At 74.4% G+C, this 57,155-nt stretch carries 49 protein-coding genes (1 of these 49 running past the window's edge); 29 read left to right on the forward strand and 20 right to left on the reverse strand.

Going from position 1 to position 57,155, the window contains the following annotated elements:
- The coding region (locus IH44_RS0117295) for an IclR family transcriptional regulator (protein WP_030460480.1) at positions 1–670 on the reverse strand (670 nt) is incomplete at its 3' end.
- A gap of 336 nt (positions 671–1,006) precedes the next feature.
- Between IH44_RS0117295 and IH44_RS0117300 the strand changes: the two genes are divergently transcribed.
- The 6 genes from IH44_RS0117300 to IH44_RS0117325 are packed head-to-tail and all read left to right on the forward strand — an operon-like array spanning position 1,007 to position 6,673.
- On the forward strand, positions 1,007–2,017 hold the full coding sequence (locus IH44_RS0117300) for an ABC transporter substrate-binding protein (RefSeq protein WP_030460481.1): 1,011 nt from the start codon (positions 1,007–1,009) through the stop codon (positions 2,015–2,017).
- Positions 2,018–2,042: 25 nt separating this feature from the next.
- The gene (locus tag IH44_RS0117305) at positions 2,043–3,080 is read left to right on the forward strand and encodes an ABC transporter substrate-binding protein (protein WP_030460482.1); all 1,038 of its coding nucleotides are present in this window, start codon (positions 2,043–2,045) and stop codon (positions 3,078–3,080) included.
- Positions 3,077–3,925, forward strand: a complete 849-nt coding sequence (locus IH44_RS0117310; protein ID WP_030460483.1) for an ABC transporter permease — start codon at positions 3,077–3,079, stop codon at positions 3,923–3,925. Before IH44_RS0117305 ends, IH44_RS0117310 begins: the two co-directional genes overlap by 4 nt.
- A complete protein-coding gene (locus IH44_RS0117315) occupies positions 3,922–4,656 on the forward strand; it encodes an ABC transporter ATP-binding protein (RefSeq protein ID WP_030460484.1) in 735 nt (244 codons plus the stop codon). Before IH44_RS0117310 ends, IH44_RS0117315 begins: the two co-directional genes overlap by 4 nt.
- 26 nt (positions 4,657–4,682) lie before the next feature.
- Positions 4,683–5,597 carry an ABC transporter substrate-binding protein gene (locus IH44_RS0117320; RefSeq protein WP_035955447.1) on the forward strand — a complete coding sequence of 305 codons (915 nt, stop codon included), beginning with the start codon at positions 4,683–4,685 and terminating at the stop codon, positions 5,595–5,597.
- Positions 5,598–5,602: 5 nt separating this feature from the next.
- The gene (locus IH44_RS0117325; RefSeq protein WP_030460486.1) at positions 5,603–6,673 is read left to right on the forward strand and encodes an LLM class flavin-dependent oxidoreductase; all 1,071 of its coding nucleotides are present in this window, start codon (positions 5,603–5,605) and stop codon (positions 6,671–6,673) included.
- A gap of 56 nt (positions 6,674–6,729) precedes the next feature.
- Here IH44_RS0117325 and IH44_RS0117330 read toward each other — a convergent pair whose 3' ends face one another.
- A complete protein-coding gene (locus IH44_RS0117330) occupies positions 6,730–7,719 on the reverse strand; it encodes an aldo/keto reductase (RefSeq protein WP_030460487.1) in 990 nt (329 codons plus the stop codon).
- Positions 7,720–7,862: 143 nt separating this feature from the next.
- Between IH44_RS0117330 and IH44_RS0117335 the strand changes: the two genes are divergently transcribed.
- Positions 7,863–8,312 (forward strand): group III truncated hemoglobin, encoded by a 450-nt coding sequence (locus tag IH44_RS0117335; protein ID WP_030460488.1) that lies wholly within the window; start codon positions 7,863–7,865, stop codon positions 8,310–8,312.
- Positions 8,313–8,322: 10 nt separating this feature from the next.
- On the opposite strand, the gene IH44_RS41130 is transcribed toward IH44_RS0117335, so the two are convergent.
- From IH44_RS41130 to IH44_RS0117360, 4 genes are all read right to left on the reverse strand, one after another.
- On the reverse strand, positions 8,323–9,621 hold the full coding sequence (locus IH44_RS41130; protein ID WP_035955449.1) for an MFS transporter: 1,299 nt from the start codon (positions 9,619–9,621) through the stop codon (positions 8,323–8,325).
- A gap of 184 nt (positions 9,622–9,805) precedes the next feature.
- A complete protein-coding gene (locus IH44_RS47280) occupies positions 9,806–9,925 on the reverse strand; it encodes a class III lanthipeptide (RefSeq protein ID WP_198545003.1) in 120 nt (39 codons plus the stop codon).
- Between the two features lie 370 nt (positions 9,926–10,295).
- A complete protein-coding gene (gene lanKC / locus IH44_RS0117350) occupies positions 10,296–12,899 on the reverse strand; it encodes a class III lanthionine synthetase LanKC (RefSeq protein WP_157852354.1) in 2,604 nt (867 codons plus the stop codon).
- A gap of 281 nt (positions 12,900–13,180) precedes the next feature.
- Positions 13,181–13,387 carry a hypothetical protein gene (locus IH44_RS0117360; RefSeq protein ID WP_030460490.1) on the reverse strand — a complete coding sequence of 69 codons (207 nt, stop codon included), beginning with the start codon at positions 13,385–13,387 and terminating at the stop codon, positions 13,181–13,183.
- A 402-nt stretch (positions 13,388–13,789) separates the two neighbouring features.
- Here IH44_RS0117360 and IH44_RS0117365 point away from each other — a divergent pair, with 402 nt between their 5' ends.
- On the forward strand, positions 13,790–17,302 hold the full coding sequence (locus IH44_RS0117365; RefSeq protein WP_232794978.1) for a BTAD domain-containing putative transcriptional regulator: 3,513 nt from the start codon (positions 13,790–13,792) through the stop codon (positions 17,300–17,302).
- Positions 17,303–17,328: 26 nt separating this feature from the next.
- Here IH44_RS0117365 and IH44_RS0117370 read toward each other — a convergent pair whose 3' ends face one another.
- The gene (locus IH44_RS0117370) at positions 17,329–18,807 is read right to left on the reverse strand and encodes a tetracycline resistance MFS efflux pump (protein WP_030460492.1); all 1,479 of its coding nucleotides are present in this window, start codon (positions 18,805–18,807) and stop codon (positions 17,329–17,331) included.
- Positions 18,808–19,174: 367 nt separating this feature from the next.
- On the opposite strand from IH44_RS0117370, the gene IH44_RS0117375 reads away from it, so the two are divergent.
- The 6 genes from IH44_RS0117375 (at position 19,175) to IH44_RS0117400 (ending at position 27,896) form a co-directional block, all read left to right on the forward strand.
- Positions 19,175–21,331 (forward strand): MMPL family transporter, encoded by a 2,157-nt coding sequence (locus IH44_RS0117375; protein ID WP_051817008.1) that lies wholly within the window; start codon positions 19,175–19,177, stop codon positions 21,329–21,331.
- Between the two features lie 83 nt (positions 21,332–21,414).
- Positions 21,415–21,765: a DUF488 domain-containing protein gene (locus IH44_RS0117380; RefSeq protein ID WP_030460494.1), complete on the forward strand. Its 351-nt coding sequence runs from the start codon at positions 21,415–21,417 to the stop codon at positions 21,763–21,765.
- Between the two features lie 54 nt (positions 21,766–21,819).
- On the forward strand, positions 21,820–23,502 hold the full coding sequence (gene aspT, locus IH44_RS0117385; protein WP_030460495.1) for an aspartate-alanine antiporter: 1,683 nt from the start codon (positions 21,820–21,822) through the stop codon (positions 23,500–23,502).
- A 7-nt stretch (positions 23,503–23,509) separates the two neighbouring features.
- Positions 23,510–25,207: an aspartate-alanine antiporter gene (gene aspT, locus IH44_RS0117390; protein WP_030460496.1), complete on the forward strand. Its 1,698-nt coding sequence runs from the start codon at positions 23,510–23,512 to the stop codon at positions 25,205–25,207.
- Positions 25,208–25,231: 24 nt separating this feature from the next.
- The gene (locus tag IH44_RS0117395; RefSeq protein ID WP_030460497.1) at positions 25,232–26,884 is read left to right on the forward strand and encodes a bifunctional aspartate transaminase/aspartate 4-decarboxylase; all 1,653 of its coding nucleotides are present in this window, start codon (positions 25,232–25,234) and stop codon (positions 26,882–26,884) included.
- A gap of 148 nt (positions 26,885–27,032) precedes the next feature.
- Positions 27,033–27,896: a universal stress protein gene (locus tag IH44_RS0117400; RefSeq protein ID WP_030460498.1), complete on the forward strand. Its 864-nt coding sequence runs from the start codon at positions 27,033–27,035 to the stop codon at positions 27,894–27,896.
- Positions 27,897–27,931: 35 nt separating this feature from the next.
- On the opposite strand, the gene IH44_RS0117405 is transcribed toward IH44_RS0117400, so the two are convergent.
- A complete protein-coding gene (locus IH44_RS0117405) occupies positions 27,932–28,573 on the reverse strand; it encodes a TetR/AcrR family transcriptional regulator (protein WP_030460499.1) in 642 nt (213 codons plus the stop codon).
- 171 nt (positions 28,574–28,744) lie between these two features.
- Here IH44_RS0117405 and IH44_RS0117410 point away from each other — a divergent pair, with 171 nt between their 5' ends.
- Both IH44_RS0117410 and IH44_RS0117415 read left to right on the forward strand, forming a co-directional pair.
- Positions 28,745–29,509, forward strand: coding sequence for an SDR family NAD(P)-dependent oxidoreductase (locus tag IH44_RS0117410; protein WP_030460500.1), 765 nt, complete (start codon positions 28,745–28,747; stop codon positions 29,507–29,509).
- 179 nt (positions 29,510–29,688) lie between these two features.
- Entirely contained in the window at positions 29,689–30,870 is a 1,182-nt protein-coding gene (locus IH44_RS0117415) for an esterase family protein (protein ID WP_030460501.1), read from the forward strand.
- Positions 30,871–30,934: 64 nt separating this feature from the next.
- Here IH44_RS0117415 and IH44_RS0117420 read toward each other — a convergent pair whose 3' ends face one another.
- Complete coding sequence (locus IH44_RS0117420) at positions 30,935–31,261, reverse strand: MoaF N-terminal domain-containing protein (RefSeq protein ID WP_030460502.1); 327 nt, start codon at positions 31,259–31,261, stop codon at positions 30,935–30,937.
- Between the two features lie 91 nt (positions 31,262–31,352).
- Positions 31,353–31,748 (reverse strand): ribonuclease domain-containing protein, encoded by a 396-nt coding sequence (locus tag IH44_RS0117425; RefSeq protein WP_030460503.1) that lies wholly within the window; start codon positions 31,746–31,748, stop codon positions 31,353–31,355.
- Between the two features lie 645 nt (positions 31,749–32,393).
- Here IH44_RS0117425 and IH44_RS44285 point away from each other — a divergent pair.
- Positions 32,394–33,599, forward strand: a complete 1,206-nt coding sequence (locus IH44_RS44285) for a family 16 glycosylhydrolase (RefSeq protein WP_081966935.1) — start codon at positions 32,394–32,396, stop codon at positions 33,597–33,599.
- 7 nt (positions 33,600–33,606) lie between these two features.
- Here the strand turns inward: IH44_RS44285 and IH44_RS0117435 are convergent, their stop codons facing one another.
- Positions 33,607–34,056: a hypothetical protein gene (locus IH44_RS0117435; protein WP_030460505.1), complete on the reverse strand. Its 450-nt coding sequence runs from the start codon at positions 34,054–34,056 to the stop codon at positions 33,607–33,609.
- A gap of 100 nt (positions 34,057–34,156) precedes the next feature.
- Here IH44_RS0117435 and IH44_RS0117440 point away from each other — a divergent pair, with 100 nt between their 5' ends.
- Positions 34,157–35,431, forward strand: coding sequence for an SUKH-4 family immunity protein (locus tag IH44_RS0117440; RefSeq protein WP_081966936.1), 1,275 nt, complete (start codon positions 34,157–34,159; stop codon positions 35,429–35,431).
- Between the two features lie 25 nt (positions 35,432–35,456).
- On the opposite strand, the gene IH44_RS0117445 is transcribed toward IH44_RS0117440, so the two are convergent.
- Entirely contained in the window at positions 35,457–36,275 is an 819-nt protein-coding gene (locus IH44_RS0117445; RefSeq protein ID WP_051817009.1) for an IclR family transcriptional regulator, read from the reverse strand.
- A 79-nt stretch (positions 36,276–36,354) separates the two neighbouring features.
- On the opposite strand from IH44_RS0117445, the gene aceB reads away from it, so the two are divergent.
- From aceB to IH44_RS0117460, 3 genes are all read left to right on the forward strand, one after another.
- Positions 36,355–38,001: a malate synthase A gene (aceB, locus tag IH44_RS0117450; protein WP_030460508.1), complete on the forward strand. Its 1,647-nt coding sequence runs from the start codon at positions 36,355–36,357 to the stop codon at positions 37,999–38,001.
- An 83-nt stretch (positions 38,002–38,084) separates the two neighbouring features.
- Positions 38,085–38,471: a hypothetical protein gene (locus IH44_RS0117455; RefSeq protein ID WP_030460509.1), complete on the forward strand. Its 387-nt coding sequence runs from the start codon at positions 38,085–38,087 to the stop codon at positions 38,469–38,471.
- Positions 38,472–38,870: 399 nt separating this feature from the next.
- On the forward strand, positions 38,871–40,460 hold the full coding sequence (locus tag IH44_RS0117460; protein WP_030460510.1) for a TROVE domain-containing protein: 1,590 nt from the start codon (positions 38,871–38,873) through the stop codon (positions 40,458–40,460).
- 31 nt (positions 40,461–40,491) lie between these two features.
- Here the strand turns inward: IH44_RS0117460 and IH44_RS0117465 are convergent, their stop codons facing one another.
- Positions 40,492–41,493 carry a MarR family transcriptional regulator gene (locus IH44_RS0117465; RefSeq protein WP_030460511.1) on the reverse strand — a complete coding sequence of 334 codons (1,002 nt, stop codon included), beginning with the start codon at positions 41,491–41,493 and terminating at the stop codon, positions 40,492–40,494.
- A 56-nt stretch (positions 41,494–41,549) separates the two neighbouring features.
- Between IH44_RS0117465 and IH44_RS0117470 the strand changes: the two genes are divergently transcribed.
- On the forward strand, positions 41,550–42,785 hold the full coding sequence (locus IH44_RS0117470) for an MFS transporter (RefSeq protein WP_030460512.1): 1,236 nt from the start codon (positions 41,550–41,552) through the stop codon (positions 42,783–42,785).
- 105 nt (positions 42,786–42,890) lie between these two features.
- Here the strand turns inward: IH44_RS0117470 and IH44_RS0117475 are convergent, their stop codons facing one another.
- From IH44_RS0117475 to IH44_RS41135, 7 genes are all read right to left on the reverse strand, one after another.
- A complete protein-coding gene (locus tag IH44_RS0117475) occupies positions 42,891–44,273 on the reverse strand; it encodes an 8-oxoguanine deaminase (RefSeq protein WP_030460513.1) in 1,383 nt (460 codons plus the stop codon).
- Positions 44,234–45,640, reverse strand: coding sequence for a nucleobase:cation symporter-2 family protein (locus tag IH44_RS0117480; RefSeq protein WP_030460514.1), 1,407 nt, complete (start codon positions 45,638–45,640; stop codon positions 44,234–44,236). The genes IH44_RS0117475 and IH44_RS0117480 overlap by 40 nt, the downstream gene beginning before the upstream one ends.
- A 211-nt stretch (positions 45,641–45,851) precedes the next feature.
- A complete protein-coding gene (gene pucL, locus IH44_RS0117485; protein WP_030460515.1) occupies positions 45,852–46,772 on the reverse strand; it encodes a factor-independent urate hydroxylase in 921 nt (306 codons plus the stop codon).
- A gap of 31 nt (positions 46,773–46,803) precedes the next feature.
- Complete coding sequence (gene uraH, locus IH44_RS0117490) at positions 46,804–47,136, reverse strand: hydroxyisourate hydrolase (RefSeq protein ID WP_030460516.1); 333 nt, start codon at positions 47,134–47,136, stop codon at positions 46,804–46,806.
- A 46-nt stretch (positions 47,137–47,182) separates the two neighbouring features.
- The gene (gene uraD, locus IH44_RS0117495; RefSeq protein ID WP_157852356.1) at positions 47,183–47,689 is read right to left on the reverse strand and encodes a 2-oxo-4-hydroxy-4-carboxy-5-ureidoimidazoline decarboxylase; all 507 of its coding nucleotides are present in this window, start codon (positions 47,687–47,689) and stop codon (positions 47,183–47,185) included.
- Positions 47,690–47,841: 152 nt separating this feature from the next.
- Positions 47,842–48,213 (reverse strand): helix-turn-helix domain-containing protein, encoded by a 372-nt coding sequence (locus IH44_RS0117500; protein WP_030460518.1) that lies wholly within the window; start codon positions 48,211–48,213, stop codon positions 47,842–47,844.
- Complete coding sequence (locus IH44_RS41135) at positions 48,210–48,506, reverse strand: thiamine-binding protein (RefSeq protein WP_232794979.1); 297 nt, start codon at positions 48,504–48,506, stop codon at positions 48,210–48,212. Before IH44_RS41135 ends, IH44_RS0117500 begins: the two co-directional genes overlap by 4 nt.
- Positions 48,507–48,870: 364 nt before the next feature.
- Here IH44_RS41135 and IH44_RS0117510 point away from each other — a divergent pair, with 364 nt between their 5' ends.
- The 7 genes from IH44_RS0117510 to IH44_RS0117540 all read left to right on the forward strand — a co-directional run.
- Positions 48,871–49,716, forward strand: a complete 846-nt coding sequence (locus IH44_RS0117510) for a TIM barrel protein (RefSeq protein WP_030460520.1) — start codon at positions 48,871–48,873, stop codon at positions 49,714–49,716.
- 72 nt (positions 49,717–49,788) lie between these two features.
- The gene (locus IH44_RS0117515; protein WP_030460521.1) at positions 49,789–50,676 is read left to right on the forward strand and encodes a 2-hydroxy-3-oxopropionate reductase; all 888 of its coding nucleotides are present in this window, start codon (positions 49,789–49,791) and stop codon (positions 50,674–50,676) included.
- 425 nt (positions 50,677–51,101) lie between these two features.
- Positions 51,102–52,226, forward strand: a complete 1,125-nt coding sequence (locus tag IH44_RS0117520) for a glycerate kinase (RefSeq protein WP_030460522.1) — start codon at positions 51,102–51,104, stop codon at positions 52,224–52,226.
- A gap of 113 nt (positions 52,227–52,339) precedes the next feature.
- Entirely contained in the window at positions 52,340–53,695 is a 1,356-nt protein-coding gene (gene allB / locus IH44_RS0117525; protein ID WP_030460523.1) for an allantoinase AllB, read from the forward strand.
- A 29-nt stretch (positions 53,696–53,724) separates the two neighbouring features.
- A complete protein-coding gene (gene alc / locus IH44_RS0117530; protein ID WP_030460524.1) occupies positions 53,725–54,873 on the forward strand; it encodes an allantoicase in 1,149 nt (382 codons plus the stop codon).
- Positions 54,874–55,002: 129 nt separating this feature from the next.
- Positions 55,003–56,463 (forward strand): catalase, encoded by a 1,461-nt coding sequence (locus IH44_RS0117535; protein WP_030460525.1) that lies wholly within the window; start codon positions 55,003–55,005, stop codon positions 56,461–56,463.
- Positions 56,464–56,645: 182 nt separating this feature from the next.
- Positions 56,646–57,155 carry the 5' portion of an IclR family transcriptional regulator gene (locus tag IH44_RS0117540; RefSeq protein ID WP_081966937.1) on the forward strand. 279 nt of this gene lie beyond the right edge of the window, so the window shows 510 of its 789 coding nt (coding positions 1–510); it begins with the start codon at positions 56,646–56,648; its stop codon lies off the right edge, out of view.

The raw sequence follows: 57,155 nt of genomic DNA on the forward strand, positions 1-57,155 counted from the left end.
GGGTGGAGCGGACGGCGAGGGCGAAGCGGGCGGTGGGGGTGCGGTCGAGGACGGGGACGGCGAGGGTGCGGATGCCGGGGGCGGATTCGCCGTCGTTGAGGGCGTAGCCGCGGTCGCGGGTGCGGGCGAGTTCGGCGTCGAGGGCGGCGGGGTCGGTGAGGGTGTGCGGGGTGTAGGCGGGGAGCGGGCCGCGCAGCGGGGTCTCGGTGGGGGAGGGCCAGGCGAGCAGCACCTTGCCGAGGGCGGTGGAGTGCAGCGGGCGGCGCAGGCCGAGGCCGGTGGAGGGCAGGACGGAGCCGCCGACCAGGATGACGGCGTGCGGGCCGGAGCGGATGGCGAGGTCGGCGGTGGCGCCGGTGCGCCGGGCGAGCAGGTCGAGTTCGGGGCCGGCCAGGTGCAGTCCGCGCTGGTGGAAGGTGAGTTGGCCGAGTTCGGCGACGGCCGGGCCGAGCCGGTAGCGGGCGGTGTGCTCGTCCTGGTCGAGGAAGCCGGTGGCGACCAGGGTGCGGGCCAGGCGGTGCGCGGTGGAGACGGACAGGCCGGTGCGGCGGGCGAGTTCGGAGGCGCTGAGGTCGGGCCCGTTGTCGTGGAAGCAGTGCAGCAGGCCGAGGGCCCGGTGGACCGCCTGGGCACCGGCCGGCGGGGCGGAGAGGGTTCCGGAGCCGGGCATCGCACCTCTTCCGGGTCGGCTCGTGGACGGGCAACTCCCGTGCCGTTTCCAGGATATGGGAGTGATCACGACGGCAGTGTGTCGGCAGTGTTGCGGCTGTCCGGCCTGCCGTGAACAGCTGGTCCCATCATCTGGCAAGGCTTGATTCCGCCCCCGGACGGGTGGAACGCTCGGTCCGTCAGCCGGTTCGAGCAGGAGGGGGTCCACCGTGAAGCCGCACCGGTGCCACTCCTCCTGTTGTCGCTGACCGCTCCCCGAACCCCCTTTCCCCGCCCGGCCGTTCCCGCCATGTGGAACGACGCCCGCGCGCCTCCTGCCGATCTCCGGAGCCCCGCCATGAGCACGCCCCCCGCCGCGCCGCCGTACCCCGACACCCTGTGGTTCACCCGCTGCCCCGTGCCGACCGCCACCGGCATCGCCGCCGACCAGGGCTGGCTGGCCCGGGAGTTCGCGGCCGAGGGCATCGCGGTGCGCTCGCTGCAGGACGTCCCGCCGGAGGTCGCCGCCGACCACCACTACACCCACGCGCTGACCGGCCTGTTCCGGGAGGGCGGCAACGTCCCGGCGCTGTGGGCGCGTTCGCGCGGCGAGCGGACCAGGCTGATCGGCCTGACCTGGATCGAGGAGCGCCAGGCGGTGCTCGTCCGGGAGGGCAGCGGCATCGACTCCGCCGAAGGGCTGCGCGGCCGCCGGCTCGCGGTGCCCCGGCACCCGATCGCCATCGACTTCTGGCGGGCGATGGCGCTGGCCGGGCACCACGGCGCACTGGCCTCGGCCGGACTCGCCCCGGCGGACGCCGAGTGGGTGGACGTCGAGGCCGGGCGCAGCGGCGGCCAGTGGGAGGCCGAGCTGGCCGCGCTGGCCGACGGCCGGGTGGACGCCGTGTACGTGAAGGGCGCGCTCGCCGTGGAGGCCGCCCGCCGCCACGGGGCCGTCCCCGCCGTCGAGTTGGACGCGCTGCCGGACCGCCGCCACCGGGTCAACAACGGCACCCCGCGCCCGATCACCGTCCACCAGCACCTGCTCGACGAGCACCCCGAACTGGTGGCCCGGTTCCTCGCCGTGCTGCTGCGGGCCGCCGACTGGGCCGCCGAGCGGCCCGCGGAGGTGGCCCGGATCCTCGGCGCCGAGACCGGCGCCGGGCCGGAGGGCGTCGCCGGCGCCTACGCGGCGGGCAGCCACCGCACCCTGCACCCCGACCTGTCCGCCGAACGCCTCGAACTCCTCGCCCAGCAGCAGGAGTTCCTGCACGCCCAGGGCTTCCTCGCCGACCGGGTCGACGTCCACGCCTGGGCCGACCCCGCCCCGCTGGCCGCCGCCCGCGCCCTGCTCGCCGCCCGTTCCTGACCCGCCGCCCTTCCTGGAGAACCCCATGCGCACCCCCGCCCGCCGCCGCACCCTGCTCGCCGCCACCGCCCTGACCGCCGCCGCCGCGCTCGCCCTGACCGCCTGCGGCTCGTCCGCGAAGGACGCCTCGGCCTCCGCCGACGGAAAAGGCGGCGCCGAGGTGGTGCTGAGAGTGCCCGACCCCGGGAACTCCGGCTTCCTCGCCAAGGGCAAGAAGGACGGCACGCTGGACGCGGCGCTGGCCGCCGCGCACGCCAAGGTGGTGTGGACGGGCAGCGCCGGGCCGTTCGCCCCCGCCGCGCAGGCCCTCAACGCCGACCAGCTGGACGTCGCCCAGGGCTCGATCACCTCGGCCGTCGCCGCGCTCGCCCAGAAGCCCGGCTTCAAGCTGTTCGCGCAGACCGAACCGGACCAGGCGGGGGAGGGCATCCTGGTGAAGAACGGCTCCCCGATCAAGGAGATCAAGGACCTGGTCGGCAAGAAGGTCGCCGTCTCGCAGGGCGGCACCTCCGAGTACCTGCTGCTCAAGGCCCTGGAGAAGAACGGCATCCCGGCCGACCAGGTGCAGCGGGTCTACCTGCGGGCCGACCAGACCTCCGGGGTCTTCAACTCCGGCCAGGTCGACGCCTGGGCGACCTGGGGCACCTTCTCGATCCCCGCCATCGCCAACGCGAACGCCCACTTCCTGGCCGACGGCAAGGCCGTCGGCAGCGACAACTACGCGGTGTGGGCGGTGCGTTCGTCCTTCGCCGAGAAGCACCCCGAGGTGGTCAAGGCGTTCTACGGCTACCTGCACGAGAACGGCGCCAAGGAGAAGGCCGACCCGGCCGCCTACCTCAACGTGTTCACCGACGCCGGCCCGACCGCCGTCACCCCCGCCGAGAAGGACATCGCCGTCGACTTCGGCAAGCAGCGCGCCGTGGACTCGCCGATCACCGACGCCGACGCGGCCCGGTTCGCGGTGGTCGCCAAGTTCTACGCCGACCAGGGCGTCACCAAGACCCTGGTCGACGTCAAGCCCTACCTGCTCGACGTCAACTCCCTCGCCGGGAGCGGGAAATGACCGTCACCACCGAGCAGGCCCGGGCGGCCGGGCTGGTCGCCCCCCGGGCCCGCGCCACCGCCGCCCGGCCGCGCGGCGTCTCGCTCGCCCTGCGCACCCTGGGCCCGCTCGCGCTGATCGCCGCCTGGCAGATCTCCTCCGCGACCGGCGCGCTCACCCCCGACGTGCTCGCCTCGCCCGGCCAAGTCCTGCAAGCGGTGGGGGAGTTGTGGGGCAACGGGCAGCTCGGCGACGCGCTCTCCACCTCGCTCACCCGGGCCGCCCTCGGCCTGCTGTTCGGCGCCGGGGCCGGCCTGGTGCTCGGCGTGGTCACCGGCTTCTTCCGGCTCGGCGAGGAACTGCTCGACTCGGCGGTCCAAGTGCTGCGCACCGTCCCGTTCCTGGCGCTGGTGCCGCTGTTCATGGTCTGGTTCGGCATCACCGAGACCGCGAAGATCGCCCTGATCGGCGTGGCCACCTCCTTCCCGATGTACGTCTCCGCCTCCGGCGGCGTCCGCAACACCGACCGCAAACTCGTCGAGGCGATGCGCAGCTTCGGCCTCTCCCGCTGGGCGATCGTCCGCGAGGTGGTGCTGCCCGGCGCGCTGCCCGCCCTGCTGTCCGGGCTGCGGCTGTCGATGACGCTCAGCGTGATCGCGCTGATCGCCGCCGAGGAGATCAACTCCACCGAGGGGATCGGCTACCTGATGGCCCAGGCGCAGAACTTCTCCCGCACCGACGTGCTCGCCGTCTGCATCCTGATCTACGGCCTGCTCGGCCTGGCCGCCGACGGCGCGGTCCGCGTCCTGGAACGCGTCCTGATGCCCTGGCGGCCCACCGGTGGACGGCAGGGGGCCGGACGATGAGCACCCCCACCACCCCCGCCGTCCACCTGCGCGGCCTGCGCCGGGTGTTCGGCACCCGGGCCGTCCTGGACGGCGTCGACCTGGACATCGCCCGCGGCGAGTTCCTCGCCCTGCTCGGCGCCTCCGGCACCGGCAAGACCACCCTGCTGCGGATCCTCGGCGCCCTCGACCGCGCCGACGAGGGCACCGTGCTCGTCCCGCCCTCGCGCACCGTGGTCTTCCAGGAACCCCGGCTGATCCCGTCCAAGCGCGTCCTGGGCAACGTCACCGTCGGCCTGCCGCGCGGCGCCGCCACCAAGGAGACCGGCCGCCGGGCGCTGGCCGAGGTCGGCCTCGCCGACCACGCCGACGCCTGGCCCGGCACCCTCTCCGGCGGCGAGGCCCAGCGCGCCGCGCTGGCCCGCGCCCTCGTCCGGGAACCCGAACTCCTGCTGCTGGACGAGCCGTTCGCCGCCCTGGACGCGCTCACCCGGCTGCGCATGCAGGACCTGGTCGGCGAACTGTGCCGCAAGCACCGGCCCGCCGTCCTGCTGGTCACCCACGACGTGGACGAGGCGATCCGGCTCGCCGACCGGGTGGCCGTCCTGCGCGACGGCGCCCTCGTCCGGGACGAGACCGTCACCGTCGAACGCCCCCGGGACGCCGCCGACCCCGAATTCGCGGCACTGCGCCGCCGCCTGCTCGCCGACCTCGGCGTGCACCAGGACACCGCACCACAGCACGTCAACTGACCCCCCGCCCAAGGAAAGAGACCGCCATGACCGTCACCGTCGGTGTGCACCGCTCCAACCCCTCCCTCTACCACCTGGCCCGACTCGACTACCTCCAGCAGGAGTTGGCCCCGCTCGGCGAGAGCGCCGAGTTCCACCACTACACGGACGGCACCAGGACCGGCCGCTACCTGGCCGACGGCACCATCGACTTCGGCGGCACCGGCTCCACCCCGCCGATCACCGCCCAGGCCGCCGGACACGACATCGTCTACACCGCCGTCTCCGCGCCCCGCCCCGACCACGGCGCGCTGCTGGTCGCCGCCGACGGCCCGGTGCGCTCGGTCGCCGACCTCAAGGGCGGCACCGTGGTGCTCGGCATCGGCTCCTGGCAGACCCACCTGCTCGCCAAGGCCCTCGACCAGCACGGGCTCTCCTACCGCGACGACATCACCGCCGAGCGCCCCGCCGGGGACGAGGCCGAGCGGCTGCGCAGCGGCGCCATCGCCGGCTGGATCGCCCAGGGCGCCGAACTCGCCGCCGCCCGCCGCACCGGCGAGTTCCGCGAACTGGTCCGCACCGGCGACGTCATCACCGACCGCTCGGTGTTCTTCGCCCGCCGCGAACTCGCCGTCCAGCGCCCCGAGATCGTCGCCGCCATCGTCACCGCCCTCCAGCGCGCCGACCACTGGGCCGCCGCCCACCCCGCCGAGGCCGCCGCCATCGCCGCCGAGGACCAGGGCGGCGAGGCCGCCGACTGGCACACCGCGCTGGCCGCCCTGCCCTGGCAACTGGAGCCCGCCACCGCCGAGTTCGTCGCCGAGCAGCAGGAGGCCGCCGACATCTTCCACCGGGTCGGCTTCATCGACCGGGCCGTCACCGTCGCCGACATCCACCTGCCCGAACTGGAGCAGCCCGTCGCCGCCGCCATCTCCCGCGCCGCCGCCGTCCGGGAGGCCTGAGCACCATGGCCACCGAAGTCCTCTGGTACCTGATCCCCCGCGAGGGCCACTACCCGTGGGAGCCCGAAGGCCGCCGCCCGGTCGACCTCGGCTACCTCCAGCACCTCGCCGCCACCGTCGAACGCCTCGGCTACACCGGCGCCCTGCTCGCCACCGACCAGTACGACGTGTGGACGCTCGGCTCCGCGCTGGCCGCCGCCACCGGCCCCGGCTTCCAACCCCTGCTGGCCGTCCACCCCGGCCTGGTCTCGCCCACCCTGCTGGCCAAGATGGCGCTCTCCTTCGAGCACCTGCACGGCCCCGGCCGGCTCCGCTTCAACGTGGTCAACGGCTCCACCAACCAACTGCGCGAGTACGGCCTGCACGTCGAGCACGACGACCGCTACCGGCTGTCCGCCGAGTACTGGAACCTGGTCAAGCGCCTCACCAGCGGCGAAGTCTTCGACCACGAGGGCGAGTTCTACCAGCTGAAGAACGCCGGAGCCTCGCTGCGCGACCTGCCGCCGCTGCGCGAGGGCCACATCCCGCTCTGGTTCGGCGGCTCCTCCCCGGCGGGCATCGAGGTCGCCGCCGAGCACGTCGACGTCTACCTCACCTGGGGCGAACCCCCGCACCTGCTCAAGGAGAAGCTGGAGCGCGTCCGCGAACGCGCCGCCGCGCACGGCCGCACCCTGCGGCTCGGCCTGCGCCTGCACCTGATCGTCCGCGACACCGAGGAACAGGCCTGGGCCGCCGCCGACCGCCTGCTCGACGTCACCAGCGAGGCCACCTACGCCCGCCAGCTCGGCGGCCGGGCCGGCGAGGACGGCGTCGGCTGGCAGCGCCAGTTCCGCCAGCACGGCGGCCGCGTCCCGGCCCGCGCGCGGGAGCTGGAGGAGCACCCCAACCTGTGGCCCGGGATGAGCCTGTTCCGCCCCGGCCCCGGCACCGCCGTGGTCGGCTCCACCGAACAGGTCGTCGAACGGCTCCGCGAGTTCCAGGAGCTGGGCGTGGACACCTTCATCCTCTCCGGCAACCCGCTGCTGGAGGAGGCGTACCGGGTCGCCGAGACCGTGCTGCCGAAGCTCCACCCGTGAACCCGGGCGGGCGGCCGAACTCTCCCCGGCCGCCCGCCCGTTCAGCACGCCACGTGCTACTTGCTGATCCGGTCGATCTCCGCCAGCTCCTCGGCGGTCAGCGGACCGGCCGCCAGCGCGTCCAGGTTCTGGTCCAGCTGCTTCACGCTGGAGGCGCCGATGATCACCGACACCACCCGCTCGTCCCGCAGCACCCAGGACAGCGCCAGCTGCGCCAGGCTCTGCCCGCGGCCCTCCGCGACCTTCGCCAGCGCCCGCAGCTGGTCCAGCTTCGCCCCCGTCAGCGCCTCCTCCTTCAGGAAGTGGCCCACCGACATCCGCGAACCCGCCGGCACGTCACCCGACAGGTAGCGGTCCGTCAGCAGGCCCTGCGCCAGTGGTGAGTAGGCGATCAGCGCGGTCTGCGTCTCGCCCACCGCGTCCAGCAGGCCCTGCTCCGGCTCCCGGTTCAGGATCGAGTAGCTGGCCTGGTTCAGCAGGCACGGCGTGCCCAGCTCGCGCAGGATCGCCACCGCCTCCCGGTGCTGCTCCGCCGGGTAGTTGGAGATCGCCGCGTACAGCGCCCGGCCCGAGCGCACCGCCGTGTCCAGCGCCCCCATCGTCTCCTCCAGCGGGGTGGAAGGGTCCCACCGGTGCGAGTAGAAGACGTCGACGTAGTCCAGGCCCATCCGCTCCAGCGACTGGTCCAGGCTGGCCAGCAGGTACTTGCGGCTGCCGCCGTCCCCGTACGGGCCCGGCCACATGTCCCAGCCCGCCTTCGAGGCGATGAACAGCTCGTCCCGGAACGGGCGGAAGTCCTGCGCGAACAGGTAGCCGAAGTTGCGCTCCGCGCTGCCGTACGGCGGGCCGTAGTTGTTCGCCAGGTCGAAGTGCGTCACCCCCCGGTCGAAGGCCCGGCGCAGCACCGCGCGCTGCACCTCCAGCGGCTGGGTGTCACCGAAGTTGTGCCACAGGCCGAGCGAGACGGCGGGCAGCTGCACGCCGCTGCGCCCGGCGCGGCGGAAGGTCATCGAGGCATAGCGGTCGTCCGCGGGGAGGAAGCTCATGACCAGCATCCTGCCAGGTGGGGACCTCCGACGGGACCAACGGCCCTGCCCGTGGACACCCGCCCCGGCGTACCCTGGCCGGGCGGGCGCGGCGGAGCGCCACCGCCCGTGACAGCGCGTGGGAGCACGAGGAGGACACCGCCGTGGCACTGCCGGACATCACCAGCCGGGCCGACCTGGAACAGGCCCTCCGGCTCTTCTACCGCGCCGCCTTCGCCGACCCGCTGATCGGCCCGCACTTCACCGAGATCGCCCGCCTCGACCTGGAGGCGCACCTCCCGCGGATCACCGACTTCTGGGAGAGCGCCCTGCTGCGCACCGCCTCCTACCGGGGCAACGCGCTCGCCCCGCACGCCGCCCTGCACGCCGTCGCCCCGCTCACCGCCGCGCACTTCGGCCGCTGGGTCCAGCTCTGGCGCGCCACCCTCGACGGCCGGCACGCCGGGCCGGTCACCGAACGCGCCAAGGCCCAGGCGCAGCGGATCTCCGTCACCATGCTGCGCCGCCTCGGCGAACCGGACACCGGCGGCGGCAGCGGCGGCTTCGTCCCGCTCTCGGCCGTCCGCCTGGCCTCCGGCAGCACCGCGCTCTGACGCCCCCCGTTCAGGTGTTGGCGACCGGGCGCGGCTCCACCGGCCGGCCCTTCGCCGCCGGGGCCGCCGCCCGGGGCTCGCGCAGGTCCGGGATCCGGCGCAGGCCGCCGCTGACCGTGCTGTAGAGGGCCAGGACGAGCAGCACGCCCGCGTTCAGCAGCAGCACGGTGGACGCCGCGAAGCGGTCCAGCAGCGCGCCGCTGACCAGCGGGCCGAACGGGACGAACAGCGCGGGCGCGATCCCGCACGCCGTCTGCACCCGGCCCAGCAGGTGGTCCGGGACGGAGTGCAGCCGGGCCGCGGAGATCACCGCGTTCGCGGCCGGCGAGGTCAGCCCGCACAGGCCGATCACCAGCGCCGTGAACAGCACCCCGTGGTCGAGCGCGAGCAGCGGGGTCAGCAGCGCGGTGCTCCAGCAGACCGCCAGCACCAGGGTGCGCGGCGCCAGGGTCCGCCCGGCCCGGGCCGAGAACACCGCGCCGACCAGGTTGCCCGCGCCGGACATCGCGATGACCAGCCCGTTGTGGTAGCTGCCGCCGGACCCGGCCTGCGCGCCCTGCGCGACCAGCACCACCACGATCCCGCTGAACACGAAGTTCACCAGCGCCGCGTTCACCAGCGTGTACCGCAGGAACGCGCTGCGCCGCACCTCCACCAGCCCCGTGGTCAAGTCCCGCAGGAACGGCGGACGTTCGGCCTTCGGCCGCCCCGCGCCCGGCGCCTCCTTCGGCAGCCGCACCGACAGCACGCACAGCGCGGACGCGGCGAACGAGGCGGCGTCGACCACGAACGGCAGCACCGGCGTGACGGCGTACAGCGCGGCGCCCAGCATCGGCCCGACCAGGGTCGCCACCGCCGACCGGGCCTGCGCCATCGACACCGCCGTGGTCAGCTGGGCGCGCGGCACCACGTGCCGCAGCGCCGCCGAGGCGGCCGGCCCGAACGGGGCGCTGAGCAGGCTGTTCAGCACCGCGAGGCCCACCGCGAGCGGCAGGTTCACCCGGCCGGCGAGCACCGCCAGCGCGAACAGCGCGAAGGCCGCGGCCCGGCCCAGGTCGCAGCAGAGCAGCACGGTGCGGCGGCGCAGCCGGTCGACCAGCACCCCGGCCGGGAAGCTGGCGAACAGCGAGGAGACGATCTCGGCGAAGGTGACCAGCCCGAAGTCGGTGATCGAGTGGGTGGCCGCCAGCAGGACCAGCGGCAGCGCGATGTACGTCGCCTGCGAGCCGAACGCGGACAGCGCGTGGGCCAACCACAGGCGCTGGTAGTCGGGGTTGCGGTACAGCGGGGTGGGCGGGGCGTCTGCCACGGCGGTCCTCCCGGGTCCGGAGCGGGCTGGGGGCGGGGGTCGAGAGCGGGAGCGGGGGCTGAGGACGGGGAGCGCAACGGCCGGGGCGGCCGGTACCCGGGAGGGCACCGGCCGCCCCGGCCGAGGGCCGGCCGCGCCCGTACGGGGGTGAGGGGCGCGACCGGGGGCCGGTGTCCGGCGAGGATCAGACGGCGTCCTCTTCGATCTTGCTGTGGCAGTAGTTGGAGACGGTGCTCCACTCGTTGAGCTCGCCCTCGTCGGTGTCGGCGACGGACAGGTTCTGCAGCTTCAGGATCTCGGACATGGTGAACTCCTCTGGGGTATCGGGTGGTTGGTGGTGCCAGGTGTGGTGGAGCGGGGAGGACTTACAGCGCGTCTTCCTCGATCTTGCTGCCGCAGTGGTTGGAGACGGTGCTCCAGTCGTTGAGCTCGCCCTCGTCGGTGTCGGCGACGGACAGGTTCTGCAGCTTCAGGGTGAGGTGTGGTGCGGTGGGGCGGGGAGGGCTTAGAGCGCCTCTTCCTCGATCTTGCTGCCGCAGTGGTTGGAGACGGTGCTCCAGTCGTTGAGCTCGCCCTCGTCGGTGTCGGCGACGGACAGGTTCTGCAGCTTCAGGTGCGGTCACTCCCGGACGGTCGCCCGGGAGGGGCAGGTGGGGCCCGGCGTCGGCGCGGGCTCAGGGGCGGCCGGCGACCAGGGCCGGCAGGGTGGCGCCGGGCAGGTCCAGCGGTGCGCCGGCGGCGGCGTGGACGGCCAGCAGGACGCCGGCGGCGCCGGTGGCGAGGTCCGTGGACAGGCGGTGCAGCTGGTCGCCGGCGATCGCGGTGCCGTCGCGGTACGGGACGGCGTGCCAGGCCAGCAGGCGGCGCTGGCGGGCGATCCGCTCGGCGGCGCCGGGCCGGTCGCGGTGCTCGGCGAGCAGGGCCAGCAGGCCGGCCCGGCCGTGGAACAGCCCGCCGAAGATCACCAGCCGGGCGCGGGCGGCCAGCAGGATCCCGTCCAGGGCCCGGGCGAACTCCTCGTCGTCGGGCCGGTGCCGCAGGTACTGGCCGAGGACCAGGCCGGTGCCCGCGCTGCCGTTGCCCAGGTAGGGCAGCAGCCGGGTGCCGTCCAGCAGGTTGACGGCGCCCTCCTCGCTGGTGCGGCACTGCTCCAGGTCGGCGCGCAGGGCGCGGGCGGCCAGGTCGAGGTGGGCCGGGTCGCCGCTGTCCTGGTGCAGGTGCAGGAAGAACGCGGCGATCCCGCTCGGCCCGGTCAGCAGGCCCGCCCCGGCCGGGGGCGGCGCCGCCGGGTCGAGGGCGGCGGCCAGCCGTTCGGTGGCGCGGTCGAGGGCGTCGCGCAGGCCGCCGTCGCCGGTGGCGCGGTGCAGCCGGTGCAGGACCAGTCCGAGGCCGGCCAGTCCGCTGCGCAGCGACAGGTCCCCGGGGGAGGTGGTGCCGGCGCGCTGGAGGACCTCCCACGCCTCCGGTTCGCGGCCGAGCCGGTGCAGGACGAGGGCGGCGCCGTGCAGGCCGTCGTACAGGCCGGGCCGCCGGTCGCGGGAGCGGCGGGCGGCCCGCCACAGCCAGTCGGTGTGCTCCTCGTCGATGTCCTGCCCGGTGCTGTGCAGGGCGTGCAGGACGCCGGCCGCGCCGTGCGCCAGGGTGTAGCCGCCGTCGTTCAGGCCGGCCGGGTCGCCCGGGAAGAGGCGGTCGGCGCGCTGCGGGGTGGCGGCGGCGCGGATCGCCCGGGTGAGCGCCCCGGGCAGATCCTCGGCGTCCGGACGGTCGAACGGGCTCCCGCCGGGGTGCCCGGCCGCTCGGCCGGCGTCGGGGGTCCGGTTGGCGTCGGCCGAGCGGCCTGCGCCGGGGGTCCGGCCGGGGCGGCGCAGGCCGCGCCGGACCCGTTCGGTGTGGGCGGTCGGCACCGGGAAGAACTCGGCCATGGCGTCGGCGAGTTGGTCCACCTTGTCGGGGTCCAGGTCGAGCAGCATGGTGTACGGCAGGAACAGCGAGAGCCGGATGCAGTCCAGCGCGTAGTCGTCCCGGGCGAAGCCGGACGGGGCGTGCGGGGCGACGAAGCCGGGGCAGGCCACGGCCGGTTCGGGGTCGAGGCCGGGGCGGTGCGCGACCTCGAAGTCGACCAGGCAGATCCGCCCGTCCGGGCGCAGCAGCACGTTCGCCGGGTGCAGGTCGCCGAACGCGTACCCGCGGGCGTGGATCCCGTCGACCGCCCGCTGCAGCTGGTCGATGATGTCGAGGGCCCGCGCGGTGTACCGGGCCAGGTCCTCGGCGGACGGCTCGGGCCGGGTCAGCGGGTTGGAGCGGGCCAGGAACTGGCGCAGCGTCTCGCCCTCGACGTACTCCTCCGCCAGGTAGTGGTGCTCCCAGACGGTGAACTCGTCGATCAGCCGGGGCACGAACTCCAGCCCCGCCAGGGCCCGCAGCGCCCGGGCCTCGGTGCGCAGCCGGTCCACCGCGTCGCGGCCGGCCCCGTCCAGCCCGGCCAGCGGCCGGGCCTCGCGCAGCACCACCGGCCCGCCGTCGCCGCCGTCGCCGTCCCGTTCCCGGGCCAGGTAGACGCCGCCGCCGTTGGAGAAGTGCAGCGCCCGTTCGATCGCGTAGGGCAGTCCGGGCTGTCCGGCGGCCGCGGCCTCGTCGGCCCGCAGCTGTTCGGCGACGCACTCCGGCGGCTCCAGCCAGGGCGGCAGGGTGAAGTACGGGTCGCGGCGGTCCGGCACCAGGGTGCCGTCCGGGGCCGCGATCGCCAGCACCCGCTCGCCGTTCTCCGGCGTGCACCAGCGCTCCAGGAAGCCGCCGTACCGCAGGTACAGCGGGCCGTCCTGCCAGCGCAGGTCGCCGAGCACGTACGGGGCGCGGCGGCCGGCCAGCAGCGGGCCGAGCCCGTCCAGCACGGTGCGCAGCCGGGCCTCGTCGGCCGGGTAGAGCGTCATCAGCTTGCCGCTGCTGCCCCGGCGGGCGTACTTGCTGTTGTTCAGGTGGTGGATGCGGGGGGTGGCCAGGAACTTGTGCGGCAGCCCGGCCTCCAGGCAGTACGCCGAGACCAGGTCGATCACCTCGGCGGCCTCGGCCGGCACCGCGGAGACGTGGATCTTCCAGCCCTGGTCGGGCAGTTCGGCCCGCTCGGGGGTGAGGAAGAACCAGGACCCGTCCTGGTGGCTCCGCCAGCCCGCCGGGGCGGGACGGTCGGCGGCGGCGAACCGGCGCTTCTCGGCGCGGTCCACGGGGTGGTCGTAGAAGTGCGGATCGTCCCCGGCGAACATGTGGTGATTGCGTTTCACGTCGTCCACCCCTTTCCGTGGTCGTGTGTCGGTATTTCGGTGTGTCGGTGTTTCCGTTTTTCCGTGGTCGTGGATCGCGATTCCGGTCTCCGCGCGGCAGCCGTTCACCGGCCGCCGGGTGGGGGATTCCCCCCGGCGCCTTCTCAGGCGACGACCCAGCCCTGGTTCAGGTTGCGGCGGGTGTCACCGAGGACGCGGTCGGTGCGCTCCGCGGACTCCGGCGAATCGGCGAGGAAGTTCGAAGTGGCGTGCATGGCGGGCTCCTTGGCGTAATCGGTGGGTCACTGGCCCCAGGTCACGTCGTCGCTGTGCGCGGACGGCGTGGCGGTGGGCGACGGGCCGGAAGTGGCGGACACCTCCGGGCCACCGGCCCGGGTGGTGCTGCCGGGCGGGGAGGAGAGGACCGGGACGGCCAGCCCGACCAGGGTCGAGAGGCCGGCGACGAGCAGTCCGGCGAGTGCGGTTCGGGCCGTACGGGTGGCGTTCACGGAATTGTCTCTCCCTCGGGAAATAGATTCTGCTGCGGCACTTTCCGGGTTTTCCCGGTGTGTGGTCCCGTGCTGCCGGCATTCGCTTTCTTCGCTCTTTCTCCCCTGCCGACACCTCTACTCTGGCGTGCCCGGGCGGAGCGCGGAAGTCCGGTGTGATGGACGGATGTTGCCCTGGCACAAGTCGTCCACTCGTCCCACGCGTCACTCCCGTCACAACGCCCGGACGGGGACGGCTCCGGCGGCCGCCCGGGAGCCGCCGGGGGTGCCGTCCACAGCCGGTGGGACGCCTCCAGGTCGCCGCCCGGACGCCGCCCGGCGCGGCTTGGCGCGGCTTGGAACCCACTTGGAGCGCAGGTGGGCGACGGTGGCGCCCGGCCATCGCATAGGCTCGGCCCCACGATGGTGCGGATCACTGTGCTCGGGACGCTGACGGCGCAAGTGGCGGGGGCCGCCGCCCGGTTGGGAGGCCCGCGCCAGCGCGGCGTGCTCGCCCACCTGCTGGTCGCCCGCGGCACCGCCGTCCCCGCCGGACGGCTGATCGACGACCTGTGGGACAGCCGCCCGCCCGCCAAGGCCGCCGCCTCCCTCCAGGCGTACGTCTCCAACCTGCGCCGCCTGCTGGAACCCGGCCGCGGCCCCCGCCAGGAGGCCCGGCTGCTGGTCAGCGAAGCCGGCGGCTACGCGCTGCGCGGCATCCGCACCGACGTCGGGGACTTCGAGGACCTGCTCGCCGCAGCCGCCCGGACCGGCGGGGCCGAACCCCTCCGGCAGGCGCTCGCCCTCTGGCAGGGACCGGCCTACCACGAGTTCGCCGACCGGCCCTGGGCCGCCCCCGAAGCCGCCCGCCTCGAAGAACTCCGCACCACCGCACGGGAATCCGCCGTCGAGGCCGACCTCGCCGCCGGCCGCCCCGGCCCCGCCGCGCAGGACGCCGCCGCCCTGGTCGAGGACCACCCCCTGCGCGAACAGGCCTGGCGGCTGCTCGCCCTCGCCCTCTGGCACGGCGGCCGCCAGGCCGACGCACTCGCCGCGATCCGCCGCGCCCGCGGCTACTTCGCCACCGAACTCGGCCTCGACCCGGGGCCGCTGCTCACCGCCGTCGAGTCCGCGATCCTGCACCAGCGCACCGAAGAGCTGACGCCGCGTCAAGTCGGCCCGGCGAACGGGGCGGTGGCCCGTCCCGGCGCGGGCGGTGCAAGCGGCGCAGGCGGGGCAGCTGAGGTAAGCCCGATGGGCGCGTCCGGTCCGGTGGACGGTTCCGGCCCGGCCCCGCGGCCGGAGCGCCCCGGACGCGCCGAGCCCGGCGCCGACGGCCGCCCGCAGGTGTTCGTCGGGCGGGAGGAGGAGCTGGCCGCCCTGCGGGGCGCGGCGGCGCGGGCCCGCGGTGCGGCGGCGTTCGCCCTGGTCAGCGGGGAGGCCGGGGCCGGGAAGTCCACGCTGCTGGGGCGGTTGCGCGAGCAGCTGCTGGCGGACGGCTGGCGGGTGCTGACGGGGCGCTGCCCGGAGAGCGCGGGCGCCCCCGCGGCCTGGGCGTGGACCGAGGTGCTGCGCGAGCTGGCCCGGCACGAACCGGCCACCGCCACCGACCCGTTGCTGGCCCCGCTGCTCGCCGCCGCGCAGGAGCCGGCCCACCGCCAGGACCCGCTGTCGGGCCGGTTCCGGCTGCACCGCGCGGTGGTCGCCCGGCTGCACGCCGCCGCCGGGGCGGCGCCGCTCGCCGTCCTGCTGGACGACCTGCACGCCGCCGACCCGGAAACCCGGGAACTGCTGGGCGAGTTGGCCGCCGACCAGGCGGCCTTCGGCGCGGGCGGCGGCCTGCTGCTGGTGGCCGCGCTGCGCCCGGGCGAGGGCGAACTCGCCGACGTGCTGGCCACGTTGGCCCGCCGCTCGCCGGTCCGGGTGCCGCTCGGCGGGCTCGCCGAGCCGGACGCCGGCCGGCTGATCGAGGCGGTGTGCGCGGCCCCGGTCCGCCCCGAGACCGTCCGGGCACTGGCCGAACGCACCGGCGGCAACCCGTTCTACCTCGCCGAGAGCGCCCAACTCCTCGCGCTGGAGGACGAGTCGACCGCGCTGCGGCAGGTCCCGCAGGGCGTCCGGGACGTGCTGCGCCGCCGGTTCGAGCGGCTGCCCGCCCCCGCCGTCGACCTGCTGCGGCTGGCCGCCGTGGCCGGCCGGGAGAGCGACGTCGACCTGCTGCTGCGGGCCGGCGAGCAGGACGAGGAGACCGCCACCGAGGCCGTCGAGGCCGCCGTCGCGGGCGGCCTGCTGCTCGAACCCCGGCCCGGCACCGTCCGGTTCGCGCACGTGCTGGTCCGCGACACCCTGTACGCCGACCTCGGCGGCCTGCGCCGGGCCCGCCTGCACGGCCGGATCGGCCACGCCCTGCACGACCTGCGCCCCGGCGAACTCACCGCGCTGGCCCACCACTTCACCCAGGCCGCGACCACCGCCACCGCCGCCCTCGCGGTCGACCACTGCGTCCGCGCCGCCGAGGCCGCCGAACGGCGCTACGCCCACCCCAGCGCCGTCAGCCTGCTCCGGCAGGCCGTCGACAACCTCGAACGGGCCGCCGAACAGCCCGGCGAGGACCGCCCCGCCCGCCGGATCGAGCTGCTCGGCGCCCTGCTGCGGGCCCAGGTCCGGGCCGGGCAGGTCACCGCCGCCATCGCCACCAAGGACCGGGCGCTCCGGACCGCCCGGGAGAGCGGCCGCGAGGAACTCCTGATCGCCGCCTGGACCGCCTGGACCGAACCCACCCCCTGGGTCACCCACCCCTACGGCGTCTTCGACCGGGAAGCCGTCGACCAGCTCACCCGGCTGCTGCGCCGCACCGACCTGCCGCCCGTCACCCGCTGCCGCCTCCTCGACGCCCTCACCCAGGAACTCGACTGCGTCGACCCGGCCCGCCTCGCCGACGCCGGAGCCGAAGCCGTGGCGATCGCCCGCGCCGAGGGCGACCCGCGCCTGCTCTGCCTCGCCCTCACCGCCCGGGCCCGGTCCTGCGACTACGAACTGGCCTCCGCCGAACGGGACCGCACCGCCGCCGAACTCGCCGCGCTGGCCGCCGAACACGACCTGCCCGCCTACCGCTGGCAGGCCGAACACCTCGCCGCCACCGCGGCCGCCGCCCGCGCCGACCTGCCCGCGCTGCGCCGCCACCTCGTCGCGGGCGAGGAGATCGCGCACCGCTACGGGCTGGCCGAACTCGCCGACGTCGCCCTGTTCCAGCGCGGCATGCTGGAACTCGCCGCCGACCGGATCGACGCCGCCACCGCCCTCTACGACCAGGGCCTGGCCGGACTGCACGCCCGCGCCTCGCTGCACGCCGGCGGCCTGGCCGCGCTGATCCGGGTGGTGATCGCCCACCGGCAGGGCCGGCTGGCCGAGATCCTCCCGCTGATCGAGGAGCACCGCGCCCAGTACGGCCACCTGATCGCCGACGTCACCGCCCTCGCCCTGCTCGCCGCCGGCCACGGCCCGGACGAGGCCCGCCGGGCCCGGGGCGAACGCCGCGAGATCCCGGCCGACTACTTCCGCTCGCTCTTCCTGCAACTGCGCGCCGACCTGGTCATCGCCCTGGACGAACGCGAGGAGGCCGCCGAACTCCTCGACCAGCTCCGCCCGTTGGGCCACCTGGTGGCGGGCGCCGCCTCCACCTCGATCGCCGCCCGCCCGGTCGCCCTCACCCTGGGCGACCTCGCCCGCCATCTGGGCCGCCCCGCCGAGGCCGCCGCCCACTTCCGGCAGGCCCAGGAGATCGCCCACCGCTGGGAGGCCCCCGGCTGGGCGGCCGAAGCCCGGGCCGGACTGGCCTCCCTGGCCGCCCCGGAGGACCGACCCGCACGGCCCCACCCCGAGAACGACCCCGGGCCCGGCCCCGGGAACGACCCCGGAACCGGCCCTGGAGAGTGAGCGCGGCCCCCGCTACCGCGCCTGCCTCAGCCGGGGTGCTCGTCGGTGCTGTGGGAGTCCGTGAGGGTGAGTGCGCCGAACGCGGTGACCAGGCCGACGACGACCGCCAGCACGGCGTAGGTGATCCGCTCGCCGTGGAAGAAGGAGGCGACCAGGCCGCTGTCCCAGGTGCCGGCGGGCAACCGGGTGGTGACCAGGGCGGCGATCAGGGTGCCGACGACGGCGGTGCCGACGCTGCTGCCGACCTCCTGCGCGGTGTCGTTGAGGGCGGTGCCGATCGAGGTGCGGTTCTCCGGCACCGCCTCGACCAGGGCGATGGCGCAGATGGTCATGACGGTGCGCAGGCCGACGGTCATCACGACCATGCAGAGCGCGATGACGGCGTAGCCGTGCGAGACGCCCCAGGCGAGGCCGGCCAGCGCGCCGGCCAGGCAGGCGGCGCCGACCAGGCAGGCCACCCGGTGGCCGAAGCGCTTGACGAGCCACTCGGAGAGCGGGGTGGCGGCGAGCATCGTCACGATGATCGGCAGGTTGGCCAGGCCGGCCTTGACCGGGCTCCAGCCGTAGGCGTACTGGAAGTGCAGGATCAGGCCGAACATGACGGCGGCCATCGCGATGGCGGTGCCGATCTGGGCGATCGCGGCGCCGCGGACGGTGCCGCCGGCGAAGAGCTTCAGGTCGAGCATGGGGGCGGCGGTGCGGCGCTCGTGCCACACGAAGGCGGTGCCCGCGACGAGGGCGCCGAGGATCGAGCCGATCGTGGCGGCGGAGCCCCAGCCGTGGTCGACGCCGCTGGTGAGCGAGTAGCAGGCGAGGCCGATGGTGGCGACGCTCAGCACGGCGCCGGGCAGGTCGAGGCGGTCGCGGGTGAGGTCCTCGGGCCGGTCGGCGGGGACGCCCAGGCGCACGCCGACGGCCGCGATCAGCGCGATCGGGGCGTTGACCAGCAGCAGCCACTGCCACTTCACGTGGGCCAGCGCGGTGCCGCCGAGCAGCGGGCCGAGGACGAAGCCGGACATGCCGACGACGATCATCACGGTCATCGCCCGCATCCGCAGCGCCGCGTCGTCGAAGAGCCGGAAGACCAGCGAGTTGGTGATCGGGGCCATCGCCGCGGCGGCGACGCCGAGGCCGGCCCGCAGGGCGATCAGCTGCCCGGCGCCGGTGACCAGGGCGACGCCCAGGCTCAGCAGGCCGAACACGGCGAGGCCGACCAGCAGCACGCGCCGGCGGCCGAGCCGGTCGGCCATCGAGCCGGCGGTCAGCAGCAGGCCGCCGAAGGTCAGCGAGTACGCGCCGGTGACCCACTGCAGCGCGGTGGTGCCGCTGCCCAGGTCGCGGCCGATGGTCGGCAGCGCGATGGACAGCAGCGTGTTGTCGACCATCTCGACGAAGAAGGCCAGGCAGAGCGCGGCCAGCGGGATCCAGGCGGCGCGCAGGGACGGGTAGGTGCGCGGCGCCGCTGCTGGGGCGGCGGCGGTGGTGGTGGTTGCGGTGCCGGTCATGGCGGCCTCCTCTCGGGACGGGTGTCAGGACGGGTGTCAGGGCGGGTGTCGGGTGTGGGCGCCGCGGTGGGCGTCGCGGTGCGTCGATGCCGTCCGCACTGCCGCCGTGGCGCTGCCGCCCGTCTCCTCAGAGCGTGCGGGAGCGCGCCGACAGGCCGCTGTCATCCCACTGACAGCCCGCCGACAGCCCGCCGACAGCCCGGCCCCCTGGTGGGTGCAGTTCCGCGCGGGGGCGGACACCCCGCCGTTCCGACCCCCGCCGCGCCGCCCGGCCCGGGGCTTGGAAGGGCCGCCAAGTGGGCTCCAAGAGCCGCCTTCCACACTGGGGTTCGACACCGCATCGACCGTAGAACGGAAGGCTTCCGCAATGTCCACTCTCCTCGGCCGCCTCGGCGGGGCCGCGGCGGCCCGGCCCTGGCGCACCGTCGTGGCCTGGGTGCTGCTGATCGGCGCGATCTTCGGCTCGGCACAGGCGTTCGGCGGGGAACCGCGGGACAACTACCGGGTGCCCGGGACGCGTTCGACCGCGGGCATGGACCTGTTGAACGCGCGGTTCCCGGACAGTTCCGGCACCAGCGCCCGGGTGGTGGTGCACGACCGGGGCGGCCGGGCGCTGCCGGCCGAGGCGCTGGCGGGGCTGCGGGAGCGGTTGGCGGGGCTGCCGCACGCGCTGTCGGTGACCGGGCCGATACCCTCGCGGGCCGGTGACACCGCGCTGCTCACGGTCGGTTACGACGTCAAGGTCACCGACTTCAAGGGCTCGGCGGGCCTGGACGCGCTGCGGGCGGCGGCCCGGTCCACCACCGACGCCGGGTACCAGGTGGAGTTCGGCGGGGAGCTGCCGGAGAACTTCAGCGCGCCCAACGGCACCGCCGAGGCGATCGGCATGGTCGCCGCGCTGGTGATCCTGGTGCTCGCGCTCGGCACGGTGATCGCGGCGGGCCTGCCGCTGCTGGTCGCGCTGGCCGGCCTCGGCGCGGGCACCGGGCTGATCACCCTGCTGTCGGCCGTCACCGACATCAGCGGGATCGCGCCGACCGTGGCGTCGATGGTGGGGCTGGGCGTCGGCATCGACTACGCGCTGCTGCTGGTCTCCCGGCACGTGGAGGGCCTGCGCCGGGGCCTGGACGCCCGGGCGGCGGCGGCCGAGGCGAACGCCACGGCCGGCTCCTCGGTGGTGGTGGCGGGGGCCACCGTGCTGGTCTCGCTGTTCGGCCTGAAGCTGGCGGGGCTGTCGGTGTACGCCTCGTTCGGCTACGCGACCTTCGCCACCGTCGGCGCCGTGATGGCGGCCGCGCTCACCCTGGTGCCCGCACTGGCGGCGCTCGCCGGGCCGCGCCTGCTGCGCCGCGCCGAACGCCGGGCCCCCGCCGCACCCGCCGCGCCCGCCACTGCCGGGGGCGCGGGCGCTCGGCCCGGCCCGACCCGGACCGAGCGCTGGGCCCGCCTGGTGGGCCGCCGCCCGGTGGCCGCGGCCGTCCTCTCGCTGGCGGTGCTGCTCGGCCTGGCCGCGCCGATGCTCGGCATGCGCACCTGGCCGCAGGACGCGGGCAGCCAGGCGTCCGGCAACACCACCCGCAAGGCGTACGACCTGATCGCCGGGGCGTACGGCCCGGGCGCGAACGGGCCGCTGCTGCTGGCGGTCGACCTGCGGAAGCTGCCGGAGTCCGAACTGCCCGCGCTGGAGGGGCGGATGGCGGCCGACCCGGGGGTCGCCGCGGTCCAGCCGGCCCGGTTCAACGCGGCCCGGGACGCGGCCGTGATCAGCGTGCAGCCGACCACCGGCCCGCAGGACCGGGCGACCGCGAAGCTGCTGCAGCGGCTGCGCGGCGGCGGACTCCCGACGGGGGTCGAGGCCACCGGCACGGTCGCCGCGTTTTCCGACATCTCCGACCGGCTCTCGCAGCGGCTGTGGGTGGTGGTCCCGTTCGTGGTGGCGCTCTCGCTGATCCTGCTGACCGTGCTGTTCCGGGCGCCGGTGATCGCGGTCAAGGCCGCCGCGATGAACCTGCTGTCGGTGGCCGCCGCGTACGGCGTGATGACGGCGGTCTTCCAGCACGACGCGAGCGCCCGGCTGCTGGGGCTGCCGCACGCGGTGCCGGTCTCCAGCTGGGTGCCGATCCTGATGTTCACGATCCTGTTCGGCCTGTCGATGGACTACGAGGTGTTCCTGCTCTCCCGGGTCCGCGAGGACTGGCTGGCCACCGGCGACGCGCGCGGCAGCGTGGTGCGCGGACTGTCCTCCACCGGGCGGGTGATCAGCAGCGCCGCCGCGATCATGGTGGCGGTCTTCACCGGCTTCGCCATCGACCCCGACATCACCGTCAAGATGATCGGCGTGGGCATGGCCGCGGCCGTCCTGGTGGACGCCACCGTGGTCCGGATGGTCCTGGTGCCCGCCACCATGACCCTGCTCGGCCGCCGCAACTGGTGGCTGCCCGGCTGGCTGGACCGCCTGCTCCCCGAACTGCGGGTCGAACCCGGCGAGGCCCCCGCCCCCGCCGCGCAACCGGTCCCCGCCTGACCCGCCCGGCCCGGCACGCTCCCGCGCCCCGCCGTTCGCGCCGCTCCCGCCCGTCCGGGCCCGCGGTGCTTACGGTGGGGCGCATGAGCGTACGGGTGGAGCGGGTGTACGAGGCGCCGGACGGCGGCGTGCGGGTGCTGGTGGACCGGCTGTGGCCGCGCGGGCTGCGCAAGGAGGACGCGCACCTGGACCGGTGGGCCAAGGAGGTGGCGCCCTCCACCGAGCTGCGCCGCTGGTTCCACGGCCCCGAGGGGGAGTACCGGGAGTTCGCCCGCCGCTACCGGGCCGAACTGGACGCCCCCGGGGTGCAGCAGGAGCTCGCCGAACTGCGCGAACTGGCGGCGCAGGACGACCTGGTGCTGCTGACCGCGGTCAAGGAGCCGGAGCACAGCCACGTGGAGGTGCTGCTGGAGCGCCTGGGCCGAGCCGGGTGATCATGACGGCGTGTTAGCTCCGGTCAAACAGTGATAAACCGGTCTAATACGCCCATGAGCCTCCTGCGTGAGAACGCCGTTCTCGCCCTCTTCTTCTGCCTGGGCCTGGGCTACCTGGTCGGGAAGCTGCGCGTCGGACCGATCCAACTGGGCGGCATCTGCGGCGTCCTGATCGTCTCGATGCTGGTCGGCGCCCAGCACGTCTCGGTGAACGCCGACGTCAAGAACGTGGCGTTCGCCCTGTTCATCTTCTCGCTCGGCTACATCGCCGGCCCGCAGTTCTTCGCCAACATGAACGCCAAGGGCCTGCGCTTCGGCGTGCTGTCCGTCATGGAGGCGGTCGTCGTCGTCCTGATGGCGCTCGGCATCGCCAAGGGCTTCGACCTGGACGTCGGCACCGCCGCCGGCATCCTGGCCGGCGCCGCCACCGAGTCCGCCGCCGTCGGCACCGCCCAGGACGCGATCGCCAAACTCCCCGGCATCACCGCCGACCAGACCACCCAGCTGCAGGCGCACGTCGCCACCGCCTACTCGGTCTGCTACCTGTTCGGCCTGATCAGCATCGTCCTGCTGACCAGCCAGCTGTTCCCCATGCTGATGCGGATCAACCTGGCCGACGCCTCCCGCAAGGTCTGGGAGAAGATGCGCGGCGAGGGCGGCGAACTGGAGCCCGGCGAGGCCCCCTCGCTGCCCGCCCTGGTCGGCCGCACCTACCTGGTCTCGCAGGGCGAGGGCACCCGGGTCAGCCAGGTCCAGGAACGCTCCGGCCAGTTGGTCACCGTCGAGGCCGTCCAGCGCGGCGGCAAGAAGCTCGGCGTCGACGACGACCCGGTGCTGCGCCGCGGCGACCAGGTGCTGGTGGTCGGCCGCCGCGCCGCCGTGCTGGACGCCGGGCACGAACTCGGCCCCGAGACCAGCGGCGTTCCCGGCCTGGACAGCCCGATGGCGGTCCGCCAGATCGTGGTCACCAACAAGGAGGTCGCCGGACACACCCTCAACGCCGTCCGCGACCGCGACCACGACGTCACCGGCGGCGTCTTCCTCACCGACATCCAGCGCGTCGACCACCACCTGCCCGCCGTCGGCGAGACCGAGGTGCACCGCGGCGACACCCTCACCGTGGTCGGCGCCCGCTCCCGGGTCGAGAAGTTCGCGGGCAAGGTCGGCGCCACCGTCCGCTCCGACACCGCCGACTACATCTACATCTCGCTCGGCATCTGCCTGGGCGTCCTGCTCGGCAAGGTCAACCTCCACTTCGGCGAGGTCAACCTGACCCTCGGCACCGGCGGCGGCTGCCTGATCTCCGGCCTGGTCTTCGGCTGGCTGCGCTCGCTGCGCCCCACCTTCGGCGCCTACCCGCCGGCCGCCGCGCAGACCATGAAGGACCTCGGCCTGGCCATGTTCATCGCCGTCACCGGCATGGCCGCCGGCCCCGACGCCGGGCCGCTGCTCAAGCAGTACCCCGTGCTGCTGCCGGTCTCCGGCATCCTGATGGTGGTCATCCCGGCCTTCCTCGGCCTGTTCATCGGACGCCGCTTCCTCAAGATCGAACCGCCGATCCTGGTCGGCGCGATCGCCGGACAGCAGTGCTCCACCCCCGCGATCACCGCCGTCGGCAACGTCGCGCAGAGCAGCGTCCCGATGCTCGGCTACACCATCACCTACACCATCTCCAACTTCCTGCTGCCGCTGACCGGACCGCTGCTGGTCGGCCTGGTCGGCCTGGGCGGGGGATGAGGACCCGATGGACTGGATCACCGACCACGTCTTCAAGCCCTACCCCGAACTGCTGATCTTCCTGACCGTCGCGATCGGCTTCCTGGTCGGCCGCCTGCACTGGAGGGCCATCGGCCTGGGCGCCGTCACCGGCTGCCTGATCGCCGGGCTGTTCACCGGCTGGGTGACCGAGGTCGAGGTCAACGGCACCGTCAAATCGGTGTTCTTCATCATGTTCCTGTTCGCCCTCGGCTACAAGGTCGGCCCGCAGTTCTTCCGCGGCCTCAGGAAGGACGGTCTGCCGCAGGTCGCCGTCACCCTCGCGGTCTGCCTCAGCGGCCTGGCGATCTGCTGGGGCTTCGCCGAGATGCTCGGCTACGGCCCCGGCCTCGGCGCCGGACTGCTCGGCGGCGCGCTCACCCAGTCCGCCGTCATCGGCGTCGCCCAGGACGCCATCGGCGGACTGCCCGGCCTCAGCCAGGACCAGATCACCGCCCAGCAGAACCTCGTCCCGATCGGGTACGCCGTCACCTACCCGCTCGGCACCATCCTGTGCGCGATCCTGCTCGCCAACATCGCCCCCCGCCTGCTGCGCAGCGACCTCGCCGCCGACTCCCGCGAACTCGCCGCCGAACTCGACGCCCCCGCCGACGACCCCGACCTCTCCGAGGGCTACTACGAGGTCGTGCTGCGCGCCTACACCGCCGTCAACGGCCCGATCGGCTCCACCGTCGAGCAGTTCGAACAGCGCGAGCAGGCCGCCGGACGCCGGGTCTACCTCACCCGGATCCGCCGCGACGGCAAGATCCTCGACCACGACCAGCAGACCGTCGTCGAACGCGGCGACGTGCTCGCCGTCAGCGCGCTCCGCCACGACCTGGTCGAACTCGACCCGGCCGCCGCCATCGGGCCGGAGACCGACGACGTCGAACTGCTCGGCTACCGCACCGAGCACCTGCACGTCGTCGCCTCCGAGAAGGCCCGACTCGGCAAGACCATCGCGGAGCTCCGCCGCGAACCGTTCATGGTCGGGGTGTTCGTCGACAAGGTCTACCGCTCCGGCGCCGAGTTCCCCTACCGGCTCACCACCCAGGTCGAACGCGGCGACACCCTGCTGCTGTCCGGCCCCGAGCGGCTGGTCGGGCCGGCCGCCCGGGCGATCGGCAAGCCGGTGCCGACCAGCTTCGCCACCGACATGACCTGGGTGGGCCTGGGCATCTTCCTCGGCGGCTGCATCGGCATCCCGGCGCTCACCGTCGGCGGCGTCCCGATCAGCCTGTCCACCTCCGGCGGCGCGCTGATCATGGGCCTGGTGTTCGGCTGGATCCGCGGCAAGTACCCGACCTTCGGCAACGTGCCGCCCGGCGCCCAGTGGTTCATGGACACCCTCGGCCTGTGCGCGTTCGTCGCCATCGTCGGCATCAACGCCGGGCCGAGCTTCACCAGCGGCCTCTCCCAGGCCGGTTGGGGCCTGCTGGTGTGGGGCGCCGTCGCCACCGTCGTCCCGCTGGTCGTCGGCCTGCTGGTCGGCCACTTCGTGTTCCGGATGCGCCCGCCGATCCTGATGGGCGTGGTCGCCGGCGCGCAGACCACCACCGCCGCGATCGGCGCCATCAACGAAGCCTCCCGCAGCCAGATCCCCACCCTCGGCTACACCATCCCGTACGCCGCGGGGAACGTCCTGCTGACCATCTGGGGCGCCGTCATCGTCGCCCTGCTCGGCTAGCCCCCTCCCGGAAGGACCCGCACCATGAGCAAGCCGTCGATCAGCCGCGAGGAGATCCAGCGCCTCTCCCGGCTCAGCCCGTTCGAGCTCAAGGGCGAGTTCATCGAACTCGCCGAGCACTACCAGGCCGACCGGCCCGGGCAGAAGGACAAGACCACCGTCCACATGCTCAACGCGGGCCGCGGCAACCCCAACTGGGTCTGCACCGGCCCCCGCGAGGCGATGCTCGCGCTCGGCCACTTCGCGCTCGCCGAGTCCCGCCGGGTCTGGACCGCCGACAACCTCGGCGGCATGCCCGAGCAGAAGGGCATCGCCGCCCGCTACGACCACTTCGCCCGCTCGCACCCCGAACTGCCCGGCATCGAACTGCTCACCGCCTGCACCAGCCTCGCCGTCGACCGCTTCGACCTCGACCGCGACGCCTTCCTGCACGAACTCGCCGACGCCGCGATCGGCGACAACTACCCCGTCCCCGACCGGATGCTGACCTGCGCCGAGCAGATCGTCACCGGCTACCTCCAGGACGAACTGATGGACCGCCGGCCCCCCGAGGGGCAGCTCGACCTGTTCGCCACCGAGGGCGGCACCGCCGCCATGTGCTACGTCTTCGACTCCCTGATGAAGAACGGCATCCTGCACAAGGGCGACAGGATCGCCCTGATGGTGCCGGTCTTCACCCCCTACATCGAGATCCCCGAACTCGACACCTACGAGTTCGACGTCGTCCAGGTCCAGGCGTCCTCCTTCGCCGAGGCCGGCGTGCGCGAGTGGCGCTACCCCGCCGAGGAGGTCGCCAAGCTCGCCGACCCCGCCGTCAAGCTCGTCTGCCTGGTCAACCCCAGCAACCCGCCCTCGCTCGCCCTCTCCCAGCGGGTCGCCGACCAGATCAAGTCCATCGTCGCCACCGACAACCCCGGCCTGATCATCGTCACCGACGACGTCTACGGCACCTTCGTCGACCACTTCCGCAGCATCGCTGCCGACCTGCCCCGCAACACCCTGCTCGTCTACTCCTACTCCAAGCACTACGGCGCCACCGGCCACCGCCTGGGCGTCATCGGCCTGCAGCGCGACAACGTCATCGACGACGCCCTCGCCGCCCTCCCGCAGCCCGAGAAGGACCGCCTCGCCAAGCGCTACGGCAGCCTCAGCCTCGACCCCGGCAGCATCCGCTTCATCGACCGCCTGGTCGCCGACTCCCGCCAGGTCGCCCTCAACCACACCGCCGGGCTCTCCCTCCCGCAGCAGGCCCAGCTCACCCTGTTCTCGCTCTTCGCGATGCTCCCCGAGGGCAAGGCGTACAAGGCCAAGGTGCAGGCCGTCGTCAAGCAGCGCCTGGACCTGCTGCTGGAGGGCTCCGGCATGCGGATCTCCGAGGACCCGAAGCGAGCCGGCTACTACGTCGAACTCGACCTGCTCGCCGAGGCCGAACGCACCTCGGGACCCGACTTCGCCGCCTACCTGCAGAAGAACTACGAACCCACCGAACCGCTCTTCCGGCTCGCCGAGCAGACCGGCGTCGTCCTGCTCAACGGCGGCGGCTTCGACGGCCCCGAATGGTCGGTCCGGGTCTCCCTGGCCAACCTCGACGACCTCGACTACCTCAAGATCGGCCACCACCTGAAGACCATCTTCGACGACTACCGCGCCGAATGGCAGGCCACCACCGGCAACTGACGCCCCGCCGGGCACGCCCGCGCCCGCCCCGGCCGGGCCCGGGCGCTCCCCGCCGCCGGGGCCCGGCCGTCCCTGTTTGTCCGGGCCGGGGCGGGCGGCGCATGCTGGAGGGGAGCGGCCGGGGCGACCCGGCCCGGAGGAGTGCGCCATGGAGATCAGGGCAGCGAACGGGGTGGTGGCGGGGGTCGACGGGTCGGTGCCCGCGGCGGAGGCGGCCGAGTGGGCCGCCCGGGAGGCCGAGTGGCGGGGGACGGGACTGCACCTGGTGCACGCCGTCAACACCGGGACGGTGACCCTCTCGCCGCGCACCGGGACCACCGTCACCGACCTGATCCTGCGGGAGGCCGCGGAACTGCTGGAGGCGGTGCAGGCCACCCTGGAGGCCGCCCACCCCGGGCTGCGGATCACCGGGGACGTGGTGCCGCGGGAGGCCGCCGAGGCGGTGCTGACCGCCGCCGAGCACGCCTCGCTCGCGGTGCTCGGCACCCGGGGCCACGGCGGGTTCGCCTCCCTGCTGCTGGGCTCGGTCAGCCTGCGGGTCACCGCGCACGCCACCTGCCCGGCCGTGGTGGTCCGCGGCACCGACCACCCCGACGGGCCGGTGCTGGTCGCCCTGCACGACGAGCGGGACGCCGCCGCGCTGCGCTTCGGCTGCGAGACCGCCGCCCGCCGGGGCCTGCCGGTGCGGGCCGTGCACACCTGGTCGCCGGTGGTGGCCGACGTCGGGCGGATGGCGCCGATGGTCGACGAGCTGGGGGAGGAGTCCCGGCTGCACGAGCAGCTGCTGCGCCGCACCTGCGACCCGGTGCGCGCGGAGTACCCGGACGTCGAGGTGGAGAGCCACCAGCTGACCGGCTCCGCCGCCGCGACGGTGGTGGAGGCGTCCCGGACCGCCGCCCTGGTGGTGCTCTCCCGGCACGAGCCCGCACCGCGCTTCGGCCTGCGGCTGGGCACGCCCGTGCACGCCGTTCTGCACCACGCGCACTGCCCGGTGGCCGTCGTCCCGGTCTGAGGCCCCGGCGGCCGCGGCCCGTCAAGCGTCAAGCGTCAAGCGGGCGGCAGGAGCGGTCCGGTGAGGCGGCGGAAGACGGTGTCGGCGAGCGCGGCGGCCCCGGCGGGGGGCGCGTCCCCGGCGGCCCAGGCCTCGACGGCCAGCCGCATCGCGGTGTTCGCGGCGGCGGCCAGCAGCCGGGCGTCCAGGCCCTCCGGGTCGAGGCCGGCCAGCCGGGCCAGGACGGGGCGCAGCGCGCTCTCGGCGTCGTGGTGGACGCGGTGCCAGACGTCGCGCAGCGCCGGGTCGGCGGGCATGGCGCGCAGCAGGCCGCGGGTCCAGTCCAGCGCCTCGGCGGCCCGGCCGGGGGCGGGGGTGAGGGAGGCGCGGGCGGAGTCCAGCAGGGCGGTGAGCGGCGGGGTGCCGGGGGCGGTGCCGGCGAGCAGCGCGATCCACTGGCGGGAGCCCTCGGCGAGCAGCGGGGCGACCGCGTCCTCCTTGGTGCGGAAGTAGCGGTAGAAGGTGCGCAGCGAGATGCCGCAGGTGCGGGCGACGTCCTCGGCGGTGGTGCCCTCGGCGCCGTGCTCGGCGAACAGGCGGGCGGCGGCGAGGGCGATCTCCTGCTGGGTGGCGGCCTTGCGGCGCTCGGTGAGGGAGGGCTGCGGGCGGTCGGGCTGCGGGCGGTCGGGCTCGGACATCTCTGCGGGTCCCCCGGTGGGTGCGGTCGGCCGGTGGTGCGGGCGGGTCCAGCCTAGCCGGGGAACGGCACGGAATGCGGATGTGGCACAACGTGCCATCGAGGCGTACCGTGCATGGCGAGAGGCCGAGCCGACCTCCCGATCCACCCGCACCGCAGGGAGACCCCCGTCATGAAGCGTTTCGAAGGCCGCCGCGTCCTGATCACCGGCGCCGGCTCCGGCATCGGCCAGGCCACCGTCCACCGGATCCTCGCCGAGGGCGGCACCGTGGTCGCCGCCGACGTGGTCGAGGCCGGCCTCGCCGCCACCCGGCAGCAGGCCGAGGCCGACGGCACCGCCGACCGGCTGACCACCGCGGTGGTCGACATCTCCGACGAGGCGTCCGTCCGGGACGGCATCGGCGGCGCGATCACCGCCCTCGGCGGCCTGGACGCGCTGGTCAACGCGGCGGGCATCCTGCGCTCCGCGCACACCGAGCAGACCACGCTGGAGTTCTGGAACCGGATGCTGGCCGTCAACCTCACCGGCACCTTCCTGGTCACCCGGGAGGTGCTGCCCGCGCTGCTGGCCACCGGCCGCGGCGTGGTGGTCAACTTCTCCTCCACCTCCGCCTCCTTCGCCCACCCCTACATGGCCGCGTACGCCGCGTCCAAGGGCGGCATCCAGTCCTTCACGCACGCCATCGCCGCCGAGTACGCCCAGCAGGGCCTGCGCGCCGTCAGCGTCGCGCCCGGCTCGATCGCCTCCGGCATGACCGCCGACCCGGGCCTGCCCGCGGACGCCGACATGGCGTGGTTCGCCAAGCTGCAGCCCGCGATCGGCCAGGGCTTCGCGGGCCCCGAGACGGTGGCCGGCGTGATCGCCATGCTGGCCTCCGACGACGGCGCGTTCGTCACCGGCACCGAGATCCGGATCGACGGCGGCACCCACGCCTGACACCCCCGCCCCCGCCCCGGATCGACCGGCCCGGGGCGGGGGAACCGCGGGAGCGGGTGCGGGCGTCACCCCGGCGGCGGGCATACTGCTTGCCGCACCCCCGCGCGCGCACCCCGCCCACCGGCCCGGCCGCGCCGCGCGGGGAACACCGCGAGCGGAAGGCACGGGGAGCACGGGGCATGGGGCTGACCAGCACGACACTGCTGCTGTTCACGATCGAGGTCGCGGTGGCGGCGCTCGGGGCGACCGTCTGGTGGTGGCCCGCCCTCGCCCGGCGGCACTGGCGGGCGGTGCTCGGACGGATCGGCATGCTGCTCGGCAGCCAGCTCGCGCTGCTCGCCGTGATCGGCCTGCTGGCCAACAACTACTTCTCGTTCTACAGCAGTTGGAACGACCTGCTGGGCACCGGACCGGACGCCCCGGTCGCCGTGCAGGCCGCCGCCGCACCCGCCGCCCAGGCCGCCCCGGCCCCGTCCGCCGCGCCCTCCCGGCAGCCGGACCCGCCGGACCTCCCGGTGCTGCCCGCCCAGGAGACCGGCAGCGAACCGGTCAACGCCGGAGGCCCGCGCGACCCGGAGCGGGTCGGCGCGATCCGCGCGGTGCGGATCCCCGGCGCCCGCACCGGCCTGAGCACCGACGGGTACGTCTACCTGCCGCCGCAGTACTTCCAGCCCGGCAACGAGCGGCGCAGGTTCCCCGCGGTCATCGCCATGACCGGCTTCCCCGGCGACGCCAAGGCCCTGATCACCCGCTTCAACTACCCGGGCGTCGCCCTCGACGAGATCCGGGCCGGCCGGATGCAGCCCACCGTCCTGGTGCTGATGCGCCCCTCGCCCGCGATGCCCGCCGACCCCGAGTGCGAGGACGTCCCCGGCGGGACGCAGGCCGAGACCTACTTCGCCGCGGACGTCCCGCGCGCGATCGGCGCCACCTACCGGACCGCCGACGGCCCCGGCGGCTGGGGCGTGATGGGCAACTCCACCGGCGGCTACTGCGCCGCCAAGCTCGCCATGCGCCACCCCGAGGTGTTCGCGGGCGGCGTCTCCATCTCCGGCTACCTGAAGGCCGCCGAGGACGTCACCACCGGCGACCTGTTCAAGGGCAGCCAGCAGCGCCGCGACGAGGCCGACCTGCTGTGGCGGCTGCGCAACCTGCCGATGCCCGCCACCGGGGTCATGCTCAGCGGCGCCGAGAAGGGCGACGGCGACTTCCGCGCCGAGGCCGACGCGTTCACCGCCGCCGCGAAGCCGCCGCTGGCCACCGCGGTGGCCTCCGTCCCCGAGGGCGGGCACAACTACACGACCTGGATCAAGCTGCTGCCGGCCGGGTTCCGGTTCCTGTCGCAGCGGCTGAAAGCCTGAGGGGTCGAGCCCCGGGACGGAGGACCCGAGGCTGTGGGCGCCGGGGCGGAAGGGCGGGGGAGGGTCAGGCCGGGGTGAGGGTGCCGGTGTGCAGCTCGCCGACCCGGCCGGTCTCGCCCTCCCAGGTCCAGAAGACCTTCACGGTCAGGGCGGTGAGGTCCATGACGTGGCTGACGGTGATGCCGCTGCGCTCCGTCCAGGAGACGAACCAGACGCCGGGGGCGACGGCCGCGACGTGCAGCGGGACGTCCTCGTACTGGCCGGCCGACTCGCCGAGGCCCTCCCAGCGCAGCCGGGTGCCGTCCGCGGAGTAGGAGTTGCGGAAGGAGGCGCCGTTGTCGACCTCGAAGAGGTAGGTGCGGCCGGCGAAGCCCGGCAGGGGGGCGTTCATGGAGGTCCTCGGTCCTTCGGGCGGGTCGGATCGGCGGGCGGGTGCGACCGGGTCGGCCGCACCCGCCCAACCTATCGGACCGGGGCTCCGGTCAGCAGCCGAAGTCGACGCGGCGGAACGACGCGTAGTGGTCGGCCGTGTAGTAGTCCTCGTGGTGGACCTTGCCGGTGATGATCCGCCGGGTGCCGCGGGTCGGGCTGCCCGGGGTGATCACGGTGTACTCGTGGTAGTAGCCGGTGGACTGCGCGGGCAGGACGCCCTCGCGGTTCTGGAACACCACGCCGTCCTGCGAGTACGGGAACGGCCCGCCCGCGTCGATCAGGCGGATGGTGTCGCGGCCCTGGCTGGGCAGCGCCGTGTAGCAGATGTTCCCGCTGACGGCGGCGTGCGCCTGGCCGGCGGCCACGGCGGTCGGGGCGAGGGTCAGCAGGCCGAGGGCGGCGACCGAGGCGGCACGGATCTTCAACGCGCGTAGAGTCATTCGCATGCCAGCAGTGTGACGCCCCGTCGGATCCGGCGGAACCCTTGGCGCGAACACTTCACTTCAGGGTCACCGCCGCACCACCCCGCCGCCGCGTGCCGGACCGCCACCAGCGGCGCCCGCGGGGCGCGGCCCTGACCCGCGGGGCCCGGGCGCCACCGCCCCTCCCGCGACCTGACCCCCGTCACCCCCGTCCGAGAACGCCTGGCGCGCTGGACACCACCGGCGTCCCGACGGCCGGCGGCACCGCGCTGCTCGGCGGCCTCGACCACCTGGAACTCGCCCGGGCCTCCGTCGCGACCGCCCAGGTCGGCGCCCGGCCGGGATGACGGAGCGCGATGTGAGAGTGCTCTCAGCGGGCCCCGGCCCCTTGGAGACAAAGCGACAATCTGCCTAGCCTGCGGGTGCGTCCAGGACCGGACGCACCCGCCGACGGGACGCCGAATCCCGCCCGACCGACGGCGTCGTCCCACAGCACAGACCACGGGCGGGAGCGGGGGACCCACCGCAGTACGCCACGCCTTCCCCCGCCCCTGCCCGGCGGCGGGCCCAGGCATGGCTCGGGGTGAAGCCGCGCCTTCGCGCGGCCGGGCGGCCTCGGCGCCCGAACCCGACAGCTCACCTCGCAGGCGTCGCGGAGGAACCCGTCCCATGCGACCCACACCCCTTGCCACCCCCGCCCGTCTCGGTGTGCTGGCCGGCGCCGCCGCGCTGGTCGGCGTGCCGCTGGCCGCCGGACCCGCCGGCGCCGCCACCGGCACCACCGTCGTCCAGGACCGGCTCGCCCCGGCCGGGATGACCGCCGGCAGCGCGAGCACCGCCTCGCTGACCCTGCACGCGAACCGCTGCTTCACCGCGAAGACCGTCGGCGTCGGCATCCGCGACGCGGCCGGCGCCAACCTCGACTTCCCCGGCAGCGCGAGCAACGTCCGGATCTGCTCCGGCGGCGTCACCGTCACCACCGGCGCGCGCACCCTGCCGGCCGGCACCTACACCCAGTTCGGGTTCTGGCAGGACACCGCGGGCGGCTGGCACAACCTGCCCTCGCGCACCCTCACCGTTGCCGGCGCCACCACCGCGCCGACCACGCCGACGGCCCCGACCACGCCGACGGCCCCGACCACGCCCACCACGCCGACGGCGCCGGACCCGGCCCCGGGCCAGGCGCCCGTCCCGGGCAAGTCGCTGACCTGGTCGGAGGAGTTCTCCGGGCCGATCGCCTGGGGCAGCAAGTGGACCGGCGACCGCAGCAGCGCCTACCGCTACGGCAGCCACAACCCCGACGACAACAAGCTGGACTGGCTGGCCCCGTCCGCCGTCACCGTCTCCGGCGGCGTCGCCACCTTCACCGCCACCCCCTCCGCGCACACCCTGGAGAACGGCAAGCAGGCCTGGGACACCGGCCTGCTCACCACCGAGTACAGCAAGGACGGCTTCCAGGTCCGCACCGGCGACTACATCGAGGCCCGGGTGAAGCTGCCCGCCGGCACCGGCGCCTGGCCCGCGCTGTGGACCTGGAAGGACGGCAACAACGAGATCGACAGCTTCGAGTACCACCCCGACAACCCGAACCTGCTCGAACTCTCCAACCGGATCCGCTCCGGCCTGAAGTACCACACCGACGCGAACGCGGTCGCCCCCGACCGCTGGGTCACCATCGGCACCTACTACGGCGCCGACTCGGTCGACTGGTACGTCAACGGGGCGAAGGTGTTCTCCGACGGCACCGGTGTCGGCGCGAACTGGTCGGCCTACCCGATCCTCAACCTGTCGCTCAGCGCCGGCCAGTACCACCCGGCGGCGAGCGGCAGCGCGCCGGTCTCGTTCAGCGCCGACTACCTGCGGGTCTACCGCTGACGGACCCTCACGTGACGGTGAGCGCGAACGCCGTCCGGTCGTTCGCCGGGACGCGGTCGTCCGCGCTCACCACCCGCACCTGCCCCGCGGTCCGCAGACCGTGGGGCAGCTGCGCGTCCGCCCGCACCGGCACCAGTGCCGTCGCCGACCGCAGCGGCGGCAGGCCCGCCGGGAACACGCAGCTCACCGTCCGCCCGGCGGCCGTGCACGAGGACGGGAAGTACGGCCCCTCCGGGGCGAAGCCCGGCGGCAGCTCCACCACCACCGTGAACGGCGAACCCGTGGTCTGCGGACCGCCGTTGGCGACGAAGGCGTGCACCGTCGTCACCTCGCCCGGCGCCACCGGGTCCGGATCCAGCCGCACCACCCGCAGGTCCGAGTCCGAGGGGGCGGCGGCCGCGCCCAGCGCCCCCAGGGCGAGCAGGGGCGCGGCGAGCAGGGCGGGGAGACGGTGCACGGGGGCCTCCGGCGGAGCGCGGTCAGTCGTGCACCCAGCGTAGTCGCGCCACCCGGGCCGCCCCGCAGGACCACGCCGGGCGGCGGGTAGCGTGGGGCGCATGGGAACTGCGGGGGATGCGGGCGGGGCAGCGGTGTGGACGGCCGAACTGCCGGGTGCGGCAAGGGCGTTCCTCGACGGCGCCGGGGTGGGCTGGGAGCCGTCGAACGACGGGGCGGTGCGGCGGTTCGGGCGGTACGTGGGGGAGTTCGCCGATGCGCTGGAGGAGAACCTGCGGGAGGGGCTGCGGGTGCTGACCGGGCTGGGGGCGCACTACCGGGGGCCGGTGTACGAGGCGCTGCTGGCCGAGTACCGGGAGGCGGCGGAGGGGAGGATGGCCCGGATGGTGGCCGGGGCGCGGACGTGCGCGCGGCGGCTGCAGGTGGCGGCCGACGTGATCGCCGGCATGCAGAACGAGGTGGTCGAGGAACTGGCGGCGCTGGCGGCGGACGAGGGCCGGCCGGTGGCGGACCGGGCCGCCGCGGCGGAGAAGCAGATCGCCTACCTGCAGCGGCAGTTGGAGCACTACGCGCTGGACCAGGTCAGCGAGGTCGCGGCCGACCAGCTGGGGGCGATCGTCGCCGAGGCGTCGCGCGGGCCCGAGCGGCCGCGCTCCGCGGAGCTGTTCGCCGCGCTCGACCGGGGCGAGGACCTCGGCCCGGAGCACCGCTTCGACCCGGTGGAGGTGGAGCGCTGCGCGGTGGCGCTGGACCGGCACGAGGACCGGCTGCGGCTGGCGGCCGAGCGCTTCCGGACCTGCCTGGCGACCGTCGACTTCGCGGCGCCGCCCGGGCCCGACGACGCGCTCGTGCACGGCTTCCTGCTCGACCGGGGCGCGGCGCGGGCGGTGTTCGGCGCGGACGGGATGGTCACCCTGGACGGGCGCTCGGCGGCCGCGGTCGCGCACCGGCCGAGCCGGGTGTTCCTGCGGGAGGTCGGGCTGCCGGGCGACGCCGCGTTCCTGGCCCTGCAGCCGGAGCTCCGGTGGGGCGAGGCGCGGACCGGGGGCGAACCCGGGGCGGCGCACCGGCTGGCGCTCGGCCGGTTCGGCGCGGACTGCTTCCACCTGGACACCGTCACCGGCCGGGTCCACAACGTCCCGGACGGCGGGCCCCCGCAGCTGGCCGCGACCCGGATCGACGCGTTCGTCCTGGCGCTGCACGCCCTGGAGGCGGAGCGCCCCTTCTACGAGACCGGCCTCCGCTACCGCGACCACCTCGACCCGGCGGGCGTCGAGCGGCGCTTCACGGCGCTGCTGCGGCGGGTGGACCCGGAGGCGGCCGCCGAACCGGACGGGTTCTGGCACCGGCTGATGGGCCACCTGCACAACAGCTAGGCGGGAGAGGTGAGTTGACGCACCGTCAGAGGACCTCGCCGAGGCGGGCGGCGATCGCCTGCATGAGCGGGACCAGGCCGGCGGCGCCGGACTGGGCCTCCAGGGCCTGGATGCGGGCCTCGGGGCCGGAGACCGAGAGGGCGGTGGGGGTGGGGGCGCCGGGGACGGCGACGGCGATGCAGCGGACGCCGATCTCCTGCTCCTGGTCGTCGACCACGTAGCCGAGCTCGCGGGCGGTGGCGAGCTGGGCGAGCAGCGCGGCGGGGGTGGTGACGGTGTGCGGGGTGTGCGCCTGGAGCGGGCCGGGGCCGAGCAGGGCGCGGGCCTCGTCCTCGGGGAGCTGGGCGAGCAGCGCCTTGCCGACGCCGGTGCAGTGGGGCTGGACGCGGCGGCCGACCTCGGTGAACATGCGCATGGAGCGGCGGGACTGGACCTGCCCGACGTAGACCACCTCGCCGCCCTCCAGGACGGCCAGGTTGGCGGTCTCGCCGGTGGCCTCCATGAGTTCGGCCAGGTAGGGGCGGGCCCAGGAGCCGAGGAGGCGGCCGGCGGTCTCGCCGAGGCGGATCAGGCGCGGGCCGAGGGTGTAGCGGCGGGCGGTGTCCTGCCGGACGTAGCCCTGGGCGACCAGGGTGCGGACCAGGCGGTGGATGGTCGGCATCGGCAGGCCGGAGCTGGCGGACAGCTCGCTGAGGGTGGCGATGCCGCCGGAGTCGGCGAGCGCCTCCAGGAGCTGGAAGGCGCGCTCGACGGACTGCACCGAGCCGGTGGTGCGTTCGGTGGAGGTGCTGGCCACGGGCGTTCCCTTCAATGTCCGGGGAGGAGTAGAGTCCACGCGATTCATCAACAAACCGTTGAAATTCTGTATCGCGGAAACTAGTCTCCACTGTACAGAACGGAACAGCCCAAGGAGAGTCCTGCCCATGGCCGCCGCAGATCAGGGTTCGTCCCCCTCCGTCCCCGGTGTCACGGTCTCCGGTCCGCCGGTGCCGCGCGCCGGGGAGGTGCTGACCGCGGGAGCACTGCAGTTCGTCGCCGACCTGCACCGGGCGTTCGAGGGCCGCCGCCGCGAACTGCTGGCCGCCCGCCGCGAGCGCCGCGCCGAGATCGCCCGCACCGGCACGCTGGACTTCCTGCCGCACACCGCCGACGTCCGCTCCGGCGACTGGCAGGTCGCCCCCGCCCCGCGCGCCCTCACCGACCGCCGGGTCGAGATCACCGGCCCCACCGACCGCAAGATGGTCATCAACGCGCTCAACTCCGGCGCGAAGGTCTGGCTCGCCGACTTCGAGGACGCCACCGCCCCCACCTGGGAGAACGTCGTCTCCGGCCAGGTCAACCTGATCGACGCCTTCGAGGGCCGGATCGACTTCACCAGCCCCCAGGGCAAGGCGTACGCGCTCAAGCCCGCCGCCGAACTCGCCACCGTCGTGGTCCGCCCGCGCGGCTGGCACCTGGACGAGCGCCACCTCACCGTCGACGGCGACCCGGTGGCCGGCGCCTTCGTCGACTTCGGCCTGTACTTCTTCCACAACGCCGCCCGGCTGATCGCCAAGGGCGAGCAGGACCCCAACTCCGGCCCCTACTTCTACCTCCCCAAGACCGAGAGCCACCTGGAGGCCCGGCTCTGGAACGAGGTCTTCACCCACGCCCAGGCCGCCCTCGGCATCCCGCACGGCACGATCCGCGCCACCGTGCTGATCGAGACCATCACCGCCGCCTTCGAGATGGACGAGATCCTCTACGAACTGCGCGAGCACGCCGCCGGGTTGAACGCCGGCCGGTGGGACTACCTGTTCTCCATCGTGAAGAACTTCCGGGACGCCGGCGAGCGCTACGTGCTGCCCGACCGCAACACCGTCACCATGGCCTCCCCGTTCATGGCCGCCTACACCCGCCTGCTCGTCCGGACCTGCCACCGGCGCGGCGCCCACGCCATCGGCGGCATGGCCGCGTTCATCCCCTCCCGCAAGGACCCCGAGGTCAACGCCGCCGCCCTGGTCAAGGTCCGGGCCGACAAGGAGCGCGAGGCGAACGGCGGCTTCGACGGCTCCTGGGTCGCCCACCCCGACCTGGTGCCCGTCGCCCGCGCCTGCTTCGACGCCGTGCTCGGCGAGCGCCCGCACCAGAAGGACAACACCGGCGCGCCCGAACCGGTCACCCCCGCCCAACTCCTCGACGTCGCCGCGGCCGGCGGCAGCTGCACGCACACCGGACTGCACAACGCCGTCCAGGTCGGCGTCCGCTACATCGAGGCCTGGCTGCGCGGCCTCGGCGCCGTCGGCATCTTCCACATGATGGAGGACGCCGCCACCGCCGAGATCTCCCGCTCCCAGATCTGGCAGTGGATCCACAACGGCGTGGTCCTCGCCGACACCGGCGAGAAGACCACCGCCGAACTGGTCCGCCGCCTGGTCGCCGAAGAACTCGCCTCGCTGCAAGCCGAGTTGGGCGAACAGGGGTACGCCGCCGGCCGCTGGACGGAAGCCGCCGCGCTGTTCGAACAGGTCGCCCTCGCCGAGGACTTCCCCGACTTCCTCACCCTCCCGGCGCTCGCCCTCATCGACTGAGCGAACGCCCCACGCGCTCCGCCCCGCACCGCAGGCACCCTCACATCGGCCGCGGTGCGGGGCGGCCCGACGAAAGGAGCACCATGACACGCATCTTCTTCAACGGCCAGGCGATGACCGGCGGCCCCTTCCACGCCAAGGTCCACGGCCACCTGGTCGGCCCGGTCAGCACCGCCCCCGGCTACCGCTTCTTCTCCATCCGCGACGAATGCCCCGCCCTGCTCGCCGACCCGAACGTCGACACCGCCATCGAGGGCGAACTGTACGACCTCCCGCTGGAACACCTCCGGGACGCCGTCCTCCCCGGCGAACCCCTCGAACTCGAGCTCGGCGTCATCGAGTTGGCCGACGGCACCCCCTCGCTGTCGATGGTCCTGGCCCGCGGCCAGCTCGAACGCGGCACCCACCGCGAGATCACCGAACACGGCGGCTGGCGCGCCTACCTGGCGACCCTGGGCCGCGAGGCCTGAGGGGCCGTCGAGAAAAAGCAGGTGCGGGCAGGGGGGTCGTCCGGGCTAGGGTGAAGCCCGTTCAGGTGCGCAGGCACGGATCGCCTCCCGGACGCACAACTCCACACGACTGCCACCTCCCGGTGCGCAGGCGCCGGTTACTTCCTCCAACGAAACCACCGGCACCGCTTTCGATCTCGGGAGGCCACCGCGCCGGGGCGTCCGGTGCGCAGGCGGGGGATACTTCTGGTTTCGGCGGTTCCGGGTTCGATCCCCGGTCGCCCGTGCCCGCACGGGCGGTAGCTCAATGCGGTAGAGCACCGAACTGTCACCTCCGCCGCGGCGGGCCGCTCCGGCCCGCACGACCTCGGACGCCCCGGTTCGGCACGCCTCCCCGCAGGACGCAGGAGGACCCACCCCATGGCCCGCTTCAACATCCGCCGCCGCCCCGCCGCCACCAGCGGCCCGACCTCGCCCGTGACCACCACCGGGCAAACCGTCCGCAACCACAACGGCGGAACGGGCCACCTGCGCGACGAGAAGTCCGAACTCTTCCTGCTCGCCGTCGCCAACCTGGTCGGCCAGGACAGCTTCTACGGACGCGGCGGCGACCGCGACGACCGCTACACCGCCCTCGTCCGCACCCTCGCCGTCCGCGACCCCGAATGGACCCTCGGCCTGCTGCGCTGGCTGCGCCACGGCGCCGCGATGCGCACCGCCTCGCTGGTCGGCGCCGCCGAGTTCACCCGCGCCCGGCTCGACGCCGGCCTGCCCGGACACTCCCGCCAGGCCGTCGACGCGGTGCTGCGGCGCCCCGACGAGCCCGGCGAACTGCTCGCCTACTGGACCTCCCGCTACGGCCGCGCCCTGCCCAAGCCGCTCAAGCGCGGCGTCGCCGACGCCGCCGCCCGCATGTACGACGCGCGCGCCCTGCTCAAGTACGACACCGCGAGCAAGGGCTACCGCTTCGGCGACGTCCTGGAGTTGACCCACCCCGCCCCGCACCGCGACAAGCCGTGGCAGGGCGAGCTGTTCCGCTACGCGCTGGACCGCCGCCACCGCCCCGACGAGGCCCTCCCGCCCGCCGGGAACGCCGTGCTGACCGCCCACCGGGAACTGACCGCCCTGCCCGTGGCCGAACGCCGGGCGGTCCTGGAGAGCCCCGGCGGCGCCGAGCGCCTGGCCGACGCCGGAATGACCTGGGAGGCCCTGGCCGGCTGGCTGCAGGGCCCGCTGGACGCCACCGCCTGGGAAGCCGTCATCCCGTCCATGGGCCCGATGGCGCTGGTCCGCAACCTGCGCAACTTCGACCGGGCCGGGGTCTCCGACGAGGTCGCCGCGACCGTCGCCCGGCGGATCGCCGACCGCGACGAAGTCCGCCGCTCGCGCCAGTTCCCGTTCCGCTACCTCGCCGCGCACCGGCACGCACCCTCGCTGCGCTGGGGCCACGCCCTGGAACAGGCCCTGCGGCACTCGCTGGAGAACGTGCCGCAGCTGCCCGGACGCACCCTCGTCCTGGTCGACCGCTCCGGCTCGATGTTCGACCGGCCCAGCGCGCAGACCGAACTCAACCGGGCCGACACCGCCGCCGTCTTCGGCACCGCCGTCGCCCTGCGGTCCGCCGGCGCCGACCTGGTCGAGTTCGGCACCACCAGCCGGACGATCGACCTCCGGCGGGGAGACTCCCTGCTCAAGGCGGTCGACCGCTTCGGCAACCTCGGCGGCACCAGCACCGCCCAGGCCGTCCGCACCCACTACCGCGGCCACGACCGGGTGGTGATCGTCACCGACGAGCAGGCGTACGGCGACTTCCCGCACGACCCGCTGGCGTCCGTCCCCGCCCACGTCCCCTGCTACACCTGGAACCTGGCCGGCTACCGCACCGGCCACGCCCCCTCCGGCACCGGCAACCGCCACACCTTCGGCGGCCTGACCGACGCCGCGTTCCGCCTCGTCCCGCTGCTGGAAGCCGGACGGGACGCCGTCTGGCCGTGGGAGCAGGACCAGTAGGCCGGTCAACCCCCCTGCGGGGTAGGGGAGTTCACCGGTCGCCGGAGGCGAGGGCGGCCCCCAGGGGGGAGCGGGCGTACAGCACGCTGCGGCCGGCCCGGGTGCGGGTGAGCAGGCCCGCGGCGGTGAGGGCGGACAGGTGGCGGCTGACGGCGCCCGGGGTGACGCCGAGGCGGTGGGCCAGGGCGGTGGTGGTGGCGGGGTGGGCCAGCAGCAGGAGCAGGCGGGCCCGCGGGGGGCCGATCAACTCGGCCAGCGCGTCCGGCACTTCGGGGAACGGCTGCTGCTCGCCCAGCAGCGCCGTGCCACGGGCCGGGTAACTGATCACCGGCGGCTCGTCCGGGTCGATCACGGTGTGGGCCCCGCGGCCGCACAGGGTGGGCAGCAGGATCAGGCCGCGGCCGGCCACCGGGGTGTACCGGCCGCCCAGCGCCCGGACCCGGGGGTCGGGGTCGTCCAGCCGCAACACCCCTGATTTCCAAGAGAGTTGGGGGGAGAGGTCGGCGAACAGGCCCTCCGCGCCGTGCTCGGCGAACATCCGTCCCCGGTGGGCCAGGTCGGCCTCCAGGATCGCCCGCGCCCGCGGCCACCAGTGCGGCAGCAGGCAGCGCTCCCAGTAGCCGCGCAACTGCTCGACGCAGTGCGCCAGCAGGGCGGCCGGGTCGTCCAGCCGGGTGGCCAGCGAGGGCGGCAGCGGCGCGCCGTCGCCCTGGTGCGCGGCCGTGAAGTCCTTGGCGACGACGGCCGGATCGGTGGCCGCGAGGACCGCCAACTCGCTCTCGAAGGACGGGCGCCGGCCCGCCGGACGGGGCGTCAGGAAGTCCGGCACCCAGACCCGGGGCGTCACCAGCGCGTCCAGCAGCGCGGAGTCCAGCTCCCGGTACGCGGCCTCCCAGGACGCCGTCCAGCGCCGGTAGTGCGGGTACGCCGCCGGGCGGCGGCGGGCCCGCAGGCTGAACACCGCCTCCTGCAGCGGCGAGTAGGTGATCCAGGTGGTGGCGAGGTCGTCCACGCCGAAGGCGAACTCGAACATTGACCCCAACGGTAAAAGGATTCCCGGCCGCTGGGAACCCTGGTGTCCTGGCCCGCATGACCGCCGCCGCCGCGCCCGCCGGGCGCCGCTCCCTCCTGCCCGCAGACCCGATCCTGCGCCGGCTCGCCGTGATGACCGCCGTCAACACCGTCGGCAACGGCCTCTACTACTCCGTCAGCGCCCTCTACTTCACCCGCCAAGTGGGGCTGAGCGCCGGACAGTTGGCCACCGGACTGGCTGCAGCCGGAGTCGCCGGGATGCTGGCCGGCGTCCCGTTCGGACGGCTCGCCGACCGGGTCGGCCACCGCCGGCTGCTGTACCTGCTCGGGCCGCTGCAGGGCCTGGCCGTGCTCACCTACGCCTTCGTCGACGGCTTCGCGCCGTTCGTCGCCGCCATCGTCACCGCCACCGTGCTGGAACGCGGCGCGATCGTGGTGCGCAGCGCGCTGATCGCGCACCTGCTGCCCGCCGAGGACCAGGTGCGCTCGCGGGCGGTGCTGCGCTCGGTGATGAACGCCGGGCTGGTGATCGGCTCCACCGGCGCGGTCTTCGCCCTCCAGTCGGACAGCCACTGGGGCTACACCGCCGCGCTGGCCGTGGACGCCGCCAGCTTCGCCGCCACCTCGCTGCTGCTGCGCGGCCTGCCGGAGGCCGGCGTCCCCGCCGGGCGGCGGACCGGCGCCGGGCGGCCGCGCACCGCGCTCGCCGACCGGCGCTACCTGCTGGTGGCCTTCCTGCACGCCGTGCTGGAACTGCAGTTCGCCATGCTGGAGATCGGCATCCCGCTGTGGATCGCCACCCGCACCGCCGCGCCGCGCGCCCTGGTCGCGGTGGTCGGCATCGTCAACTGCCTGACCGTGGTGCTGTTCCAGGTCCGCGCCGGCCGCGGCGTGGTCGACCTCCGCTCGGCCGCCCGGGCCTGCGCCCGCGGCGGCGTCCTGCTGGGCGCGGCCTGCCTGGTGTACGCGGCCGCCGCCGGGCACGGCGCCGTCCTCGCGGTGGCCCTGGTGCTGACCGGCGTGCTGCTGCACAGCCTCGCCGAACTGCTCACCTCCGCGGGCGGCTGGACGCTCAGCCTCGACCTGGCCGACCCGGACCGGCACGGCGAGTACCAGGGCGTCTTCATGAGCGGCCAGGCCGGCTCGCACGTGATCGGCCCGCTGGTCGTCACCGCCACCGTCCTCGCCCACGGCGTCGCGGGCTGGGCCGTCCTGGGCGCCCTGCTGGCAGCGGCGGGGCTGGCGATCCGGGCGGTGGCGCGCGGGGCGGCGGTGCGTGCGGCGGTGGCGTGAGCGGAGCGCGGAGCCGGCCCCGGACCCTTCGCCGTGGGTCCGGGGCCGTGGGTCCGGGGGCCCGCCGTCGTCCCTGGCGGCGGGCCCCCGGAGTGTGAGGGGGTGTCAGCCGCGGGCGGCGAGGTCGCGGGCGGCGCGGGCGGCGGCGAGGGCGATCCGGTCCTCGTCGACGGTGGTGAGGCGGCCGTTCTCGACCACGGCGTTGCCGTTGACGAACAGGACGGCCAGCGGCGGGAGGGCACCCAGGACGAGGGCGGCGACCGGGTCGGCGATCGAGGAGTGCAGGACGCCGTCGACCTTCCACAGCGCGAGGTCGGCGAGCTTGCCCGGCTCGATCGAGCCGATCTCGGCCTGGCGGCCCAGCACGCGGGCGCCGCCCATGGTGCCCAGGCGCAGCGCCTGGCGGACCGTCAGGGCGTCGGGGCGGCCGTGCAGGCGGTTGATCAGCAGCGCGTTGCGCAGTTCGGTGCCCAGCTCGCCGGACTCGTTGGAGGCGGTGCCGTCCACGCCGAGGCCGACCGGGACGCCCGCCCTCAGCATGTCGGGGACCCGGGCGATGCCGGCCGCGAGGCGGGCGTTGGAGGACGGGCAGTGCGCGACGCCGGTGCCGGTCTCGGCGAACTTCGCGATGTCGGAGTCGTTCATGTGGACGCAGTGCGCCATCCACACGTCCTCGCCGAGCCAGCCCGTCGACTCGAAGTAGTCGGTGGGGCCCATCCCGAACAGCTGCTTGCAGAACTCCTCCTCCTCGGCGGTCTCCGAGCCGTGGGTGTGCAGCCGCACGCCCTTGCGGCGGGCCAACTCGGCGGACTGCCGCATCAGTTCGGTGGAGACCGAGAACGGGGAGCAGGGCGCGATGGCGACCTGCAGCATCGAGCCGAACGAGGCGTCGTGCCACTTGTCGACGGCGCTCTCGGACGCGGCGAGGATCTCGTCGGTGTCCTCGACCGCGTGGTCCGGCGGCAGGCCGCCGTCCTTCTTGCTGCGGTCCATCGAGCCGCGCAGCGCGGTGAACCGCAGGCCCAGCTCCTGCACGCCGGCCACCGAGGCGCCCAGCACGTCGCCGCCGCCGCGCGGGAAGACGTAGTGGTGGTCGGAGGCGGTGGTGCAGCCCGACTTGAGCAGCGCCGCGGCGGAGCCCTGGGTGGCGGCGTGCACCAGGTCCTCGTCGATGCGTGCCCAGGTCGGGTAGAGCGCCACCAGCCAGTCGAACAGGATGCTGTCCTGGGCCAGGCCGCGGGTGATCCACTGGTAGAAGTGGTGGTGGGTGTTGACCAGCCCGGGGGTGAGCAGGTGCCCCTCGCCGTTGATCCGTCGCGCCACGTTGTCCAGCCAGGCGGGCGCGGGCCCGTCGCCGACCGACTCGATGGTGTTGCCGAGCACGACCACGTGGCCGCGGGCGTACTCGGTGTCCTGGGCGTCGACGGTGGCGATCGCGACGTTCTCGATCACGATCCGCCGGTCGGCGGCGGGGGGCTGGACTGCCATGGGGGTACTCCTTGGAGGGAACGGCCGGCGGAGCCGACGTGGTGGAACAGCAGGTTGAGCAGCACCGCGGCCAGGCAGCCGGCCGAGATGCCGGAGTGCATCAGGGTGCGGACGGCCTCCGGGAACCCGTCGTAGAAGGACGGTACGGCGATCGGGATGATCCCGACCCCGAGCGACACCGACACCAGGATGGTGTGCGAGGTCGACTCCATCCCGGCCTCCGCGAGGGTGCGGATGCCGGACGCCGCGACCGTGCCGAACAGCACGATCCCCGCGCCGCCGAGCACCGGCTGCGGCACCAGCGACACGACCGAGCCGAGCACCGGGAACAGGCCCAGCAGCACCAGGATCCCGCCGCCGGCCGCGACCACGAACCGGCTGCGGACCTTGGTGAGCGCCACCAGTCCGATGTTCTGGGCGAACGCGCTGCACGCGAAGCCGTTGAACACCGGGCTGACCGCGGTGGCCAGGCCGTCGGCGCGCAGGCCGGCCGCCAGGGTCGGCTCGTCCGCCTCGCGGTCGACGATCCGGCCCAGCGCCAGCATGTCGGCGGTGGACTCGGTCATCGAGACCACCATGACGATGCACATCGACACGATGGCCGCGATGTCGAACTGCGGCCCGCCGAAGTGGAACGGCGAGGGCAGCGCGAACACCTGCGCCTCGCCGACCTTCGAGAAGTCGGCCAGGCCGAGCGGGAAGGCGGCGGCGGTGCCGACGGCCAGTCCGATCAGCAGGGACATCTGCTGCCAGAAGCCCCGCAGCAGCCGGTTGCCCAGCACCACGGCGGCCAGCGTGAACGCGGCCAGGCCGACCGCCTTCGCGGAGCCGTAGCCGGGCGCGCCCGGCGAGCCGCCGCGCGCCCAGTTGACCGCCACCGGCAGCAGGGAGACACCGATCAGGGTGATCACGGTGCCCTGCACGACCGCCGGGAAGAACCTGACGAGCCGGCAGAAGTACGGTGCCGCGAGGAAGCACAGGACCCCCGCGACGATCACCGCGCCGAAGATCACCGGGAGGGCGTCCTTCGGGCCGTGCTCCTTGGCGATCGCCAGCATCGGTGCGACGCCGGCGAACGAGACGCCGTTGACGAACGGGAGCCGGGCCCCGATCCGCCAGACGCCCAGGGTCTGCAGCAGGGTGGCCAGTCCGGCGGTGAACAGGCTGGCCGATATCAGCAGGGCGAGTTCGCCGGGGGTCAGCCCGACGCCCGCGCCCACGATCAGGGGTGGAGCGACCACGCCGGCGTACATCGCGGCGACGTGCTGCAGCCCGGTGCCGAACAGCTTCGGCGGGGAGAGCACCTCGTCCACCGGGTGGGTGGGGGTGGAACCGTCGTCAGTGGTGGGGGTGGTGCGGAGTGCCATGGAAGTAGCCCCTTTGCTGCCCCAGGCTCTCGGCGCAACCCGGGCGCTGGAGAGGGTGTGGATCGGCCGGAGGGCGGGACGACGGTGCAGGGTCCCTCCGGACTGCTCTCCAGCTCCCGGGACTGCCGCCGTGAGGGCGGGCACGGTCTCCGAACGGTGGGGGGAGGGAGAGAGCGGAACTGCGGTGCTGCGTAAGGCGGTTGGCGGAGCGTCAGGCGACCGGGATGACCGGGGTGACGCCCTCGCGGTGCACGGTGCCCTCGATCAGGCCGTACATCCGGTCGGCGGCGAAGTAGACCTCGTTGTCGTTCTTCAGTCCGAACGGCTCCAGGTCGACCAGGAAGTGGTGCTTGTTCGGCAGTTCGAGGCGGACCTCGTCCACCTCGGCGCGGTTGTTCAGCACCCGGGTGCCCATCGCGTGCAGGGTCTGCTGCAGCGAGTAGGAGTAGGTCTCGGCGAACGCCTCCAGCAGGTGGCGGCGCACCTGCTGGTACGAGCGGTTCCAGTTCGGCTCCGGCTGGTCGTCGCGGCCGTGGAAGCCGAACGCCCAGCGGGCGGTGACCTGGGTGGCCAGGATGCGGTCGTACGCCTCCTGGAGGGTGGTGTACCGGTCCTTGATGTAGCCCCAGAACTCCGAGTTGGTGGTGTTCAGCACCACCAGGTCCTTGAGCCCGGAGATCACCCGGAACCGGTCGCCGTCGTACACCACCTCGGTGGTGCGCACCTCCTGGCCCTTGCGGACGAAGGAGTGGCCGACCTCCTCGGAGCCGATGAACCGGGAGGAGGAGTCGGGGGTCTTGATCCGCTCCCAGCCGTACTCCTCGACCCGGATCCGGGCGCTGTGCACGACGCCGCGCTCGGTGTCGTCCACGAAGTGCCGGGCCAGCCGGACCGCGAAGCCCTCGGCGGACTCGATGCCGTGCTCCTTGGCGTAGGCGTACACGGTGTTCTTGGTGGTGTCGGTGGGCAGGCAGTTGGCGTTCGAGCCGGTGAGGTGCACGTCGTCGAACTCGCCGCGCAGCGCGACCGAGACGTTCAGGTCCTTGATCTCGTGGCGGGTGGAATCGCGGTAGACCCGGACGATGCGGTTCTCCGCCTTGCCGTACTGGTTCTGACCGAGCACGTGGGCCATGACGTGGCTCCTAGGGTTCCAGACGGTCTACCTAGCTTCCGCGGTAGACCGAGTAGCCGAACGGGTTGAGCAGCAACGGCACGTGGTAGTGGTGCTGCGCGGGCGCGACCGTGAAGACGATCGAGACCTCGGGGAAGAACGGCTGCTCGGCCGACCCCGCGTAGTACGCCGCGGTGTCGAACAGCAGCCGGACGACCGAGCCCGCCTCCGCGGCCGGCAGGTCCTTGACCCGGCCGTCGGAGTCCGTGGCGGAGGTGCCGAGCACCTGCCAGCCACCCTCGGTGTGCAGTGCCAGCTCGACCGGAACGCCCTCGGCCGGACGGCCGAGGCTGGTGTCGAGCACATGCGTGGAGATGCCGGTCATGGTGGGGAAGACCTCACTGAATGGCAGGAAGTGACTGTCCGTCAATTCATTGCTTGACGTCAAGCAGTTGATCGAGGCGAATCTCGTTGATCTTGCGCAGCTCCTCCCGGACGTTCTCCGCCTCGGTGGCGGTGTCGTTCGGGTACCGCTCGCGCAGCGCGGCGAGCATGCCCTCCGCGGTGCGGCCGGTCGCGCAGATCAGGAACACGTGGCCGAACTTCGCCTCGTAGGCGGCGTTGGCCGCGCGCAGCTCGTCCAGCACGGCCGGGGCGGTGCCCCGGATGCCGGCCTGCTCGCGCTCGGAGGTGGCGTCGCCGGCCTTCGGGGTGCCGATCCGGGCGTGCCCGGCCATCGCGTCGTGCAGGTCGTCCGCGGAGAGCTCCGCCATCGCCTTCGCGTTGGCGGCGGACAGCTCGGCGCGGTCGTGCCAGGGGCGGGACGCCGCGACGGCGGCGGCCCAGGTGGGGCTGGAGCAGACCTCCAGCAGGATCTCCCGCAGCCCGGACGCGCCGGTGGCGGCCAGGGCCGAGAGAGCAGGGGGTGGCTGGGTCACGGTGGACCTCCTGAGGGTTGGTGCCACCCGCACAAGCTAGATGGGCCGCAACAGGCCGTCAACACTTTGTTGAACTGTTTGTGCTGACAGCACACGGCGCCGGGTCCGCGACCCGGCGCCGTGTGCGATCCGCCAAAGCAGGGCCCGGCGGGTCAGTCCTTCTCCTGCCGGTTCAGGTAGTTGTACACGGTGAACCGGCTGACCCCGAGCGCCGACGCGACCGTCTCCACCCCGTGGCGGACGGTGAATGCGCCGCGCTCCTCCAGCAGGGCGACGACCCGCTGCTTGTCCGCGCGGTCCAGCTCGGTCAGCGGCCGCCCGTCGAACTGCCGGACCATCTCGGCCAGCAGCCGGTCCAGCGCACTGCTCAGGTGCGGCAGCCGCACCGCCAGCGCGGGCGCGCCGTCCCACTCCAGGACGACGTCCTCCGCGCGGGCCTCGGCCGGCGCGACCGCGGTCGCGCCGACCGCGTCCAGCAGTGGCCGCAGGGCGGCGGTGAGCGGGTGGTCCAGGGCGTCGCTCACTGCTTATCCCCTCCTTCGGATCCTTCCGGCCCGGGCGCCGCGGGGGTGCCGGGCCGCTCGTCCAACACACTGACCTGGACCGAGATCCGGCTCGCCCCCGCCGCCAGGGTCTCCCGCAGCAGTCGGGTGACGGCGGCCAGGGCCGGCTCGGCGTCGCCCTCGGCGCTGGTGCCGAACGGCCCGACCGAGACGGCGAGGCCCGCCTCGTCCACCACCCGGCGCGCGGCCTTGGCGTGCTCGGGGAACCCGTCCAGTTCGAACGGCTCTGTCGTGAACTCCACCATCAATCGCACCCGCCCACCTTAGACCGACCGGCAAATGGAGGGCGGCGTCGCGGGCCGATGGCTGTCGCCCGGACGGCTTCTCCTCAGTCGCCGTGGCTTCGCCACGGCTCCCTCGTCGGCACCGCCCGGACTCGGCCCTCGACCCGCTCCTTCACCCACCCTCCATTTGCCGGTCGGTCTCATCGATCCGCCCGGTCTGGTCGATCGGACAGTGCCGTCCCGCAGCGCGGCCGGGAGTTCGGCTGCTTCAACAAATTGTTGCGACGTTCTTGACAGTCCGGCCGGGCGGCGGAGAAGCTTCCATCAAGCAGAATCCAGCTTCCGGATCGTGGAAGTTGCCCGGCGGGCGCCGCCCGGCGAGAGAGCGATTGAGGTGAACGACGTGACCGCTGCCGCCCAGCACCGCTTCACGGTCAACCTGTCCATCCTGTTCGGCGAACTGCCGCTGCTGGAGCGGCCCGCCGCCGCGGCCGCGGCCGGCTTCACCGCCGCCGAGCTCTGGTGGCCGTTCGGCGAGGACCACGCCCCCGGCAACGCCGAACTCGACGCCCTGGCAAGCGCGTTCGAGACCGCCGGCGTCCAGCTCACCGGCCTCAACTTCGTCGACGACCTGACCCGCGGCGCCCGCGGCACGCTCTCCGTCCCGGCCGAGAGCGAGCGCTTCCGGGAGAACATCCCGGTCGCCACCGCCCTCGCCGAACGCCTCGGCACCGGCGCGCTCAACGCCCTCTACGGCAACCGCGTCCCCGACGCCGACCCCGCCGAACAGGACGCCCTCGCGCTGGAGAACCTCGCCCTCGCCGCCCGGGCCGCCCACTCCGTCGGCGCGGTCCTGCTGGTCGAGACCCTCAACAAGGCGGAGTCCCCGGACTACCCGCTGGTCACCGCCGCCGCCGCGGTCGACGTCGTCGACAAGGTCAACGCCGCCACCGGCCTCGGCAACGCCAAGTTCCTCTGCGACCTCTACCACCTCGCCCGCAACGGCGAGGACCCGGCCGCCGTCATCGACGCGTACGCCGACCGGATCGGCCACGTGCAGATCGCCGACACCCCCGGCCGCAACGAACCCGGCACCGGCGAACTCGACTTCGAGGACCTGTTCGCCCGCCTCACCGCGGCCGGCTACCGGGGCCGCATCGGCCTCGAGTACCGCCCGGCCGGCGGCGTCAGCGCCGAGAGCTTCGACTGGCTGCCGCGCGAACTGCGCGCCGCGCGCTGAGCCCCGCGCTGAACCCCGGGCGCCGAGCTCTCCTTTCCCCTCAAGACCCTCACACGTAAGGACCCGCACGCGATGAGCCGCAAGATCGCCTTCATCGGCCTCGGCATCATGGGCAAGCCCATGGCCGTCAACCTGGTCAAGGCCGGCCACCACGTCACCGGCTACAACCTCACCCAGGAGCCCATCGACGCCCTGGTCGCGGCCGGCGGCCACGGTGCCGCCTCGATCGCCGAGGCCGTCGCCGACGCCGAGGTCGTCATCACCATGGTCCCCGCCGACCCGCACGTCGAGCAGGCCGTCCTCGGCGAGGGCGGCGTCCTGGAGAACGTCAAGGCCGGCACCCTGGTCATCGACATGTCCAGCATCACCCCGCAGACCTCGATCAAGGTCGAGGCCGCCGCCAGGGCCCGCGGCGTCCGCACCCTGGACGCCCCCGTCTCCGGCGGCGAGGCCGGTGCGGTCGAGGCCGTGCTCTCCATCATGGTCGGTGGTGAGGCCGCCGACTTCGCCGAGGCGAAGCCGCTGTTCGACGCGCTCGGCACCACCGTCGTGCACGTCGGCCCGGCCGGCGCCGGCCAGACCGTCAAGGCCGCCAACCAGCTGATCGTCGCCGTCAACATCCAGGTGCTGGCCGAGGCCGTGGTGTTCCTGGAGAACGCCGGCGTCGACCTCGCCGCCGCCCTCGACGTGCTCGGCGGCGGACTGGCCGGCTCCACCGTGCTGAACCGCAAGAAGGGCAACATGCTCGCCCGCGAGTTCGCCCCCGGCTTCCGGATCGACCTCCACCACAAGGACATGGGCATCGTCACCGACGCCGCCCGCGCCGTCGGCGCCGCGCTCCCGCTCGGCGCGGTCGCCGCCCAGCTCGTCGCCTCCGCCCGCGCCAACGGCGACGGCTCGCTCGACCACTCCGCCCTGCTGCGCGGCGTCGAGCGGCTCTCCGGCCGCGAGGTCAAGTAACCGACGGGCCGGCAACGGGGGCCCGGCCGCTGGAGGCCGGGCCGCCGCAGGCCCGACAACCGACTCCCCCTGGCGGCGTGTACCTGTCCGGTCGCGCCCGCGTCGCCAGGGGGGCACCACCCCCTCCCCGCCGAGGGGAGCCTCCCGCACGTCGGAAGCGGGACGGGAGGTCGGCGGGGAGGGAGACTCCTCACCAGGGGTTCGGGGGACGGCGCGCACCGGCGCCGAACCGCCGGCCGTCTCGGGGCCCGGTGGCGAACCGCCGGCCGTCTCGGGGCCCGGTGGCGAACCGCCGGCCGCCCCGGGGCCCGGCGCCGAACCGCCGGCCGTCTCGGGGCCGGGTGGCGAACCGCCGGCCGTCCCGGGCCCCGCTCCCGCATCCCCCAGCTCCCTGACAGTTCCTCCCCGTGAAAGGCCGGTCCGCCGTGCGAGGTCATGTGGTCGTCGCCCCCGACAAGTTCAAGGGGTCGCTGGAGGGCGCCGAGGTCGCCGCGCGGATCGCCGCCGGGATCCGGCGGGCGGTGCCCGGCCTCGAGGTGCGGGAGCTGCCGGTGGCCGACGGCGGCGAGGGGACGCTCGCGGCGGCGCTCGCGGCGGGCTTCTCCCGGGTCGAGGTGAAGGTCGCCGGGCCGACCGGCCTGCCGGTGGTCGCGGGGCTGGCCGTGAAGGGCGAGACCGCGGTGGTCGAGTTGGCGCAGTCCTCCGGCCTGGCCCGGCTGCCCGGCGGCCGGACCGCGCCGCTGGCGGCGGGCTCGTACGGGGTGGGCCAGCTGATCGCCAAGGCGGTCTCGCTCGGGGCGACCCGGGTGGTGCTGGGCCTGGGCGGCAGCGCCTGCACCGACGGCGGTGCGGGCATGGTGCAGGCGCTGGGCGTCGAGCTGTACGACGCGGACGGCGCCCCGCTGCCGCCCGGCGGGGCCGCGCTGCGCCGGCTGGCCCGGGTGGAGCCGGGCCCGCTCGCGGAGCGGCTGCGCGGGGTGGAGGTGATCGTCGCGTGCGACGTGGACAACCCGCTGCTCGGCCCGCGCGGCGCGGCCGCCGTGTACGGCCCGCAGAAGGGCGCGGACGCCGCCGACCTGGTGGTGCTGGAGGAGGGGCTGACCCGCTGGGCGGACGCGGTCGCCGACCTGACGGGCCGTGAGGTCCGCGGTGCGGCGGGCGCGGGCGCGGCCGGCGGGGTGGGTTTCGCCGCGCTGGCGCTGCTGGGGGCGGCCATGCGGCCCGGCATCGAGCTGCTGCTGGAGCTGCTGGGCTTCGAGCGGGCGGTGCGCGGGGCGCGCCTGGTGGTGACCGGCGAGGGCTGCCTGGACGAGCAGACCCTGCACGGCAAGGCCCCGGCGGGGGTGGCCGCGGCGGCGGCCCGGGCCGGGGTGCCGGTGGCCGCGGTGGCCGGGCGGCTGGAGCTGGCGGAGCGGGAGTGGCGGGCGGCGGGCTTCGTGTCGGCGCTGGCGCTGGCCGACCTGGCGGGCGATCCGGCGGAGTCGATGGCCCGGGCGGGCGAGCTCGCGGAGCTCGCGGGGGAGCGGCTGGCGGCCGCGCTGCTGGCCTGACGGTTTGTTGAATTCTCGTACGTTCACACATTGACGTTTTGTTGAAGGCGAGCCTAGGCTCCCACCACTCCTTCGACCCACCCTCGCTGTTCACGACGCTCGGAGGTCCCCTCATGCCCATCGGCGACACCGCGGTGATCCGCTCCCGGCGGGTGGTCCTGCCGGACGGCGAGCGCCCCGCCGACGTGCTGCTGCGGGCCGGAAAGATCGAGCAGGTCGCCCCGCACGGCACCCTGCTCGCCGGCGACCGGCAGCTCACCGACCTCGGCGACACCGCGCTGCTGCCCGGCCTGGTCGACACCCACGTGCACGTCAACGAGCCCGGCCGCACCGACTGGGAGGGCTTCGCCTCCGCGACCAGGGCCGCCGCGGCCGGCGGCGTCACCACGATCGTCGACATGCCGCTCAACTCGATCCCGCCGACCACCACGGTCGAGGGCCTGGCCGCCAAGCGGAAGACCGCCGACGGTCAGACCTGGGTCGACCTGGGCTTCTGGGGCGGCGCCGTCCCCGGCAACACCGCCGACCTCGAACCCCTGCACCGCGCCGGCGTGTTCGGCTTCAAGTCCTTCCTCGCCCCGTCCGGGGTGGACGAGTTCCCGCACCTGGCCACCCCCGCCGACCTGGAGGCGGCGCTCGCCGAGCAGGCCCGGATCGGCGCGCTGGCGATCATCCACGCCGAGGACCCGGCGGTGCTGGCCGCCGCCCCGCAGGTCCCCGGCACCCACTACCGCGACTTCCTGGCCTCCCGCCCGGACGGCGCCGAGGCCGCCGCGGTCGCCGCCCTGCTGGCCGCCGCCCGCCGCACCGGCGCCCGGGTGCACGTCCTGCACGTCTCCTCCGCCGCCGTGCTGCCGCTGCTGCGGCAGGCCCGCGCCGACGGCGTCGACGTCACCGCCGAGACCTGCCCGCACTACCTGACGCTGGCCGCCGAGGAGGTCCCCGACGGGGACACCGCCTTCAAGTGCTGCCCGCCGATCCGTGACGAGTCCAACCGCGACCTGCTCTGGCAGGCCCTCGCGGACGGCGAGTTCACCGCCGTGGTCTCCGACCACTCGCCCTCCACCCCCGACCTCAAACTCCTCACCCGGCACGGCGGCAGCGGCGACTTCGCCGCCGCCTGGGGCGGCATCGCCTCGCTCCAGCTCGGCCTGCCCGCCGTCTGGACCGAGGCCCGCCGCCGCGGCCACACCCTGGCGGACGTGGTCCGCTGGATGGCCGCCGGCCCCGCCGCACTGGTCGGCCTGACCGGCACCAAGGGCGCCATCGCGCCCGGGTACGACGCCGACCTGGTGGCCTTCGACCCGGACGGCGAACTCACCGTCCGCGCCGAGCGCCTCCACCACAAGAACCCGGTCACCCCCTACGCGGGCCGCACCCTCACCGGTCTGGTCCGGCACACCTGGCTGCGCGGACGGACCGTCGACCCCGACGGCGCCCCGCACGGCCGCCAGATCACCCGACCCTGACAGTCCAACGCCGATAGAAGGAGCACCAGTTGAGTACTGACCTGACCTCGAACGCGCCGTTCACCGAGCTGGTCGACCTGGCCTCCCGGCTGCTCGGCGCGGGCGTGGTCGCCACCAACGAGGACACCTTCGCGGACGCCGAGAACCTGCTGGTCGCCCAGCCCGCCGAGTTCCGCCCGCACACCTTCGGCCACAAGGGCCAGATCATGGACGGCTGGGAGTCCCGCCGCCGCCGCGGCGCGAGCGCCGAGCAGCCGCACCCCACCGACGAGGACCACGACTGGGCGGTCGTCCGGCTCGGCGTCGCGGGCCGGATCCGCGGCGTGGTCGTCGACACCGCGCACTTCACCGGCAACTACCCCGAGACCGCGTCCGTGCAGGCCGCGTCCGTACCCGGCCACCCCTCGCCCGAGGAGCTGGCCGCCGCCGAGTGGACCGACCTGGTCCCGCGCACCGCGCTCGAGGGCGACACCGCGCACCTGTTCCCGGTCGACGACCCGACCCGCTGGACCCACGTCCGCCTGAACATCTGGCCCGACGGCGGCGTCGCCCGGCTGCGGGTGCACGGCGAGGTGCTGCCCGACCCGCGCGACCTGGCCGGCCTCACCTTCGACCTGGCCGCCCAGGAGCACGGCGGCGTCGCCGAGGCCGCCTCGGACCGCTACTTCTCCTCCCCGCACAACCTGAACGCTCCCGGTCGCGCCTCCGTCATGGGCGACGGCTGGGAGACCCGGCGTCGGCGCGACAAGGCCAACGACTGGGTGCAGATAGCCCTGGCCGGGGGCGGCGAGGTCCTGGCGGCGGAGGTGGACACCTCCTGCTTCGTCGCCAACGCCCCCGGCTGGGCCGAACTCGTCGGCACCGACGGGGAGAAGGAGACCGTCCTGCTGCCGCGCACCCGCCTGCAGCCCGACACCCGCCACCGCTTCCGGCTCCCCGCGGGCACCCCCGTCACCCACGTCCGGATCAACGTCTACCCCGACGGCGGCCTCGCCCGCCTGCGCCTCACCGGCCGCCTCACCCCCGCCGGCCAGGACGCCCTCGCGCTGCGCTGGTTCAACGCGCTCCCCGCGCGGGAGGCCCGCGCGGCGCTCGCCGCGGCCGGCCTCGCCGAGGACCTCGCCGAGGCCCGCCCGCTCGCCGACGCGACGGCCGTCCGGCCGCTGTACGCGCACTGACGGCGCGTCACTCCGCGCACTGACGGCGCGTCACCCCGCGCGCTGACGGCGCGCCACCCTCCGCGAGCCGTCAGCGCGCCACCACCCCCGCACTCCTCCTGTTCTCTGCACGCCCGAGAAGGATCACCCATGCCCAAAACCCTCAGCACCGAGTCCGGCGCGCCCGTCGCCGACAACCAGAACAGCGCCTCGGCCGGCGAGTACGGCCCGCTGCTGGTGCAGGACCAGCACCTGCTGGAGAAGCTGGCCCGGTTCAACCGCGAGCGGATCCCGGAGCGGGTGGTGCACGCCCGCGGGTCGGGCGCGTACGGGTACTTCGAGGTGACCGACGAGGTCTCGCAGTACACCCGGGCCGCGTTCCTCTCGCAGGTCGGCAAGCGCACCGAGCTGTTCCTGCGCTTCTCCACCGTGGCGGGCGCGCTCGGCGCCAGCGACGCGGTGCGCGACCCGCGCGGCTTCGCGGTGAAGTTCTACACCGAGCAGGGCAACTACGACCTGGTCGGCAACAACACCCCGGTGTTCTTCATCAAGGACCCGATCAAGTTCCCGGACTTCATCCACTCGCAGAAGCGCGACCCGTACACCGGCATCCAGGAGCCCGACAACGTCTGGGACTTCTGGGCGCACTCGCCGGCCTCCACCCACCAGATCACCTGGCTGTTCGGTGACCGCGGCATCCCGGCCTCCTACCGGCACATGAACGGCTACGGCTCGCACACCTACCAGTGGGTCAACGCCGAGGGCCGGGCGCACTGGGTGAAGTACCACTTCAAGACCAACCAGGGCGTCCGCTCGCTGGACGCCGCCCAGGCCGCCGAGACCGCGGGCGGCGACGCCGACAGCCACCAGCGCGACCTGCACCAGGCGATCGAGCGCGGGGTGTTCCCGTCCTGGACGCTGTACGTGCAGCTGATGCCGGTCGAGGACGCCGCGGACTACCGGTTCAACCCGTTCGACCTGACCAAGGTGTGGCCGCACGCCGACTACCCGCTGGTCAAGGTCGGCCGGCTGGTGCTCAACCGCAACCCGGAGAACGTGTTCGCCGAGGTCGAGCAGGCCGCGTTCTCGCCGAACAACTTCGTCCCCGGCATCGGCCCCTCGCCCGACAAGATGCTCCAGGGCCGCCTGTTCGCCTACGCCGACGCCCAGCGCTACCGGCTCGGCGTCAACCACACCCAGCTGCCGGTCAACGCCCCGCGCGCCGCCGAGGCCGCCAACTACGGCCAGGACGGCTACGCCGCGCTCAACCCGAACGGCCGCGGCAAGAACTACGAGCCCAACTCGTACGGCGGCCCCGCCCAGACCGACGAGCCGCTGCACGCCCCGCAGCCGCTCACCGGCCACACCGGCACCTACACCACCCCCGCGCACAGCAAGGACGACGACTTCTTCCAGGCCGGCGAGCTCTACCGGCTGATGACGGAGGACGAGAAGTCCCGGCTGATCGCCAACCTGGCCGGCTCGCTCGCCCAGGTCGGCCGCGACGACGTGGTCGAGAAGAACCTCGCCCACTTCCACGCCGCCGACCCCGACTACGGCAGCCGCCTCGCCGCCGCGGTCGCCGAGCTCCGCTCCGCCCAGGAGGACTGACGCCCCGTCACCCCCTCTCGGGACCGGCCCCGGCGCGCGTGGTGCGCCGGGGCCGGTCCGGCATATGCGTGTCAAGGGCGCGGCCCTCCGCCGGGGCGAATATCCGGTGAGGGGACGGTGCGGAGCCGGTGGGCTGGCTACGCTGGACGGGAGGCGGGACCGGCGGCGGAGGGGGCGGGGCCATGTCGACGGCGAGCAGGGGCCGGGAGGACGGGTTGCTCGGATCGGGCGGCCCCGGCGGCGGGCCGTTCGGGACGCTGCGGCGGGCGCTGCGGCTGCTGGAGGCGGTCGACCGCCGCCCGGACGGCGCGACGCTGGCCGAACTGGCCCGGGAACTGACCCTGCCGCAGGAGCAAGTGCGGCTGCTGGCCGAGGAGTTGGAGACCGAAGGGTACCTGGTCGGGCTGGACGGCGGCTGGGCGCTCGGCGGCGCGTTCACCCTGCTCGGCACCCAGCACCGGGAGCCGATGGTCCGGGCCCGGCTGCACCACCGGCTGGAGGAGCTGCGCGAGGAGCTCGGCGCGGCCGTCTACTTCAGCCGCTACCACGACGGCGAACTCTCGGTCGAGGCGGTCTGCGCGGACGAGCAGGCCCCCGCCGTGCACGAGTGGGCGGACTTCCGGGCCACCGCGCACGCCTCCGCGATCGGCAAGTGCCTGCTCGCCCAACTCGACCACGACGCCCGGCTCGAC

This window comes from Kitasatospora sp. NRRL B-11411 (genome assembly GCF_000721345.1).
GTDB lineage: Bacteria > Actinomycetota > Actinomycetes > Streptomycetales > Streptomycetaceae > Kitasatospora > Kitasatospora cineracea.

Bases quoted from the DNA above. Each gene is read 5' to 3' on its own strand.
- IH44_RS0117300 (WP_030460481.1), top strand. From the start codon at position 1,007: ATGAGCACGCCCCCCGCCGCGCCGCCGTACCCCGACACCCTGTGGTTC.
- IH44_RS0117305 (WP_030460482.1), top strand. From the start codon at position 2,043: ATGCGCACCCCCGCCCGCCGCCGCACCCTGCTCGCCGCCACCGCCCTG.
- IH44_RS0117310 (WP_030460483.1), top strand. From the start codon at position 3,077: ATGACCGTCACCACCGAGCAGGCCCGGGCGGCCGGGCTGGTCGCCCCC.
- IH44_RS0117315 (WP_030460484.1), top strand. From the start codon at position 3,922: ATGAGCACCCCCACCACCCCCGCCGTCCACCTGCGCGGCCTGCGCCGG.
- IH44_RS0117320 (WP_035955447.1), top strand. From the start codon at position 4,683: ATGACCGTCACCGTCGGTGTGCACCGCTCCAACCCCTCCCTCTACCAC.
- IH44_RS0117325 (WP_030460486.1), top strand. From the start codon at position 5,603: ATGGCCACCGAAGTCCTCTGGTACCTGATCCCCCGCGAGGGCCACTAC.
- IH44_RS0117330 (WP_030460487.1), bottom strand. From the start codon at position 7,719: ATGAGCTTCCTCCCCGCGGACGACCGCTATGCCTCGATGACCTTCCGC.
- IH44_RS47280 (WP_198545003.1), bottom strand. From the start codon at position 9,925: ATGTCCGAGATCCTGAAGCTGCAGAACCTGTCCGTCGCCGACACCGAC.
- IH44_RS0117365 (WP_232794978.1), top strand. From the start codon at position 13,790: ATGGTGCGGATCACTGTGCTCGGGACGCTGACGGCGCAAGTGGCGGGG.
- IH44_RS0117370 (WP_030460492.1), bottom strand. From the start codon at position 18,807: ATGACCGGCACCGCAACCACCACCACCGCCGCCGCCCCAGCAGCGGCG.
- IH44_RS0117375 (WP_051817008.1), top strand. From the start codon at position 19,175: ATGTCCACTCTCCTCGGCCGCCTCGGCGGGGCCGCGGCGGCCCGGCCC.
- IH44_RS0117380 (WP_030460494.1), top strand. From the start codon at position 21,415: ATGAGCGTACGGGTGGAGCGGGTGTACGAGGCGCCGGACGGCGGCGTG.
- aspT (WP_030460495.1), top strand. From the start codon at position 21,820: ATGAGCCTCCTGCGTGAGAACGCCGTTCTCGCCCTCTTCTTCTGCCTG.
- aspT (WP_030460496.1), top strand. From the start codon at position 23,510: ATGGACTGGATCACCGACCACGTCTTCAAGCCCTACCCCGAACTGCTG.
- IH44_RS0117395 (WP_030460497.1), top strand. From the start codon at position 25,232: ATGAGCAAGCCGTCGATCAGCCGCGAGGAGATCCAGCGCCTCTCCCGG.
- IH44_RS0117400 (WP_030460498.1), top strand. From the start codon at position 27,033: ATGGAGATCAGGGCAGCGAACGGGGTGGTGGCGGGGGTCGACGGGTCG.
- IH44_RS0117405 (WP_030460499.1), bottom strand. From the start codon at position 28,573: ATGTCCGAGCCCGACCGCCCGCAGCCCGACCGCCCGCAGCCCTCCCTC.
- IH44_RS0117410 (WP_030460500.1), top strand. From the start codon at position 28,745: ATGAAGCGTTTCGAAGGCCGCCGCGTCCTGATCACCGGCGCCGGCTCC.
- IH44_RS0117415 (WP_030460501.1), top strand. From the start codon at position 29,689: ATGGGGCTGACCAGCACGACACTGCTGCTGTTCACGATCGAGGTCGCG.
- IH44_RS0117420 (WP_030460502.1), bottom strand. From the start codon at position 31,261: ATGAACGCCCCCCTGCCGGGCTTCGCCGGCCGCACCTACCTCTTCGAG.
- IH44_RS0117425 (WP_030460503.1), bottom strand. From the start codon at position 31,748: ATGCGAATGACTCTACGCGCGTTGAAGATCCGTGCCGCCTCGGTCGCC.
- IH44_RS44285 (WP_081966935.1), top strand. From the start codon at position 32,394: ATGCGACCCACACCCCTTGCCACCCCCGCCCGTCTCGGTGTGCTGGCC.
- IH44_RS0117440 (WP_081966936.1), top strand. From the start codon at position 34,157: ATGGGAACTGCGGGGGATGCGGGCGGGGCAGCGGTGTGGACGGCCGAA.
- IH44_RS0117445 (WP_051817009.1), bottom strand. From the start codon at position 36,275: ATGAATCGCGTGGACTCTACTCCTCCCCGGACATTGAAGGGAACGCCC.
- aceB (WP_030460508.1), top strand. From the start codon at position 36,355: ATGGCCGCCGCAGATCAGGGTTCGTCCCCCTCCGTCCCCGGTGTCACG.
- IH44_RS0117455 (WP_030460509.1), top strand. From the start codon at position 38,085: ATGACACGCATCTTCTTCAACGGCCAGGCGATGACCGGCGGCCCCTTC.
- IH44_RS0117460 (WP_030460510.1), top strand. From the start codon at position 38,871: ATGGCCCGCTTCAACATCCGCCGCCGCCCCGCCGCCACCAGCGGCCCG.
- IH44_RS0117465 (WP_030460511.1), bottom strand. From the start codon at position 41,493: ATGTTCGAGTTCGCCTTCGGCGTGGACGACCTCGCCACCACCTGGATC.
- IH44_RS0117470 (WP_030460512.1), top strand. From the start codon at position 41,550: ATGACCGCCGCCGCCGCGCCCGCCGGGCGCCGCTCCCTCCTGCCCGCA.
- IH44_RS0117475 (WP_030460513.1), bottom strand. From the start codon at position 44,273: ATGGCAGTCCAGCCCCCCGCCGCCGACCGGCGGATCGTGATCGAGAAC.
- IH44_RS0117480 (WP_030460514.1), bottom strand. From the start codon at position 45,640: ATGGCACTCCGCACCACCCCCACCACTGACGACGGTTCCACCCCCACC.
- pucL (WP_030460515.1), bottom strand. From the start codon at position 46,772: ATGGCCCACGTGCTCGGTCAGAACCAGTACGGCAAGGCGGAGAACCGC.
- uraH (WP_030460516.1), bottom strand. From the start codon at position 47,136: ATGACCGGCATCTCCACGCATGTGCTCGACACCAGCCTCGGCCGTCCG.
- IH44_RS0117515 (WP_030460521.1), top strand. From the start codon at position 49,789: ATGAGCCGCAAGATCGCCTTCATCGGCCTCGGCATCATGGGCAAGCCC.
- allB (WP_030460523.1), top strand. From the start codon at position 52,340: ATGCCCATCGGCGACACCGCGGTGATCCGCTCCCGGCGGGTGGTCCTG.
- IH44_RS0117535 (WP_030460525.1), top strand. From the start codon at position 55,003: ATGCCCAAAACCCTCAGCACCGAGTCCGGCGCGCCCGTCGCCGACAAC.